Origin of the sequence: Microbacterium sp. F2, from assembly GCF_052274505.1 — a bacterium.
Taxonomy (GTDB): Bacteria; Actinomycetota; Actinomycetes; order Actinomycetales; family Microbacteriaceae; genus Microbacterium.
Window position 1 is genome coordinate 449,266 of sequence record NZ_JBNVBV010000001.1, and the last position, 55,574, is coordinate 504,839.

At 68.0% G+C, this 55,574-nt stretch carries 56 protein-coding genes, 1 tRNA gene and 2 pseudogenes (2 of these 59 only partly in view); 36 read left to right on the forward strand and 23 right to left on the reverse strand.

The window, feature by feature from the left end; all coding sequences use genetic code 11:
- A protein-coding gene (locus ACQVDU_RS02230) for a GNAT family N-acetyltransferase (protein WP_443476175.1) crosses the window boundary here: on the forward strand, positions 1–456 show its 3' portion. It extends 39 nt beyond the left edge of the window; only the last 456 of its 495 coding nucleotides appear in the window; the start codon falls outside the window, past its left edge; the stop codon is at positions 454–456.
- A gap of 7 nt (positions 457–463) precedes the next feature.
- On the opposite strand, the gene ACQVDU_RS02235 is transcribed toward ACQVDU_RS02230, so the two are convergent.
- Positions 464–1,330: an alpha/beta hydrolase family esterase gene (locus ACQVDU_RS02235; RefSeq protein WP_292712259.1), complete on the reverse strand. Its 867-nt coding sequence runs from the start codon at positions 1,328–1,330 to the stop codon at positions 464–466.
- 81 nt (positions 1,331–1,411) lie between these two features.
- Here ACQVDU_RS02235 and ACQVDU_RS02240 point away from each other — a divergent pair, with 81 nt between their 5' ends.
- Positions 1,412–1,783 carry a MerR family transcriptional regulator gene (locus tag ACQVDU_RS02240; protein ID WP_292712260.1) on the forward strand — a complete coding sequence of 124 codons (372 nt, stop codon included), beginning with the start codon at positions 1,412–1,414 and terminating at the stop codon, positions 1,781–1,783.
- On the opposite strand, the gene ACQVDU_RS02245 is transcribed toward ACQVDU_RS02240, so the two are convergent.
- Both ACQVDU_RS02245 and ACQVDU_RS02250 read right to left on the reverse strand, forming a co-directional pair.
- Complete coding sequence (locus ACQVDU_RS02245; protein ID WP_292712262.1) at positions 1,766–2,233, reverse strand: hypothetical protein; 468 nt, start codon at positions 2,231–2,233, stop codon at positions 1,766–1,768. The two genes, ACQVDU_RS02240 and ACQVDU_RS02245, sit on opposite strands and share 18 nt — an antisense overlap.
- Positions 2,234–2,242: 9 nt before the next feature.
- Positions 2,243–2,761, reverse strand: coding sequence for a hypothetical protein (locus tag ACQVDU_RS02250; protein WP_443476176.1), 519 nt, complete (start codon positions 2,759–2,761; stop codon positions 2,243–2,245).
- Positions 2,762–3,066: 305 nt separating this feature from the next.
- Between ACQVDU_RS02250 and ACQVDU_RS02255 the strand changes: the two genes are divergently transcribed.
- Positions 3,067–3,933 carry an AraC family transcriptional regulator gene (locus ACQVDU_RS02255; RefSeq protein WP_292712266.1) on the forward strand — a complete coding sequence of 289 codons (867 nt, stop codon included), beginning with the start codon at positions 3,067–3,069 and terminating at the stop codon, positions 3,931–3,933.
- A 19-nt stretch (positions 3,934–3,952) separates the two neighbouring features.
- Here ACQVDU_RS02255 and ACQVDU_RS02260 read toward each other — a convergent pair whose 3' ends face one another.
- Complete coding sequence (locus ACQVDU_RS02260) at positions 3,953–5,554, reverse strand: ABC-F family ATP-binding cassette domain-containing protein (RefSeq protein WP_292712268.1); 1,602 nt, start codon at positions 5,552–5,554, stop codon at positions 3,953–3,955.
- 227 nt (positions 5,555–5,781) lie between these two features.
- Positions 5,782–6,651 carry an NYN domain-containing protein gene (locus tag ACQVDU_RS02265; RefSeq protein ID WP_292712270.1) on the reverse strand — a complete coding sequence of 290 codons (870 nt, stop codon included), beginning with the start codon at positions 6,649–6,651 and terminating at the stop codon, positions 5,782–5,784.
- Between the two features lie 144 nt (positions 6,652–6,795).
- On the opposite strand from ACQVDU_RS02265, the gene ACQVDU_RS02270 reads away from it, so the two are divergent.
- From ACQVDU_RS02270 to ACQVDU_RS02280, 3 genes are read left to right on the forward strand one after another with little or no spacing between them, the layout of a single operon-like run.
- Positions 6,796–7,389, forward strand: coding sequence for a sulfite oxidase-like oxidoreductase (locus ACQVDU_RS02270; protein WP_363497286.1), 594 nt, complete (start codon positions 6,796–6,798; stop codon positions 7,387–7,389).
- Complete coding sequence (locus ACQVDU_RS02275; RefSeq protein WP_292712273.1) at positions 7,386–8,111, forward strand: FAD-binding oxidoreductase; 726 nt, start codon at positions 7,386–7,388, stop codon at positions 8,109–8,111. The genes ACQVDU_RS02270 and ACQVDU_RS02275 overlap by 4 nt, the downstream gene beginning before the upstream one ends.
- On the forward strand, positions 8,108–8,416 hold the full coding sequence (locus ACQVDU_RS02280) for a DUF6510 family protein (RefSeq protein WP_292712275.1): 309 nt from the start codon (positions 8,108–8,110) through the stop codon (positions 8,414–8,416). The genes ACQVDU_RS02275 and ACQVDU_RS02280 overlap by 4 nt, the downstream gene beginning before the upstream one ends.
- Before the next feature lie 16 nt (positions 8,417–8,432).
- Here ACQVDU_RS02280 and ACQVDU_RS02285 read toward each other — a convergent pair whose 3' ends face one another.
- The gene (locus tag ACQVDU_RS02285; protein WP_292712277.1) at positions 8,433–10,472 is read right to left on the reverse strand and encodes an ArnT family glycosyltransferase; all 2,040 of its coding nucleotides are present in this window, start codon (positions 10,470–10,472) and stop codon (positions 8,433–8,435) included.
- A gap of 118 nt (positions 10,473–10,590) precedes the next feature.
- Complete coding sequence (locus tag ACQVDU_RS02290; RefSeq protein ID WP_292712279.1) at positions 10,591–11,229, reverse strand: MBL fold metallo-hydrolase; 639 nt, start codon at positions 11,227–11,229, stop codon at positions 10,591–10,593.
- 106 nt (positions 11,230–11,335) lie between these two features.
- Between ACQVDU_RS02290 and ACQVDU_RS02295 the strand changes: the two genes are divergently transcribed.
- A tRNA-Glu gene (locus tag ACQVDU_RS02295) sits at positions 11,336–11,411 on the forward strand.
- A 61-nt stretch (positions 11,412–11,472) separates the two neighbouring features.
- Here ACQVDU_RS02295 and ACQVDU_RS02300 read toward each other — a convergent pair.
- Both ACQVDU_RS02300 and ACQVDU_RS02305 read right to left on the reverse strand, forming a co-directional pair.
- Positions 11,473–12,600, reverse strand: a complete 1,128-nt coding sequence (locus ACQVDU_RS02300; RefSeq protein WP_195691679.1) for a site-specific integrase — start codon at positions 12,598–12,600, stop codon at positions 11,473–11,475.
- Between the two features lie 9 nt (positions 12,601–12,609).
- Positions 12,610–12,822, reverse strand: coding sequence for a helix-turn-helix transcriptional regulator (locus ACQVDU_RS02305; RefSeq protein WP_195691678.1), 213 nt, complete (start codon positions 12,820–12,822; stop codon positions 12,610–12,612).
- 120 nt (positions 12,823–12,942) lie between these two features.
- On the opposite strand from ACQVDU_RS02305, the gene ACQVDU_RS02310 reads away from it, so the two are divergent.
- Positions 12,943–13,644 carry a hypothetical protein gene (locus ACQVDU_RS02310; RefSeq protein ID WP_195691677.1) on the forward strand — a complete coding sequence of 234 codons (702 nt, stop codon included), beginning with the start codon at positions 12,943–12,945 and terminating at the stop codon, positions 13,642–13,644.
- Between the two features lie 40 nt (positions 13,645–13,684).
- Here ACQVDU_RS02310 and mobF read toward each other — a convergent pair whose 3' ends face one another.
- Positions 13,685–17,104 carry a MobF family relaxase gene (gene mobF, locus ACQVDU_RS02315; RefSeq protein WP_228178104.1) on the reverse strand — a complete coding sequence of 1,140 codons (3,420 nt, stop codon included), beginning with the start codon at positions 17,102–17,104 and terminating at the stop codon, positions 13,685–13,687.
- A 301-nt stretch (positions 17,105–17,405) separates the two neighbouring features.
- On the opposite strand from mobF, the gene ACQVDU_RS02320 reads away from it, so the two are divergent.
- Both ACQVDU_RS02320 and ACQVDU_RS02325 read left to right on the forward strand, forming a co-directional pair.
- The gene (locus ACQVDU_RS02320) at positions 17,406–18,368 is read left to right on the forward strand and encodes an IS481 family transposase (protein ID WP_195691676.1); all 963 of its coding nucleotides are present in this window, start codon (positions 17,406–17,408) and stop codon (positions 18,366–18,368) included.
- Between the two features lie 10 nt (positions 18,369–18,378).
- Positions 18,379–18,696, forward strand: a complete 318-nt coding sequence (locus ACQVDU_RS02325; protein ID WP_195691675.1) for a hypothetical protein — start codon at positions 18,379–18,381, stop codon at positions 18,694–18,696.
- Here ACQVDU_RS02325 and ACQVDU_RS02330 read toward each other — a convergent pair.
- The 3 genes and pseudogenes from ACQVDU_RS02330 to ACQVDU_RS02340 form a co-directional block, all read right to left on the reverse strand.
- Positions 18,693–18,854: pseudogene (locus tag ACQVDU_RS02330) on the reverse strand (gamma carbonic anhydrase family protein); the annotation flags it as partial. The gene ACQVDU_RS02325 and the pseudogene ACQVDU_RS02330 sit on opposite strands and share 4 nt — an antisense overlap.
- Entirely contained in the window at positions 18,787–19,308 is a 522-nt protein-coding gene (locus tag ACQVDU_RS02335) for a histidine phosphatase family protein (protein WP_443476177.1), read from the reverse strand. The pseudogene ACQVDU_RS02330 and the gene ACQVDU_RS02335, both read right to left, overlap by 68 nt.
- On the reverse strand, positions 19,194–19,577 hold the full coding sequence (locus tag ACQVDU_RS02340; RefSeq protein WP_267189647.1) for a histidine phosphatase family protein: 384 nt from the start codon (positions 19,575–19,577) through the stop codon (positions 19,194–19,196). Before ACQVDU_RS02340 ends, ACQVDU_RS02335 begins: the two co-directional genes overlap by 115 nt.
- Positions 19,578–19,691: 114 nt before the next feature.
- On the opposite strand from ACQVDU_RS02340, the gene ACQVDU_RS02345 reads away from it, so the two are divergent.
- From ACQVDU_RS02345 to ACQVDU_RS02400, 12 genes are all read left to right on the forward strand, one after another.
- Positions 19,692–20,738: an ABC transporter substrate-binding protein gene (locus tag ACQVDU_RS02345; protein ID WP_443476178.1), complete on the forward strand. Its 1,047-nt coding sequence runs from the start codon at positions 19,692–19,694 to the stop codon at positions 20,736–20,738.
- Complete coding sequence (locus ACQVDU_RS02350; protein WP_195691673.1) at positions 20,735–21,517, forward strand: ABC transporter permease; 783 nt, start codon at positions 20,735–20,737, stop codon at positions 21,515–21,517. Before ACQVDU_RS02345 ends, ACQVDU_RS02350 begins: the two co-directional genes overlap by 4 nt.
- Positions 21,514–22,305, forward strand: a complete 792-nt coding sequence (locus ACQVDU_RS02355; protein ID WP_195691672.1) for an ABC transporter permease — start codon at positions 21,514–21,516, stop codon at positions 22,303–22,305. The genes ACQVDU_RS02350 and ACQVDU_RS02355 overlap by 4 nt, the downstream gene beginning before the upstream one ends.
- A gap of 2 nt (positions 22,306–22,307) precedes the next feature.
- Positions 22,308–23,336: an adenosine deaminase gene (gene add, locus ACQVDU_RS02360; RefSeq protein ID WP_228178106.1), complete on the forward strand. Its 1,029-nt coding sequence runs from the start codon at positions 22,308–22,310 to the stop codon at positions 23,334–23,336.
- The gene (locus ACQVDU_RS02365; protein ID WP_195691670.1) at positions 23,333–24,745 is read left to right on the forward strand and encodes an amidohydrolase family protein; all 1,413 of its coding nucleotides are present in this window, start codon (positions 23,333–23,335) and stop codon (positions 24,743–24,745) included. The genes add and ACQVDU_RS02365 overlap by 4 nt, the downstream gene beginning before the upstream one ends.
- A complete protein-coding gene (locus ACQVDU_RS02370) occupies positions 24,742–25,557 on the forward strand; it encodes an ABC transporter ATP-binding protein (RefSeq protein WP_228178107.1) in 816 nt (271 codons plus the stop codon). Before ACQVDU_RS02365 ends, ACQVDU_RS02370 begins: the two co-directional genes overlap by 4 nt.
- A 49-nt stretch (positions 25,558–25,606) precedes the next feature.
- Positions 25,607–26,248: a GntR family transcriptional regulator gene (locus ACQVDU_RS02375; RefSeq protein WP_195691669.1), complete on the forward strand. Its 642-nt coding sequence runs from the start codon at positions 25,607–25,609 to the stop codon at positions 26,246–26,248.
- Positions 26,249–26,327: 79 nt separating this feature from the next.
- Positions 26,328–27,053, forward strand: a complete 726-nt coding sequence (gene biuH / locus ACQVDU_RS02380; protein WP_195691668.1) for a biuret amidohydrolase — start codon at positions 26,328–26,330, stop codon at positions 27,051–27,053.
- Positions 27,053–28,072, forward strand: coding sequence for a ring-opening amidohydrolase (locus ACQVDU_RS02385; protein WP_195691667.1), 1,020 nt, complete (start codon positions 27,053–27,055; stop codon positions 28,070–28,072). The genes biuH (ACQVDU_RS02380) and ACQVDU_RS02385 overlap by 1 nt, the downstream gene beginning before the upstream one ends.
- Complete coding sequence (biuH, locus tag ACQVDU_RS02390; RefSeq protein WP_228178108.1) at positions 28,069–28,773, forward strand: biuret amidohydrolase; 705 nt, start codon at positions 28,069–28,071, stop codon at positions 28,771–28,773. Before ACQVDU_RS02385 ends, biuH (ACQVDU_RS02390) begins: the two co-directional genes overlap by 4 nt.
- Positions 28,770–30,536: an allophanate hydrolase gene (gene atzF, locus ACQVDU_RS02395; RefSeq protein ID WP_286932984.1), complete on the forward strand. Its 1,767-nt coding sequence runs from the start codon at positions 28,770–28,772 to the stop codon at positions 30,534–30,536. The genes biuH (ACQVDU_RS02390) and atzF overlap by 4 nt, the downstream gene beginning before the upstream one ends.
- Positions 30,526–31,221, forward strand: coding sequence for an alpha/beta fold hydrolase (locus tag ACQVDU_RS02400; RefSeq protein ID WP_195691666.1), 696 nt, complete (start codon positions 30,526–30,528; stop codon positions 31,219–31,221). The genes atzF and ACQVDU_RS02400 overlap by 11 nt, the downstream gene beginning before the upstream one ends.
- Before the next feature lie 15 nt (positions 31,222–31,236).
- Here ACQVDU_RS02400 and ACQVDU_RS02405 read toward each other — a convergent pair whose 3' ends face one another.
- Both ACQVDU_RS02405 and ACQVDU_RS02410 read right to left on the reverse strand, forming a co-directional pair.
- On the reverse strand, positions 31,237–31,755 hold the full coding sequence (locus ACQVDU_RS02405; protein ID WP_228178109.1) for a gamma carbonic anhydrase family protein: 519 nt from the start codon (positions 31,753–31,755) through the stop codon (positions 31,237–31,239).
- A 9-nt stretch (positions 31,756–31,764) separates the two neighbouring features.
- Positions 31,765–32,766 carry an IS481 family transposase gene (locus ACQVDU_RS02410; protein WP_195691665.1) on the reverse strand — a complete coding sequence of 334 codons (1,002 nt, stop codon included), beginning with the start codon at positions 32,764–32,766 and terminating at the stop codon, positions 31,765–31,767.
- 141 nt (positions 32,767–32,907) lie between these two features.
- Here ACQVDU_RS02410 and ACQVDU_RS02415 point away from each other — a divergent pair, with 141 nt between their 5' ends.
- Together ACQVDU_RS02415 and ACQVDU_RS02420 are read left to right on the forward strand one after the other, a co-directional pair.
- Complete coding sequence (locus ACQVDU_RS02415) at positions 32,908–34,818, forward strand: heavy metal translocating P-type ATPase (RefSeq protein WP_195691664.1); 1,911 nt, start codon at positions 32,908–32,910, stop codon at positions 34,816–34,818.
- 109 nt (positions 34,819–34,927) lie between these two features.
- A complete protein-coding gene (locus ACQVDU_RS02420; RefSeq protein ID WP_195691663.1) occupies positions 34,928–35,653 on the forward strand; it encodes a VIT1/CCC1 transporter family protein in 726 nt (241 codons plus the stop codon).
- Positions 35,654–35,676: 23 nt separating this feature from the next.
- On the opposite strand, the gene chrA is transcribed toward ACQVDU_RS02420, so the two are convergent.
- The 3 genes from chrA to ACQVDU_RS02435 are packed head-to-tail and all read right to left on the reverse strand — an operon-like array spanning position 35,677 to position 39,002.
- Positions 35,677–36,894: a chromate efflux transporter gene (gene chrA, locus ACQVDU_RS02425; protein ID WP_195691662.1), complete on the reverse strand. Its 1,218-nt coding sequence runs from the start codon at positions 36,892–36,894 to the stop codon at positions 35,677–35,679.
- Between the two features lie 33 nt (positions 36,895–36,927).
- Positions 36,928–38,310 (reverse strand): FAD-dependent oxidoreductase, encoded by a 1,383-nt coding sequence (locus ACQVDU_RS02430; RefSeq protein ID WP_195691661.1) that lies wholly within the window; start codon positions 38,308–38,310, stop codon positions 36,928–36,930.
- On the reverse strand, positions 38,307–39,002 hold the full coding sequence (locus ACQVDU_RS02435; RefSeq protein ID WP_195691660.1) for an aquaporin: 696 nt from the start codon (positions 39,000–39,002) through the stop codon (positions 38,307–38,309). The genes ACQVDU_RS02430 and ACQVDU_RS02435 overlap by 4 nt, the downstream gene beginning before the upstream one ends.
- Positions 39,003–39,049: 47 nt before the next feature.
- Between ACQVDU_RS02435 and ACQVDU_RS02440 the strand changes: the two genes are divergently transcribed.
- Positions 39,050–39,727, forward strand: a complete 678-nt coding sequence (locus tag ACQVDU_RS02440) for an arsenate reductase/protein-tyrosine-phosphatase family protein (protein ID WP_195694251.1) — start codon at positions 39,050–39,052, stop codon at positions 39,725–39,727.
- A 5-nt stretch (positions 39,728–39,732) separates the two neighbouring features.
- Positions 39,733–40,392 (forward strand): arsenate reductase ArsC, encoded by a 660-nt coding sequence (locus tag ACQVDU_RS02445; RefSeq protein WP_228178110.1) that lies wholly within the window; start codon positions 39,733–39,735, stop codon positions 40,390–40,392.
- A gap of 323 nt (positions 40,393–40,715) precedes the next feature.
- Here ACQVDU_RS02445 and ACQVDU_RS02450 read toward each other — a convergent pair whose 3' ends face one another.
- Positions 40,716–41,765, reverse strand: coding sequence for a zeta toxin family protein (locus tag ACQVDU_RS02450; RefSeq protein ID WP_195691658.1), 1,050 nt, complete (start codon positions 41,763–41,765; stop codon positions 40,716–40,718).
- Complete coding sequence (locus ACQVDU_RS02455; RefSeq protein ID WP_195691657.1) at positions 41,762–42,079, reverse strand: hypothetical protein; 318 nt, start codon at positions 42,077–42,079, stop codon at positions 41,762–41,764. The genes ACQVDU_RS02450 and ACQVDU_RS02455 overlap by 4 nt, the downstream gene beginning before the upstream one ends.
- Before the next feature lie 800 nt (positions 42,080–42,879).
- Here ACQVDU_RS02455 and ACQVDU_RS02460 point away from each other — a divergent pair.
- On the forward strand, positions 42,880–44,031 hold the full coding sequence (locus ACQVDU_RS02460; protein ID WP_292712450.1) for an AAA family ATPase: 1,152 nt from the start codon (positions 42,880–42,882) through the stop codon (positions 44,029–44,031).
- 21 nt (positions 44,032–44,052) lie between these two features.
- Here the strand turns inward: ACQVDU_RS02460 and ACQVDU_RS02465 are convergent, their stop codons facing one another.
- The 3 genes and pseudogenes from ACQVDU_RS02465 to ACQVDU_RS02475 form a co-directional block, all read right to left on the reverse strand.
- The gene (locus tag ACQVDU_RS02465; RefSeq protein ID WP_292712449.1) at positions 44,053–45,138 is read right to left on the reverse strand and encodes a DUF4349 domain-containing protein; all 1,086 of its coding nucleotides are present in this window, start codon (positions 45,136–45,138) and stop codon (positions 44,053–44,055) included.
- On the reverse strand, positions 45,135–45,692 hold the full coding sequence (locus tag ACQVDU_RS02470) for an RNA polymerase sigma factor (RefSeq protein WP_292712447.1): 558 nt from the start codon (positions 45,690–45,692) through the stop codon (positions 45,135–45,137). The genes ACQVDU_RS02465 and ACQVDU_RS02470 overlap by 4 nt, the downstream gene beginning before the upstream one ends.
- Before the next feature lie 153 nt (positions 45,693–45,845).
- Positions 45,846–46,100, reverse strand: a pseudogene (locus tag ACQVDU_RS02475) (FtsX-like permease family protein); the annotation flags it as partial.
- Positions 46,101–46,156: 56 nt separating this feature from the next.
- On the opposite strand from ACQVDU_RS02475, the gene ACQVDU_RS02480 reads away from it, so the two are divergent.
- The 9 genes from ACQVDU_RS02480 to ACQVDU_RS02520 all read left to right on the forward strand — a co-directional run.
- Entirely contained in the window at positions 46,157–47,068 is a 912-nt protein-coding gene (locus ACQVDU_RS02480; RefSeq protein ID WP_292712445.1) for a sensor histidine kinase, read from the forward strand.
- Positions 47,065–47,577 (forward strand): response regulator, encoded by a 513-nt coding sequence (locus ACQVDU_RS02485; RefSeq protein WP_443476179.1) that lies wholly within the window; start codon positions 47,065–47,067, stop codon positions 47,575–47,577. The genes ACQVDU_RS02480 and ACQVDU_RS02485 overlap by 4 nt, the downstream gene beginning before the upstream one ends.
- Positions 47,578–47,667: 90 nt before the next feature.
- Complete coding sequence (locus ACQVDU_RS02490) at positions 47,668–49,329, forward strand: MDR family MFS transporter (protein WP_292712456.1); 1,662 nt, start codon at positions 47,668–47,670, stop codon at positions 49,327–49,329.
- Positions 49,330–49,600: 271 nt separating this feature from the next.
- Positions 49,601–50,704: a TerC family protein gene (locus ACQVDU_RS02495; protein ID WP_300590789.1), complete on the forward strand. Its 1,104-nt coding sequence runs from the start codon at positions 49,601–49,603 to the stop codon at positions 50,702–50,704.
- 136 nt (positions 50,705–50,840) lie between these two features.
- Positions 50,841–52,322, forward strand: coding sequence for a 3-isopropylmalate dehydratase large subunit (leuC, locus tag ACQVDU_RS02500; protein ID WP_443476180.1), 1,482 nt, complete (start codon positions 50,841–50,843; stop codon positions 52,320–52,322).
- Position 52,323: 1 nt separating this feature from the next.
- Complete coding sequence (gene leuD / locus ACQVDU_RS02505) at positions 52,324–52,920, forward strand: 3-isopropylmalate dehydratase small subunit (RefSeq protein WP_443476181.1); 597 nt, start codon at positions 52,324–52,326, stop codon at positions 52,918–52,920.
- Between the two features lie 69 nt (positions 52,921–52,989).
- On the forward strand, positions 52,990–54,357 hold the full coding sequence (gene murA / locus ACQVDU_RS02510; protein ID WP_300592593.1) for a UDP-N-acetylglucosamine 1-carboxyvinyltransferase: 1,368 nt from the start codon (positions 52,990–52,992) through the stop codon (positions 54,355–54,357).
- A gap of 1 nt (position 54,358) precedes the next feature.
- A complete protein-coding gene (locus tag ACQVDU_RS02515) occupies positions 54,359–55,123 on the forward strand; it encodes a lysophospholipid acyltransferase family protein (RefSeq protein ID WP_300592591.1) in 765 nt (254 codons plus the stop codon).
- Positions 55,113–55,574, forward strand: the start of a protein-coding gene (locus tag ACQVDU_RS02520) for an NAD(P)H-dependent glycerol-3-phosphate dehydrogenase (protein WP_300592589.1). Its footprint extends 675 nt past the window's final position; 462 of the gene's 1,137 nt are visible here — the first part of the coding sequence; its start codon is at positions 55,113–55,115; its stop codon lies off the right edge, out of view. Before ACQVDU_RS02515 ends, ACQVDU_RS02520 begins: the two co-directional genes overlap by 11 nt.

Here is a 55,574-nt window from a genome sequence, read left to right on the forward strand (position 1 = left end):
GCCGACGGCATCGCTGGAGGCGAAGCCACGTTCGAGGTCGCGACCCCGAGCTGGGCGGAGTTCGACGTCGCCAAGCTCCCCGAGCCGCGCTTGGTTGCCGTCAGCTCCGCGGGTGAGGTCATCGGTTGGGCGGCTGCTTCGCCCGTGTCGAGTCGGGCAGCCTACCGCGGGGTCATCGAGCACTCGGTCTATGTGGCGCCCGAGCATCAGGGGCGAGAGGTCGGGCGCGCGCTGCTGAGTCGATTCGTGACGGATGCCGACGCCGCCGGCTTCTGGACGATCCAGTCGAGCATCTTCCCCGAGAACACCGCGAGCCTGCGCCTTCACGAGAAGCACGGGTTCCGAGTCGTCGGTCGTCGCGAGCGAATCGCACGCTCCCAGCTCGGACCCCATGCTGGCCAGTGGCGCGACACCGTCGTGATCGAGCGCCGCTCGACACGCAACGGACTCGCGTGACCCCGACTCAGATAAGGTCGATCAGGTCGCTCACGACCTCATCGATACTGATGTCGGTCGCGGTGCGGCCGACGATCGCGGGGCCAGTCTTGGGTGAGGGAACCGTGTGTCCGCCGTCGATGACGGTGTAGAAGGTCACGGGGGCTTTGTTCGGCTCGCTGTAGGTCGTGCGTTCGACGCGGGTGGGCCGCCGCGACGCTCCGCGGTGGGGGAGGGCGGTGACCTCGGGTGCGGCGCTGATGCCATGACGTCTGGCGAAGTACTCCGCGGTTGCCGGCGCAGAAAGACTCACTCCGTCGACCCTGAAGACCTTGCGCGCCCACCACGGCATCCGACCGCCCTGGTACGGAACGATCGGATCCGTCGTGCCATGAATAAGGGTGACCGGCACGGAGCGCTCGGCGGTCTCCGCGTATCCGCTCAGAAAGGACTCGCGGACCGGCATCGTCGCCGACACGATCACGCCGCCAGCGAGTAGATCGGATGCCTCGTGCAGCAGTCGGAAGACCATCTGGCCGCCGTTGGAGAAGCCGAGACCGATGACCCTCCTACGGTCGATGTGGTGGGTTCTCTGGAGTTCATCGACAAGCGCTCGCGCGAACGCGACGTCGTCGATCTGTTCTCTGCGTGCCGGGAAGGCGCTTTCGGCTCGCGCATCGTTCCAGTTGCCCCGGTGTCCGTCGAGATACGCGACCACTGCGCGGGCATCGTGCGCGAGGGTGTCTAGGACGCGTCCCGTGAATTCGCGGTGCGTCTCTCCGTCCTGACGTGAGCCGTGGAACACGAGGACGAGCGGTCGGCCTTCGAGACCCTCGGGGTCACCGACCACCGTGTACGAGCGGACGCGGGTACCGACCGTGATCGTTGCGTGCATTGTCTTTCCTTCACCGACTGAGCGACTCTCGCTCGCCTCGAAGGTGACGTTATAGTCTGACATCATGTCAAGGTCAAGGCGATGAAGATCGGTGAACTTAGCGCGCGCAGCGGCGTGAGCCAGAGGTCGCTCCGGTACTACGAGGAACGGGGGTTGATCTCGGCGCATCGTGAGCCCAACGGGTATCGCGACTACGACGAGTCGACAGTGGAACAGGCGCGCACCATCCACATGCTGTTCGGGATGGACTTTCCTCGAGACGTCGTGCAGTCCGTCCTCGCATGCGCCGGCCCGGCATCCGCGGCAACCCACGACGCGCTTGCCGACCAGCTCGAGGTGGTTCTCGACGAACTCACGGAGCGGATCACCAAACTCAGCGACACGCGCCAGCAGATCGAGACCTTCCTAGAGTCCCGGGGCCGGAGATCTCCAACGTCAGTGGCGCGCGCCTGAATCGGTCGCGAGGGTCCTGGCGATAATGACGGATGCCGGGATGTGACCGATCGCCAGCACGACAGCGGCGACGGCTAACCACGGGTTGCTGAGCCATGCTGCCGCGGCGAGGAACGTCACGACGGGAAGGATCGCCATCGGCACCGGAACTCGCCAGAACGGTCCGTACAACAGGCGGAGTGATCGGCCGCGATCGAGGTAGCGGCCCCAGAGCGCGTCGTAGCCGGCGAGTGCTGCGATCGCGACAATCAGCCACGGCCAGACCAGCGTGCCGGGGAGTACGACGGCGGGCACGACGACGCACAGTGCCTGGCCGACCCGTTCGAGCGCTGTGAGGATCCGCGGAACCGCGACATCCGGCCATGGCTCGGTCGGGGGAAACCACACGAGCAGGAGGCTCGGGAGGAGCACGGCGAGCGCGACGGCCAGGCCGAGGAGTGAGAAACCCACGAGTTATCGCTACCTCTCGACATCCGCGTGCGGCTTGCGCGTCCCTGCCGCGATGCCCGCTACCCACCCGGGCGCGCGGCACCCGACCGGGGGAGTGAGAGTGCAGGCATCGATCCCTGCGCGGCAGAGCGTCCACGCGATGAGCGAGTTGCTGTTCCACATGTCGGTACTCGGCGGAACTGCGCGCCCCCAGGTGTGGAGAGGAACCTCGGGCAGTACTCCGTTCGGCCAGGCGCGAACGACATAGCGGAACATCCGGAATCGTCCGAGCGGTGGCGGACCCACTGGCCCGATCGCCACGACCCCGGATGCCGTGCGCGGCTGCCCCCACTGTGGCGTCATCTCGATGACGTATCGTTCGCCGCCCGTGAAAACCTCGAGTGCCGCGTGCACGAGCTGTTGCGGCGCGCGGCAGTCGCGACGCGCCGACAGCAGCTCCCACCACCGGCTCGTGTGCGCCACAATCACTCCTCCGGCGCCGACCGGAAGCCGCCAGAAATCCGCACGATCGGTGCGCTCGGCATCCACGGCTCCATCGTCGCCGGGGCGCGACGCGACGGCACCGGCCAGAGGTCCCGTACCCGGACCGCCCCTATCGGGGGCGCCTAGGCTGAGGCTGTGACGAGTCGCGAGTCGCAGGCGTGGGAGTGCCCGACGTGCGGTGATCGGCTACGGTACGAGATCCTCGACGATGAGCGATTCCTCGTCGCCTGGTCGTGCGTCAGATGCGGGCTGGTACGCACGACCGAACCCGCGTAGGGCGATCGAACCGGACCGGAACGATCGGGTACGCGCGGCGTGGATCTCGCAGGCTGGATGTCGAAGGAGGCCCCATGATCGCGGAGCTCAATCGACTGATCGATGTCATCGACGACGACCTGTCCGAAGACCTCGACATCGGGGCGCTGGCGCGGGAGGCGGGCGTGACCGAGTATCACCTGCGGCGGATGTTCTCGTCGCTGGTCGGGATGCCGCTGTCGGAGTACATACGCCGGCGACGGATGACGGTCGCAGCCGCCGCCGTGGTCGCTGGCGACCCGCTCCTCGATATCGCGGTGCGGTTCGGATACGGCTCGACCGAAGCCTTTGGCCGAGCTTTTCGCGCGGTCCACGGTTCGTCGCCCGCCGAGGTGCGGGTAAATGGTGGTCCCCTTCGCACGCAACCGAAACTCAGGCTTCGCCTGACCGTCGAAGGGAACACCACTATGGACACGCGCATCGCCGAACGCCCCGCGTTCCGTCTCGTCGGACACGCTGCTCGCGTGCCGCTGATCCACGAAGGAATCAATCCGCACGTCCAGCAGTTCGTCGCCGCACTTCCCGCGCGCGAACACGCCCGCCTCAAGGAGCTCAGCAGCACCGAGCCGGGTGGGCTGCTGCAGGTGAGCGACGGCGTCGACCCGGATTACCGAGAAGGAACCGAGCTCACCTACCTGCACGGCGTCGCTCTGGATGCCGCGGCATCCGTGCCCGCAGATCTCGACGTGATCGAAGTCGAGGCGGGGGAGTGGGCGGTGTTCCGCACGTCAGGCCCCTACCCCGCAGCGCTCCAGGAGGCCTACGCGGCATCCGCATCGGACTGGTTCCCCTCCAACCTCTGGCAGTTGCGTCCTGGCCCCTCGATCGTCGCCGTACTCGATCGCGCCGACGACTTCAGCACGGCGACGACCGAGCTCTGGATGCCGATCGCACGCCGCTAGCGCATCGTCTGCTCGGTGCCTACCGCATCGCGGTCAGCACTCCCGCGGCATCCAACGCGAACTCAGCGTCCAGCGCGAGGCGATCCAGGAATCCTCGGTCGTGGCTGACCACGATCATCGCGCCGCGGTAGGCGCCGAGCGCCTCGATGAGTTGCTCCGTGGTCTGGAGATCGAGGTTGTTGGTTGGTTCATCGAGCACGATCAGTTGAGGTGGCGGATCGGTGAGGAGCACCTGCGCGAGGGCGACCCGGAACCGCTCGCCGCCCGAGAGAACACCGACGGGCCGATCCACCATGGCCCCGCGCACGAGGAGTCGCGCGAGCCGGTTGCGAAGCTCCGTTCGCGGAATGCGCGGCGAGACTCGGCTCACGTTCTCGATAACGGATGCCGCGTCGTCGAGGGTGTCGAGGCGTTGGGAGAGCGTGCCGATGCGATGAATGTCCGCGACGGCTACCGCCCGGCCGGGGCCGGCAGCCACGCCGGAAACCAGCCCCTCCAGCAGCGTGCTCTTGCCGACCCCGTTCGGGCCGGTGATTGCGACGCGTTCCGGTCCCTGGACGATGACCGTTCGCCCGTCGCTCCCCGTGAACTCGGCGATCCGCTTGCCCGGAGGTACGGCGGGGTCGGGGAGGTCAATGCTGACCCGGTCGTCATCACGGATGCGTGACTCGGCGTCCTGCAGTGAACGCTGCGCCGCCTGCATCCGATCATCGAGCAGTCCGCGCTGCCTTCCGTGGGTCTTCTCGGCCGAGTTTCGCCGGTCGTTGACGACGGCCCCGATGTACTTGCGATTGGCGGCATCCTTCTTGCCTTGCCGCTCGCTGTGCGCGATACGCTCGGCTGCCGCGATCCGCTGCCGCTTCTCGACGCGGACAGCGTGCTCTGCGGACCGCGCCGCGCGCTCGGCTGCTTCCTGTTCGCGTGCAACCTGCTCTCGGAACTCTGAGTACGGTCCGCCGAAGAGCATCAGCGCGCCGGCCCGTAATTCAGCCGTGTTCTGCATGCGCTCCAGCAACTCCAGATCGTGGCTGACGACGATCACGGGACCGTCCCACGCGCCGATGAGGTCGTGGACCCGTGCCCGCCCGTGGCCGTCGAGGTTGTTGGTCGGCTCGTCGAGCAGGGCGATGTCGGCTCCGCGCATCCGTATGCCGACGAGTGCCGCAACCGTCGCTTCCCCGCCCGAGATCGTCGTGACGGGGCGGTCGAGGTCGTCGATGTCGACGCCAGCCGCGCTCAGAGCGGCAATTGCCCGCTCCTCGACGTCCCAGTCTGCGCCGATCGCGTCGAAGAGGGCGAGGTCGATCTCGCCCCGCTCGACGGCGGCGATCGCGTCGACGATCGAGCGGATGCCGAGAAGATCGACCAGCGTATGGCCGGGTTCGGCATCCGTTCGCTGTGGTAGATAGTCGACGACACCCGCAGCCTGCACGGAACCCGATGTCGGCGTGAGGTCGCCGGCGATCAGACGCAGCAGCGTCGACTTGCCGACGCCGTTGAGGCCGACAAGACCCGTCGAGCCGGATGGGAACGCACCCGACACGGCGTCGAGAACACGGTGGCCGTCGGGCCAGGTGAAGGTGAGGTCGTGAAGAACGACGGAAGGAATGGGGGCAGGCATGCGGAACTCCAGAACGTGTCGGTTCCTGACGAGGTCAGGGTGGACGCTGACACGGGTCCGCAGAAAGGGCAGGGGGGCCGGTCAGCAGGGGATGCTGAAGCCCGAACCTGTCATGTCTGTTCCTTGCCGTTCACTCCCTCTCACGAGCAGCGGATGCTGCAGGAGTGCGCCCCCAGTATGCCACCGTCGGCGTGGGACGCAAGCGCACCGTGGGGCCAGCCTGGTGCTCAGCGCGTCCCGGCGGCAAGCCGGATCTGCACGATGTTCTCGGTTTCGTCGATCTCGGCGACCTTGGGGTGGGCCTTGATGAAGTCTGTGAAGCTCCGGAACCCCAAGGCTCGCTCGCTGAAGCCCGGATCGAGCCGCGTGATGAGACTCTTCACCACATTCGCGTGCTGCCACTCGGTGCCTTCGCGGTCGCCCTCGAGCCGCAGGGCGCGCTCGAGCAATTCGGCGCCGGGATCTGCGGCCTTCTTGCGGCTGCGGCGGGTCTTGGCGGCGACGGCGGTCTCGGCATCCTTGACGGGCTCCCGTTCAATCCCGGGCAGGGCATCGTAGGTGTCGAACCGGTCGCAGGCCGCGGCGAGCGACCTCGCGCTGGAGCCAGCCACCCCGACGCCCACGACGAACCGGCCGAGGCGCTTGCAGCGCTGCGCGAGCGGCACGTAATCGGAGTCGCCCGCCACGATCACGACGTGCGAGAGGTCGGGAAGGCGAAACATGTCTTCGACGGCATCTACGGCGAGTCGGATGTCGGCGCCGTTCTTCGCATAGGCAGCAGCGGGAAACAGCTGCACGAGATCGACGGCGCGCGCGACGAGCTGGGTGCGGTACTCCGCGTTCACGGGAGATGACCAGTCGGCGTAGGCCCTCGTGAGCACGAGAGTGCCGAAGGATGCCGCATAGTCGATGATCGCGCCGAGATCCACTGTTGCGGCGGCGAGGCGTTCGGCGATCTCGGGCTCGGTCGGGTCCGCCGCGATGCGTTGCCGGTCCCTGCCGTAGGCGTTGCGGCCATGCACCGTGTCATACCAAGACATCACGATGTTGTCGAAGTCCAGATACACCGCCACGCGCGGGTCGGTTCTCTCAGCCATGCTCACTCCTCGTGGGTCCACGGGCGTCCGCCTGCTTCCTCCTGAGCCTATCCTCGACATCTGTCGCCCCCGAGGGCCGCGCTGTTTCGCCGACTCCGCGTGATCCGTAAGATGCGAGCATCGGTGGTGGATCGGAGGATGCTCATGGCGCCTGTTTCCCGCGGATTCGGCGCTCGTCGGCGTGAAACGAACGACAGGCTGCCACCGGGGCAGTATCTGACGACGGACTTCCCGGTGCTCTCGGCAGGGCCGACACCGCGCCTCGACACGGTCGAGTGGCGTTTTGCGATCCGCGACGAGCGGGGCGAGTCTCGGTCCTGGACCTGGGACGAGTTCCACGCACTGCCGTTCGAAGACATCCACACCGACATCCACTGCGTGACACGGTGGTCGAAGCTCGACACCAGGTGGCGGGGCGTCTCGGTCGACACACTCATGGCGGGCATCGAGACGGATGCCGAGGCCGCGATGGCGCACTGCTACGGCGGGTACACAACCAACGTGCCGATCGCAGATCTTCTCGGCGGCAAGGCGTGGGTCGTCACGGAGTTCGACGGCGCGCCGATCGACCCCGAGCACGGCGGTCCGGCGCGGTTGCTGGTGCCGCACCTCTACTTCTGGAAGAGCGCCAAATGGGTCCGCGGACTGTCGCTCCTGCGCCGCGACGAACCGGGTTTCTGGGAGCAAAACGGCTACAACATGCACGGCGACCCCTGGCGCGAGGAACGGTATTGGTGAGCGTCGGAGCCTGGCTGGCAGCATCCGTGCTGGAGGTTCGCCCCGCCGCGTTGGGGGCCCGCGCTCTCGTCCTTGACGTTCCGGACTGGCCGGGGAACCTGCCAGGGCAGCATCTCGATCTTCGCCTGACTGCCGAGGACGGTTATCAGGCGGTGCGGTCGTACTCGATCGCATCGTTCGGTTCGGGCACAGCCGTCGAGCTCGGCGTCGATGAAGTCGAGGACGGGGAGGTTTCCCCCTACCTCGTCGAAGACGTGCGCGTCGGTGATCAGATGGAGGTGAAGGGTCCCCTCGGTCAGTACTTCGTCTGGGACGCCACCGACCCCTCGCCGGTGCAACTGATCGCCGGTGGATCAGGAATTGTGCCACTGATCGCCATGGTGCGCGCGCACGTGGCTGCAGACGCCACAGCGTCGTTGCGTCTCGTTTACTCCGTGAAGGATGCCGATCGGGCGATGTACCGAGACGAGCTGCTCGTGCTCGATGCGCCCCGGATCTCGACGACCTGGGCTTACACGCGCGAAGCTCCGCGCGACTGGGCGGGAACCGTCGGTCGCCTCAGCGCTACCGTGCTCGCCGAGGCCTTGCACCCGGCATCCGTCGACCCCGTCAGTTTCGTCTGTGGGCCGACACCGTTCGTGGAGTTCGTCGCCGAAACACTTGTCGCGCTGGGATATCGACCCGAGCGCATCCGCACCGAGAGGTTCGGGGGAGAATCATGAGCCTCGCCACACATCCGCTGCCAGAGCCGCCCGCAACGCCGCGGCCCAGCATGGTCGACGGAAACGCGCTCATCGGCATCCTCGAAGAGGCCTTCGGTGCTGCTACCGCGACGCTCGCTCTTACCTGCGGGTCGTGCGCCGATGCCTCAGCGCTTTCCGATTCAGCGGTCGAGCTGGCGCCGACGTCTGCGATCGTGCGGTGCCGGTGCTGCACGCATACGATCCTGACCCTGCGCTGGAGCGAACACGAGCTCGTGATCGACGGGGCGAGTGGGCAGATCACGGTGCAGCGCGGGTCGCGCTGACCGCGGCGCGTCCCCCCTACGGCGCACAGTCGTAGACCACGCCGGGGGCATCGGTCACCGTCTCGCACGTCGCCTCCACCCACTGTCGGATCTGCGCCGAGGTGGTCGAGGTTCCGCCGGAAGGAGTGCTTGCGCCCTGCCCTGCCATTCCGGTTCCCAGCACATACCGGAGGCTTCCGTCGGCGATGAGTGCCTGGAACTCGTCGAGCGTGGGCACAGCGTCGTTTCCATTGAAGCCACCGATCGGCAGAACCGATCCGCCATCCGTGGCGAGGATGATGCCGGCGGCGCTTTGAGCTCCGAAGGTCGCGACGAGGTAGTCGGTGTCACCCTGGTTCTCCTGCAGCCAGGCGACGAGGTCACTGGATGCCGCGCCACCTCGACCAGTCGAGCTTCCCGATGCGGCGCCCGTTGCTTGTCCGGATGTCGCTGGCCCCTGTCCCGCGCCAGGTCCTGATCCCTGTCCGGGAGGGTTGCCTCCCTGTCCTGGTGCACCGCCCTGCGCCGGTGCGCCCCCCTGACCCGGCCCGCCGCCCTGCCCGCCGGGGCCGACGCCGTTCTGTTCGCCCGGGCCGCCCTGTCCGCCCGGGCCGCCCGCGCCGCCCATATCCGAAACGCCTCCGGCAACGGGGTTGATGTCGCTGGGATTTGCGATGGTCACCACCGACCAGACCGCAGGAGTGAGTACCAGCGCGATCGCCGCGACCAGCGCCGTGATCCAGCGCGGGACCGACCATCCGCTGCCACCGGTGCGCTTGTGCTCGGCGAACAGCAACACGATTGCGAGGGCGCCGATCGCCGCTTGGACCACCGAAACCACGGTGGAATAGCCGGGGTACCAGAGCGAAATCAGCACCGCTGTCACGCCGGCCATCGCGATGAGCGAGACCTGTGGCCACAGGATGCCGCGACGCCGCGCAACCCCGAACGCGAGCCCGACGAGCAATGCAGCCGGCACCGCGAGCGCGGCGGTGTAGAACTGGTGCATTCCATCGACGGCAGAGAACATTGCCGCGAAGACGACGAGCCAGGCGCCGAGGAAGACCGTGACCGGACGCGAGAAGCGCAGCATCCAGAGCGCGACCGCAGCAAAGAGCGCTGCCGGCAGAAGCCACGCGATCTGACTGGCGAGCTGTTCGGTGAACAACCGGACCGCGCTCGGATCGCCGGAAAAGGGCGGACTGAACGAGAGGTACTCGGATGATTCGGCTGTCGCCGAGAAGCGTCCGAGCCCGTTGTAGCCGAACACCATCTCCCACGGATTGTTGCTCAGCGTGCTGCCGATGTATGGGCGGGAGTCAGCGGGAATGAGGGAGACGATGACGATCCACGTCAGGGATGTCGCGATGCTTAGCGCCCCAGCGACAGCGATGTGCCAGATGCGCCGCGCGATGGGCTGAGCGGTGACCAGATACGCCAACGCAAGTGCCGGCCACACCGCCCACGCGACGAGCATGTACATCTGAAAAGCGAGTGCAATGAACAGGCCCGTCGTGATGAGCCAGCCGAGGCTTCGCTGGGTAAGCGCGCGTGACGCGGCCCACGCGACGAGGGCGAGGCTCAGCACGAAGAACGTTTCTGGCTGATTAGAGCGTGACACGGCGATGAGGATCGGTGTCGTGGCTGCCACCGCGCCGGCGATGAGCCCCGCCGTGGGTGATACGACTCGTCGCCCGGTGAACGCCACGACGACAACCGTCGCTACGGCGGCCAGCGCATTGGGCAGGACTACCGTCCACGTCGAGTACCCGAGGGCCGCGACGAAGAGCGCCGGTACCCAGAACGAACCGGGAATCTTGTCAAGAGTGACTGTGCCGGCCGGATCGAACGCGCCGAAGAAGAAGTTTGCCGGATTCTGAGCCATCGAGACCGCGATGGCAGCGTAGTACTGCGATTCGGATGCCGAATCGATCGCCCAGATCGTGAGCAGCGCGGTTGCAAGGGCGAGCCCTGCGACACCGATCGCGAAACCGGACGCGCGGGGCTTGCGCAGAGGGCGGCTGGGTTCGGTCGCGGCGGCTGGTGCCGGTGGCAGGGGGTGCGCGTCGATGACCATGCCCCGACGGTAGGGATCGCCGTGAGGTGCGACCTTTCGGAACCCTATGCGGATTCTATGTGTGGCAGACGATGCGCCACGATCGCCGGGGAGCGAGAGGTGACTGAGAGAGGGTTCCTCAAATGTCGACCGAGGCTCCGGCATCCAGATCGAGGAACTCGCCGCCACCCTGCTCCGTCGCCCATCGCAGCCGCTGACGCCCCATTGTTCGTCCGATGACCGAGAGGGTCATGTCGTGAGTGCCGAAGCACATTCGTGGAGCGACGGCGAGGACGAAGTCCATGGCCTCTCCGATCTTCAACCACGGTGCGCCGACCGGGGCTGCCAGGAGCTTCACGTCCCGTCCTTCCGGCACGTCGTACGAGTCGCCCGGGTAGTAGAGACGGTCATTCACCAGCACGCCGACGTTGTCGACGACGGGCATCGATTCGTGGATGACGGCATGGCGTCCGCCGAAGAACTCGAGCTCAAACGGGCCCACCGTCATCCTGTCGCCGGGCGATACGACCGTGACATCGAACCCGGCGGCGGCATCGGCCAGCCCCTGCGGGCCGATGATCTGCGCCTTCGGGGCGTTGCTGAGGATGCGGCGCAGGTGCTCCGGGGTCCAGTGGTCGGGATGCTCATGCGTGAGAACGATGGCCACGACATCACCGTCATCCGGGAGGGGATCGGTGAACGATCCCGGGTCGACGACCAGCGTCTTGCCGGAGTCGCGGATCGTGAGGGCAGCGTGCTCGTGCTTCGTGACTCGCATACCCCGAGTCAACCCTCGCGAGAGGGCTCGGGGCAACCCCGCTGCCGTGTCCGCGTCGATTTGGCCGGCCGTTCGCATGCATGGCATAATCGAACGGTTGTCTTGCGGCCCCATCGTATAGCGGCCTAGTACGCCGCCCTCTCACGGCGGTAACGCGGGTTCGAATCCCGCTGGGGTCACCAACAAGAAGACCCCCGGTCAGCCGGGGGTTTTCTTGTTCCTGCCGAAAGGCTCGAACGGGCGCTATGCCGCTTTTGGCAACAGATTGGCAACATCTGATTGCATGGCCGCGAGGTTCAGCGCCGTGGCAACACCGTCCAGGTCGTCATCGAACAGGTCGGCGTACACGTCGAGGGTCACCGCGGCCGAGGCGTGCCCGAGCATCCGCTGGACGGCCTTCACGTTCGCGCCGGCGCTGACGGCGAGCGAGGCAGCGGTGTGCCGCAGCTCGTGCGGGGTGAGGCCCTTGATCCCGACCGCCTCGGCCGCGGTGTCGAACCAGCCGACCCGGTAGACGTGGTTGCGAAGCCAGGTGCCGGTGCGGATGCCGTAGAACACCGGGGCGTAGGCCGGGCGCCCGGCGATCTGCGCGCGGAGCAGCCCGACGAGGAACGCCGGGATCGGGATACTGCGGTGCTCGTAGTCCTTCGGCGGCTCGATGCGCTGGTAGCCCTTGTCGGCCACGACGGTCTGCTCGACGGTGAGGCGCGGGTGCTTCGCGTCGAGGTCGAGGTCACGGATGCGGAGCCCGGACAGCTCGCCCCAGCGCAGGCCGCAGTAGGCGAGCACGAGGACGACGAGGCCGTAGCCGTACTCGCGCCCATCCTTCATCTCGTCAATGGCCTGGGCGAGCGCGGCGACCTGATTGTGGGACAGATACCGCTTGCGGGACTTGGTGGGCTTGGGGAGTTTGAGCCGGGCGGCGGGGTTGGACGGCAGGCGCTCGTCCTCGACCGCGAATCGGAGCGAACCGGAGAGGACGTTGACGATCTTGCGGACGGTCGCCGGGGCACCGGGGAGGGCCGAGGCCCACTCCTGCACCCGCAGGCGGGTGAGGTCGCCGATCGGGATCTTCCCCAACTCGGGGACGATGTGCTTGGCGATGATGTTCTCGACCCGGCTGCGGGTCGTCGCCCGGAGGTCGCCGCGGGCGGCGATCCAGGTCTGGAGCCATTCGGCCACGGTCACCCGCGCACGCGACGGGTCGAGGTAGCGGCCCTGGGCGATGTCGACCTCCGTGGTCGCCAGGAACAGCTCGGCGGCCTTCTTGGTGGTGAAGCCGCGCTTCTGCGTCTGCTTCTTGTCCGGGCGTCGGTAGAGCGCCCGGTAGCGACGGCCCTTGGCCGTGTCGTAGGACTCGATGCTTCCCATGACTGGCTCCTACTGCTCCAGCCCCGCGAGGCGCTGCACGTCGATGCGGCGGTAGACGCGCTTGTGCCGGGTGAGCCGAATCGGCTCCACCGGGGCCTGGCCCTCCAGGGCGAGGGTGCGCAGGGTCGTGCGGTGGATGCCGAGCAGCGCCGCTGTCTCCTCCTCGGAGTAGAACAGGCGCTCGGGCTCCCGAGCGTCGAGGGGCGATGCGCTCTGACCCATCACGGCCTCCTTCGCATCTACGATCACAGCCGCGATTGCTGCTGTCGTCTTAGATTAGACCACAACACGCCAATCACAGCAAGAGTTTTAGTTGCTCGTGTCGCTCGGTACACTCGGGATGTGACCGCAGCCCCGCGCAGACCCGGCGATCAGTCCTATGACGGCCTGATCGTCTCGGCCGACCTGCCGGACGGCTGGCATCTGCCGAGCCGGTTCCCCGGCGAGCGCGACGACGACGCCAGCGCGCAGATCGACGCGATCCTGGGCTACAACGATCAGGTGACGACCGAGGCCGACCGGCAGGCGCAGCTCGACTCGGAGCAGAACGAGACGATCGACGGCCGCTGGCGCTACATCGAGCACACAGCCACGGCGACCCGCGTGTTCATCCGGCTCCAGCGCCAGCAGTTCGCCGTGCCCGAGGAGGTGCGCATCACCGGCGTCGTCTACCTCCCGTGGCGGCCGGGCGATCCCGTGTCCAGCCAAGACCTCCGCACCCTGCCGACCGCGCGCATCGAGGCGGCGATCAACGAGCGCCTGTTCGCCATGAAGCGCACGGTGACCATCACCGGCGGGAAGATCGTGCTGCCCTCCGGCCGGAAGATCAGCGAGCGGGATCTGCTCAAGCCGCTCGGGAACCCGAAGCGCACGCCCGACTTCTACGAGCTGGTCGCCCTCCAGTACGGCAAGCTCTCGGCGCAGGGGGACGCGGCGCCTGCTGTCACGATGGCGAAGATCAACGGCGTCGCCCACGCCACCGCGCAGGGCTGGCTCGTGCGCACCCGCTCGCGCGGACTGCTCCCGCCGGGCCGCCGCGGGTAGTCGTCGGGGGAGCGGCGCGCACTTGCCCCCGAGCGCGTCGCTACAGGCTCGGCCCGAAGTCGGGTCCGCTGCTCGGGCTCGGACGGTGCTGGTCGCGGGTGAAGTCGTGCAGCTCTGCGGCACGCCGCGCCAGGGCCTCGGCTGCGACGCGCTCGGCCTCGGCTCGGGCCTCGACCTGGGCTGCGGCCTCGGCGACCGGCAGGGCTTCCAGCTCCGCGAGCTGGCGTCGCAGCGCCTCGGCCTGCTGCTGGGCGCTCTCGGCCTGGCGGCGCGGGCTGCCGGTGCTGTACGGCTTGCTGAACAGCCGCGTGTGCAGCATGGCCCGCTGCCGCTCCTGCCGGTCCCCGGCACGGCGCTGCTCCTGCCGGGCCTGCGCGTGCGTGCGCATGGCGTCGGCCAGCCGCGGGTCGGCCTCGGCCTGTTGCTCGGCCGCCGCCTGCGCCCACGCCGGCGCCTGCTCCGGCGTACGCGGGATCGAGCCCCACCGCTGCCGGGTCAGGTGCTCGGCCTCGTGGCGCTGGCGCTCGGCCTCGGTCAGCGCCCGGTCGGCGCTCCGACGCCTCAGCGCCCCGGCACGGCTCCTGGCGGCGATCGCCGTCTCGTGGCGCTCCCTGACCGCGAGGACCGCGGCGGCGTCCGTGCCGGCCTGCTCGACCAGCGGCGGGACGGCCTCGGCCCGTGCCGCCTCGACCTGCTGGGCGGCGGCCTCGACCTCGGCCAGCAGCGCCTCGGCCTCGACGCGGTGCGCGGCCGACTGGCGCTCCATCGCCTCGGCCGCCTCCGCCCACCGTGCCGCCTGGCGCTCGGCCTGCTCGATGCTCTGCCGCAGTCGGGTGCGCTCGGCGTTCACGACGCGCACCGGCCCGTCCGCGACGATGCCCGCGACGGCGGCCTGCGCCCGCTCGGTGGCCTCGCGCAGTCCGCGGTCGGCGCGGTCCCGCTCGAGCGCGGCCTGGAACTGCTCGCGCGCGTCCCCGAGGTCCGCGGCGACGACGTGCAGCCTGTTCTCCTCCTGCCCGCGGGTGAGGCCGACGTAGACGCCGGCCGCGTCGAGCGCGTCCGACAGGACGGTGTGCGACGCGGGGGCAGTCATGCCCTGGACGCCGTAGGCGGTCGCGGCGTAGGCCAGGTGCGCGTGCTCGGCGACGTACTCGGCGGGCAGATGCACGGTGCGCTGCTGCTTCCGCTGGCTCGCGGCGTCCCGCACCCACAGGCTGCCGTCGCCGCTGACGTGCTGGACGATCCAGGTCTGCCGGTTCGCCACGCCCATCTCCGAGTCGTTGCGGCGGGTCTGGATGAGGTCGCCGGCGCCGATGCTCAGGCCGTCCGCGCCGTCGATGGTGCGGGCGTCGTCGACCGCGCCCGCGCGCACCCGGTCCTCTCGGATCAGAGTGTTCAGTTCGCGCGCCTCGTCGTTGGTCGCCGCGGTGATCGCGGCTCCGTCGATCCGCTCGGCGGCGACCGCGGCGCGCAGCGCCTCGGTGTCCTCGTGGAGCCGCACGAGTCCGAGCGCGTGGAGCCGGTCGAACAACTCGGCCGGGTCGCGGCCGGTCCGCAGGGCGAGGGTGAGCTGCGCGTAGTCGGGGTCCGCGAAGCGGTGCAGGCTCGTCAGCGAGTAGACGCGGGGGACGAGCGCGGCCGCGATGTCGAGCACCCCGCCGCGCCCCACGGCGGGGAGCTGCGCCCGGTCCCCGACGAGTGCGAGCGTCGCGCCGGCCTCGTCCGCGACGGTCAGCAGGGCGAGGGCGGTGTCCTGGTCGAGCATCCCCGCCTCGTCCACCACAACCCGCTCGGCGGCGGCCAGTCGGTTCTCCTTCGCCGGGCCGCGGTAGGTCGCGCCCGTCACCGGGTCCGTGTCGCCCACGGCCAGCCGGGTCCAGACACCATCGGCGTTCCACCGGAACCCGTGGTCGTAGACGAGTGCCGCTACCGAGTCGGTCGGCACGCCCAGCTCGGCGGCGGCGACGTCGGCGGCCTTCTTCGTCGGGGTCACCACCCGCACCGAACGACCCTCCTGTCCGGCGGCGCGGATCGCAGCACCGAGCATGGTCGTCTTGCCCGCGCCCGCCGCGCCCTCGACCACGACGAGCGGCCGGGTGGAGGCGAGCGCGGCGGCGGCGCGCGCCTGGTCCGCATCCAGCCCCGGCTCCTGCACGCGCGGGGTTGCGCCGTGCACCGGCCGGGTGGCGCGTGCAGCCAGTCGGTCGCGCAGCTCCGTCTCGACGGCCACTACGTGCAGCGTCGTGAGGTGCGCAACATGCTCCAGCCGTGGCGCATCCGGCGGCAGGATCGAGAGGCAGTCGTCCGCCGCGAGCCGGGTCGTGATGGTGATGAACTCGCGCAGCTCCTCGCGGGTGGCGCGCACACCGGCCTCGGTGACGATGTGCGCCACCTGCTCCTGCACGTCATGCACGGTCCATGCGGATGCAGCAGCCGCGCAGCGGTCGAGCGCACGGGAGGCGACCTGTTGCACGGCCAGCTCGTCCAGCGTGCGCAGGGGTTGCACGGTGGCGCGCGGCAGGTCCGGGGTGTAGCCAGCCTCCTGCAACTCGCGCAACCAGCCGGCCTCGGAGCCGAGCACGCTGGGCTTCTTGCTCGGCCGCTCATGATCCCACGCCTTCGCGTGCAACCTGGCGCGCACCACCGGCCCCGTCTCCTGGCCGGGATGCGCGGCCTCCCACTCGGCCTCGAACTTGGCGAGGTTGCGCGCCACCTGCTGCCCGCGCTTGGACATGACCGCTTTCCACGGCACCAGCTCCGCGACCTCCCCGGTCACCGGGTCAAGGGTGAGACCGTGCGCGTCGAGCACCGCGGCGAGCTGCGGGTGCGCGGCGATGACCGCCGTGCCGAGGGCGCGGATCGCGCCCTGCTGCCGGAACAGCGCCGCGGTGTAGAGCCCGCGCCAGCGACCGGCCGCCCACACGCGCGTCCCGATCTGGAAGTGGATATGCCGGTGCGGGTCGCCCGCACGGGAGGTCTTGTGCGACACGGCCACGGTTTCGAGCTGCTCGATCGGCACGACCTCCTGCTTCCCGCGCGCGCCGACGCGGGTGACCGAGTGCTGGCCGAGCCAGGACCGGATCTCCGCAACCGCGTCCCGCTGGGCGGCGTCCAGGGCCTCGGACACCTCCGGGTGCAGGCCGGCGGCGACCGACAGGGACTTCGGGACGTTCACGACCATCTCCATGAACCGGGGCGACCCCCGGCCACCCTCGCCCCGCAGCCGGGGTCGGCCCATCGACTCCCCGGTGAGCGGGTTGATCCAGCCAACCCACTGGCGGTACTCCTCGGCGGTCAGCCCGAGCTCGCCGATCACTCGGCCCTCGGCGTCGACCGCCGTGAACTCGGCCAGGGCGGTCCCCGCCTCCAGGTAATACTCGTCCGCCCGCGCGCGGTCGGACTCCAGATAGCGCAGGGCATCCGAGCCTGTGCCCCGGAACGGGATCACGCCACCTTTCATGCCTTCGCCTCCTACCTAAGATAACAGCTACCATATCAGGTAGGATACGTCCATTCTTGTGAAGAAGTCAGAAATGAGCGAGTCCGGGGTCCGGTTGGCGGATCAGCGAACGTCAGAGGGTCAAGAGTTGGGGAGAGTGGACAGTGGTGAGGATCTCAGAGAGATGTGCCTGCATGCGGTGATAACTGCTGGGCCGCGACCTAGGTGTAGCGACCCGGGACGTTGTGTGCGTCGCGGGTAGGTGAAGACCTCCGGGACGATGTGGGTATCTGACAACTCGCATCGGTGACCGGAGGTCTTCGTGGTTCACGCTAATGCTCATTTGACGCCGAGGGGGCGGCTTCGGCTTGCTCGTGCGGTCGTTGTCGGCGGCTGGTCGCTCGCCCGGGCTGGGGAACGGTTCCAGTGTTCGCAGGCGACGGCGAAGAAGTGGGCCGATCGATACCGGGCGGGTCAGCCGATGACTGATCGCAGTTCCCGTCCGTATCGATCGCCGACCCAGCTTGACCGTCGCACGGAGCGGCGGATCGTCGCGATCCGCTTCAACCGGCGGTGGGGTGCTCGGCGGATCGCCTGGCATCTGGGGTTGAACCCGGCGACCGTGGGTCGGGTGCTTGCCCGCTATCGGATGCCGCGGCTGTCGCATCTGGACCGCAACACCGGGCTGCCCGTTCGGAAGCCGAAACCGATCCGGTACGAGGCGGCCGCGCCGGGCGATATCGTGCATGTCGATATCAAGAAACTGGGTCGGATCCCTGACGGTGGCGGCCACCGGATGCTCGGCCGTCACGCCGGACGCCGCAACCGCCGCGCCGGGACCGGCTACTCGTTCCTGCACCACGCGGTCGATGACTGCACCCGCCTGGCCTACTCCGAAGAGCTCGACGACGAACAGAAGGACACCGCCGCCGGGTTCTGGATCCGCGCCCGCGCTCACTTCGCCGAAGCCGGCCTCACCGTCAAAGCCGTCATGACCGACAACGGCTCCTGCTACCGCTCCCACGACTTCGCCGCGGCCCTCGGCGAGGGAGTCCGGCACATCCGCACCCGCCCCTACCGGCCACAGACGAACGGGAAAGTGGAGAGATTCAACCGCACCCTCGCCGCCGAGTGGGCCTACGCATCGACCTACCTCTCGAACGCGGCAAGATCAGCCACCTACGCCGACTGGCTCGAGGAATACAATCACCGACGACCCCACACCGCCCTCGGAGGCCACACCCCCACCTGCCGCCTTCACAACCTCACGGGTCGCTACACCTAGGGTGGTCGCCATGAGTGACAGCGACGTCTACGTCAGCCCCACCCGCGTCCCTGCCGGCATCGCCCTCCTGCTCGCCGTGCTTGGCACCGCCGCCATGTACGCCGGCTTCGTGCTCGGGGTTCCCGCCGCCCTCGACGGCAGCGGCAGCGGAGCGGGTGGATTCATCGTGCTGTTCCTCGCCGGAGCCGCGCTCGTGCTGGCGGCGCTGGTGATCTCGATCGTCTGCCTCGTGCGCGGTCTCGCGCGCGGCATCGCGATCCTGGCGCTGGTCGTCGCGCTGGTGCCGGTCGTCGGCGTCGTGATCCTGCGGATCGCGGCGGTGTCCTAACCCGCGGCGTCCTGACCCTCCGCCGCCTTGTACACCTTCGACCGCGGCACATAGCGCGCGGAGTTGCCGAGCAACCCCGCGACCTCCTCGTCAGTGAGCTCGCGGCGCACCTTGCCCGGGATGCCCGCGACGAGCGACTGCGGCGGCACGATCGTGCCCCTCGAGCACCACCACCTCGCGTGCCGTGGCAGACCACGAGCACCGCCTTGCCGGGAAGTCGGTGGCGATGCGGGTCAGGGCCACGACCCCGTGCACAGCGACGGAGTCGAGCGACGCTGCGTCCGGATACTCCCGGTCGGGCCAGCGCGCGATCGCGGCGGCGGCCGAGGTGCCCTCCAGCTCGCCGTAGTCGCGTTCGGCGAGCTTCGGATACGCGGTGCCGAACGGGGTGTTCAGCCCTTCCGCGATGATGCGGGCCGTCTCGCGGGCGCGCAGGAGCGGGAAGTTCACGACCGCATCCACGGCAGTGAGCGCAGGGTCATCGGGGTATCCGCCACCTATCGGTGTCCGGTGTTGTTGAGCCGGATGTCGCTCGATCCCTGGATGAGTCCCTCGGCGTTCCAGTCGGCCTGACAATGCCGGATGAACGCGACGATCATGACGTGAAGGCACCGATCACGCCGACCACGGGTCCAGACCGCCCCGGAGCCCACGACGACGAGCCTCACGGGCGCCACCAGCAGGAGGAACCGCGCCCGGTGGGCGAGGCGCCACGGCAGCACGCCCAGGTATCGCCGCGCGAATTCCCGGATCGCGGGGGTCGTCGATCGTCGGCGTTGTGATCCTGAGGATCGCAGCGACCGCCTGACTTCGGGGTGCTCGCCGAACGCTTCAGTGCCGGGAACGGCGCCGGTGACCCGCCCCTGCGGGCGGCGCAGCATCTTTTACACGCTGGAAATGTTCAGGCCATGCCCGCGCAACGACAGCCAGCGAGCATGGATCGTATACAAAACGCGAGAGATCGCGTCATGATTGCCGCGAGAATTGAGAGGCTTATGAAGACTTCAAGCCACCGCGATAGGCGTCTCGCCTGGGCGGGTGCGACCATGGTGGGGATGCTGACGATCGCCGGTTGTGCGGCGGAGCCATCGACCGAGGAAGAGTCCCTTCCGGTCGTGGCGACACAGCTGAACTGGGTCACCAACGTGGAGTTCGCCGGAATGTGGATCGCCGAGAGCGAGGGCTACTACGCGGAGGAGGGCATCGTCGCCGAATGGCTGCCGGGCGGCCCCAACGTCTCCAACACCGTTCAGATCGTCGCATCCGGTGACGCACCGATCGGACTCGATACGAACTTCACCTCGTTCATCGACGCCGTGTCGGAGGGAGCCGACGTGGTGCTCGTCGGTGCTGTCTACCAGGAGAGCCCATTGGCAATCCTGTCGCTCTCCGAGAACCCGATCAACTCGGTCGAGGACATGATCGGCAAGCGCATCGGAAGCCCCCAGGCGCAGCAGCGTGAACTGGATGCCATCTTCACCATCAACGGGCTAGAGCCGGATTACGAGTTCGTGCCGATCGGCTACGACGTGCAAGCGCTCGTGAACGGAGACGTCGACGGGATCACCGCCTTCGCCACCAACCAGGGACTCATCCTCGAAGAGCAGGGTGTGGACTACACCAGCGTGTCGTGGCAGGACCTGGGTCTGGATGTCTACTCCAACATGATCTTCGTCGACCGCACCTACCTGGAAGAGAACCGCGACCTGGTTGTCGCCTGGTTGCGGGCTACCGTGAAGGGCTGGGAGAAGAACGCCGACGACCCCGAAGTGGCCGCGCAGCTCGCGGTCGACGTGTGGGGAGCCGACCTGGGACTCTCGCTGAGCCAGCAGATCAAGGAGAACATCAATCAGATCCCGATGACGACGAGCGATCTCACCGCGGAGTCGGGTCTGTTGCGGATCTCGGCGGAGGACATCGAGCAGAAGATGTACCCGATCCTGCGGGCTGCGGGCATGACCGATCTTCCTGATGTCGCGACTTACGTTGACGAATCGCTGCTCGACGAGGTCTTCGGCGGATCGGCAACCCTGCTCCGATGACTGTGCAGGACCTCGGTCCGGTCGGCACGGCGACGCGGTCCCGAAAGACCATCGAGATCGTGATCGGCGTGCTCCTCTTCGCCTCGGCGTGGGAGATCATCGGCCGGACCGGGGTCCTCTCCACCTCCTGGCCACCCCTCACCGACGTGTTGTGGGTGATCGTCGATCCCGCGCGTGCGCCGAGGTTGTGGGGGGCGCTCGGGGTGACCGTCCAGGAGGGGCTTCTCGGCGGCGTGATCGGAATCAGCGCCGCGGTGGCGACCGCGGTGCTCTCCCGCCTGATGCCGGTCACGCGTCGCCCGGCGGAGCGCTTCGCGGTTCTCGTCGAGGCGGTTCCGGTCGTCGCCCTCGGCCCGCTGCTCATGGTCCTTCTGCCCCGCGCCGTCGTGCCCGCGGCGCTGGCGGCGACAGCGGCCTACTTCGCTGCCTTTGTCGTCATCTGCTCCGCGCTGTGGACCCGACGGGCGGCGCAGGAGGACCTGTTTGCCGTACTGGGTGCCCGGCGGATCGCGGTGCTCGCGCAGCTGGAAGCGCCCGCGGCGCTCCCAGCGGTGTTCGCGGCTCTTCAGCTGGCGATTCCCGCGGCCCTGTTGGGGGCGGTGATCGGCGAGTGGTTCGGCTCCGCCCGGGGCATCGGGCCCCTGCTGATCAACTCGATGCAGAACTACGACATCCCGTTGCTGTGGGCGGCGGGGGTCCTGACCGCAGTGCCCGCCAGCATCGTCTACGGCGGCGCTGCGTCACTCGCCCGGCGGAGCGCGGCGAGGTTCGGGCTGTGAACGCGCGCGTGACGGCTATCGGGCGAGCGGTCGCCCGGTTCGCCTGGGACAACGTGGCGGTCGTGGCGATCGTCGCCGCGTGGGCGCTGTGGGTCGTGATCGGGCAGGTCAACCGGGTCGTCATGCCCTCCCCGGCGAGTGTTCTCGCCGACCTGGTCGGACATCCGGATGCGTATCTTCCCGACCTCACGGTGAGCGCCGGGCTGGCCGCGACGGGTCTCGTCCTGGGACAACTGCTTGGCATCGGACTCGCCATCGCGGCCCATCTCTCAGGAGTCGTGCGTGCGGCGGTGCGGCCCGCGGTGCTGATCGTCCGCGCTGTTCCCATGGTGGCGATGGTTCCGATCTTCGCGCGGATTGTCGGTTACGGAACGCCGACCGTGCTGGTCGTCGCCACACTGGTCGCGTATTTTCCAGCGTTCGTCCTGGTGTCGCGCGGTCTGGCCTCCGCCTCGCGCAGCAAGCAGGACCTGCTGACGGTGCTGGGAGCCTCGAGATGGACGAGGTTCCGGCGGCTCGATCTCCCGGCCGCGGTCCCTTCGCTCTTGGAGGCGTTCCGGCTCTCTGCGGTCGGGTCGGTGGTCGGGGTGCTGCTCGCCGAGTTCGTCGTCGGGTCGTCGGGTCTCGGGCAGCTCTTCGTGGTGTCGCGGGTCTCCTACGACATGTCGCGATCCTGGGGTGCCGCCATCGTCGCCACAGTGCTCTCTCTCGCATTCTTCGGGCTGGCTTCGGCCGTGACGCGGTGGCTCGAAGCGGCTTATCACGACGGCAGTAATGGGAAGGGATGATCGTGAACGACAACATCGACGAGGCTTGGGTACGGACGGTACCCAAAGCCGAGGTCCACGTGCACCTGGACGGATGCATCGACCGGGAGGAGCTGATGCGACTGGCCGGCAAGTACGGGGTGCCCCTTCGCCGACCGGCCGAGCAGCTCTTCGATTTCGACGGACTCACCGAATTTCTCCAGTTCCTCGACTGGGGTGCGTCGCTGGTCAGGACCGCCGACGACGCGGCATCCGTCGCCTATCGGTTCGCCCAGAGGCAGGCGGCCAGCGGCATCCGCTACACCGACGTGATCATCAACCCGACCCACTGGGAGGCCTGGCGCGGAAATATCGCGGGACTCGTCGACGCCCTCGACGCCGGATGGCGAGAGGCGGAACAGGACGGACTCCCGTCGACTGGCCTGTGCCTGAGCTTGTTGCGCCAGCAATCCGCCGCTGAGGCCGATGAACTGCTGGATTGGATGCTGGAGCGGGACCATCCGCGGGTGGTCGCCCTGTCGATCGACGGCGACGAAGCGGTTGCCGGGCGTGTGTCCGCAAGGTTCGCCGACACTTTCCGCCGCGCGGCATCCCGTGGCATTTACCGGACCGTTCACGCAGGGGAGTCCAGTGGTCCCGAGGGTGTCCGCGATGCGATCGACCTCCTGATGGCCGATCGTATCGATCACGGCTTCCGCGCGATCGAGGAACCGGCGCTGGTCGCCGAGATCGCCGACCGAGGCATCCCGCTCGGCATCTGCCCGGGGTCGAACGTCGCTCTTGGATTTACCGAGAGCCGGGCCGCGCATCCAGTCGAGGAGTTGCGGCAAGCCGGGGTGCGGATCAGCCTCAACACCGACGACGGCACTGCCCTGGGATCGATTCTCGACCAGGAGTACGCCGCGACCGCGCGGGCGTTCGGCTGGCAGCGCGATGACCTTCTCGCCATCGCGCGAACATCGATCGAGTCGGCCTTCTGCGACGATGACCGTCGTAGCGCGCTGCTCGCGGAGCTCGATGCGGTGGCAGCCGGCGAGGAGGCGCGGGCATGAGCGCGGTGGCGATCGTTGACGCGCGAGTGCTGACGATGGACGATGAGCGCCGCGACCTCGAGCGGGCGACCGTGTTGGTCGAGGACGGCGAGATCGTCGCAGTGGGATCGAACGTCGAGATTCCCGTCGGCTCGCGGGTGATCGAGGCGGCGGGGCGCGCGGTGATCCCGGGACTCGTGAACGCGCACACCCATGTGCCGCAGATCCTGCTTCGCGGCGGCTACTCCCACGATCGGCCACTCTACGAGTGGCTCTACAACGTGCTGTACCCGGGCCTGAGCGTGTACGAGAACGACGACATCCGGTGCGCGACCTTGCTGTTCGCGACGGAGGCGTTGATGAACGGTGTGACGACGATCGTTGACAACGAGGATGCTGGAACGCGTTCCATGGTCTCCACCGCGGCGAGCACTGTCGAGGCCCTCGTCGAGAGCGGCATCCGCGCTGTATACGCTCGCATGTTCGCCGACCAGCCTGCGCCGGGTTTCGAGGATTATCTCGGCGCGGTCCGTGCGAAGGCCCCGGACGTTCCGGACAGCGACATCTTCGTCGACACCGATCGCGTCTTGGCCGACCTCGATGAGATCGTGCGGAGGTACGACAGGGCCGGTGAGGGTCGGATCCGAGTGTGGCCGTCGCCGGCGATCCCCGGAATCGTCTCCCGACGCGCCCTGCAGCGGAGCCGACAGATCGCGCGCGAGCGCGGAACCATGTGGACGATGCACGTCGCCGAGGACGAGCGGGAGCGCGTGCAGCACATGATGGGCGCGGTCGAGTATCTCGACAGCGTCGGTGCGCTCGATGAGAGGTTGCTCGCGGCGCACTGCATCGACGTCTCCGATCGTGAGATCCGGTTGCTCGCAGAATCGGGCACCCGGGTATCGACGCAGCCGGCGAGCAACGCCTTTCTAGGCGCCGGGGTCGCGCCGGTTCCGCGAATGCTCCGGGCGGGCATCCCGATGGGGATCGGCACGGACGATGCGAACTGCTCGGATGCGGTCGATCTCTTCGGTTCGATGAAGCTCCTGGCGCTCCTGCACCGCGCGGTGAGTCGTGACCCGGGGGCGATCAGTCCGCAGCGGGTCGTGGAAATGGCAACGATCGAGGGAGCGCGGGTTCTGGGTATGGATGACCTGATCGGATCGATCGAGGTCGGCAAGCGCGCCGACCTCGTCATCCTTGATCTGGAGGAGCCGCGGATGACGCCCGCGGCCGACTTGTACGCGGCGCTCGTATTCTTGCAACCCACGGTCGCGGTACGTACCGTGATAGTCGACGGTCGGGTCGTCGTCGAACGCGGCGTTCCTACCTTCCTTGGCGCTGACGGCGACCTCGCGGCCCTGGTGCGGGAGGCCTCGGAGCGTTCCCGCGGCATCGCGGACCGCGCACGACTCCAGGTGGGCCGATGAACGCCGGCGCGCCTCTCGGGCGCAGCGTGCGGGTCGAGGCGGTCTCGAAGTCGTTCCGGCTGAAGCGCGGAGCGTCGGTCCAGGCGATCAAGCGGGTAGACCTGGAGATCGCCGAGGGGGAGTTCGTCGCGCTCATCGGCCCGTCGGGCTCGGGGAAGTCGACGATCTTGCGGATGATTGCCGGACTTGACGAGCCGACTTCGGGGTCCGTGACGATCGCCGGTGAGCATCCGCGAGTCCTCGCGCGCGATCATCGCCTGGGTGTCGCGTTCCAGGACCACGCACTGCTGCCGTGGTTGACGGTGCGCAAGAACATTGAGCTCCCTTTCCGAGTCGCGGGCCGTGACGTCGATCGGCACCAGGTAGATGATCTGATCGACTTGGTCGGACTCCGGGGCTTCGCCGATGCGCGCCCGTCCCAGCTTTCCGGCGGGATGCGTCAACGAGTCTCGATCGCGCGGGCTCTGGCTCTGGATCCCTCCGTTCTGCTTCTGGACGAGCCGTTCGGAGCGCTCGACGCGGTGACGCGACGACGACTCAATGTGGAGCTGCAGGCGGTGTGGACGCGGTTGCGCATCACGACGCTCCTCGTCACGCACAGCGTCGAGGAGGCGGTGTTCCTCGCCGACCGAGTCGTCGTGCTGAGCGCCAGACCGGCGCAGGTCGCCGATGTCGTCGAAGTGGGGTTCGAGCGACCCCGTGAGCCGGATCTGCTGCGGGATGATCGCTTGCATCGCATCGTCGACGGGCTGAACGCGCGACTGGACGCGACGGAGGCGGAATCGTCCGCAAGCGGGGGAGCATCCAGCTGAGGCGACCGGAACTCGGCATCTGGCGGGGTTGGTCCCTAGAGTGAGGAGCATGGCTTCTCGTGCTGGGCTTCCCCTGCGCGACGTGATTGCCGCCGCGATCCGGGGACGGATCATCGATGGCTCGTACGTTCCCGGCAGCCGGCTTCGCGAGGAGGAGATTGCTTCCGATTTCGACGTCTCCCGAGTACCCGTGCGCGAGGCCTTTCAGGTGCTGGAGCAGCAGCGCTTTCTCGAGTTGCGCAAATACAAGGGTGCAATAGTCGCCCAGCCCGAGTCATCGGGCACCCGCGAGCTCATCGCGATCCGCGCCGAACTCGAGGCGATGGCGGCGCGGCTTGCCGCGGCTGCCCACGGAGGGGCGATGGCACGCGAACTTCGATCTCTTACAGAAGAGGGCAGCACCCTCGACCCGGTGACCGAACCCGAGCGCCATTCGGAGCTGGTGGAGCGATTCCACGACACGGTGGCGATTGCTTCCGGAAATCGAGAACTCGTCGAGATGCTGAGGACGCTGCGCAGCCGCCTCAGTTGGATATTCGGAGCGGAGCTGGCTGCGCGCGCTGCCGGGTCGTGGGATGAGCATCGCGACATCTGCGCGTCGATTCTCGGCGGCGAGGAGGCCGCGGCTCATCTCATGCGCGAGCACGTCCTCGGCGACCTTGCGTTCTTCGACGAGCTCATCCGTCGCTGAGGTTTAACACGGCGGTAACACTCCGACGCCGGCCCTCTCCGGTAGGTCGTATACGATCGAGGTGAGCAAGGGAGTCATAGTGACCACGACAACACCGCAGGCGATCCAGGCGGATCCCTATGCCTGGCCGTGGCACGGTCAACTCGATCTCACGCGCACGGCTCTGCTCTGCATCGACTGGCAGGTCGACTTCTGCGGCAGCGGTGGATTCATTGATTCGCTGGGCTATGACATCAGCCTGACCCGTGCGGCGATAGAACCCACCCAAAGAGTGCTTGGGCGGGCGCGCGAACTCGGGCTGACGGTGATCCACACGCGAGAAGGGCACCGCCCCGATCTCTCTGATCTGCCCGACACCAAGAGGTGGCGTTCCGCCAGTCAGGGGGTCGAGATCGGGTCCGTCGGGCCTCTGGGACGCGTGCTGATTCGAGGCGAGGCTGGGTGGGAGATCATCCCCGAGTTGGCCCCGCTTGCGGGTGAGACGGTCATCGACAAGCCCGGCAAAGGTGCGTTCTACGCCACCGACCTCGAGCACATTCTGCGCATGGCGGGGATTACCGATCTGCTGATTACGGGGTTGACCACCGATGTCTGCGTGTCGACCACAATCAGGGAGGCCAACGATCGCGGGTTCGAGGTACTCGTGCTGTCGGATTGCACGGCCGCGACCGATCGCGCCCGGCACTTGCAGACGATCGAGATCCTCACGATGCAGGGCGGCTTGTTCGCGGCTGTCGCTTCATCGGACTCCGTCCTCGCCGCGCTGGGTGCGGAATCGCTCCCGGCCGACGACCGGACGCGCTGATGTATGTCGATCTGACGGTCGTGCCGGTTGCTGCCCCCGACGACGCCCCGGTCGACAGGGTGTTCGGGCGAAGGGTCCTTGCCGTCATCGGAAAGACGGAGGGGAACGGCGGCGTTAACGACTTCAGCCGGGCTCTCGCGACTCGCGCCTGGACCGAGGGGCTCTCGGAACCGGCGTTGACCGTCATGTCGGGCGGCACTGAGGGAGTCCTCAGCCCGCATGTCACCGTGGTTTCGGAGGGTTCGACATCAGGCAACGGGCGACTTGCGGCGGGGTTCGCGCAGACCCCTCGGTTATCTGTCGAAGGGCTCGGGCGCCGAGAGCAGGTCGACGCGGTCGCTGCGGCGACGCTCGAAGCGTGCCGCAACGGAGGCTTTGATCCACGCAACGCCCACATGGTGCTCGTGAAATGCCCTTTGCTGACGACCGAGCAGATCGTGTCAGCGAGAGGCGGGGCCGTGACGGATGATCCCTACCTATCGATGGCGCGATCCCGAGCGGCTAGCTCGCTGGGCGTCGCGCTCGCGTGCGGAGAGATCGGCGGAGTCGAAGCGGACCAAGGCCTCGCAGGCGATCCTTCTGTCTGGTCGGCGGTCGCTTCGGCTTCCGCCGGTATCGAGCTCGACCGGTGCCTCGTGCTGGCGTTCGGGTCTCGACTCGACCCCGGCGGACAGCTGAACGCTGAGACGGTGGTCATGCACGACGCGATCGACGTGGAGGAGATCGTCGCGCTCCGCGATCGCATCCGAGCCGCCGGCGGCACCATCGTGCAGGTCTTCGCGAAGGCCGAGGCGAGTCCGGACGGGCGGATCCGAGGGTTACGGCACACGATGCTCACCGACACCGACCTCTCGTCGACACGACACGCGCGCGCGGCCGTAGGAGGCCTTCTAGCGGGGGTGTTCGGGCGCACATCGATCTACGTCTCCGGAGGCGCCGAGAACCAAGGGCCACCTGGAGGAGGTCCGGTGACGGTGGTGTGGCAGGAACCCACGGGCGGAGGTGAGACGAGGCGATGACGAGCAGATTCGGGCCGGTAGCGGCCACACCGTACGCGTGGCCGTTCGACGGAACGTTCTCCGCCCAGTCGACCGCGCTCCTGTGTATCGACTGGCAGGTGGACTTCTGCGGGGTCGGTGGCTACGTCGACCGCATGGGGTACGACCTCACACTCACCCGACGCGGACTCGCGCCCACAGCGCGGATCCTCGGTTCCGCTCGCGCGGCAGGCCTCCAGGTGATCCATACTCGCGAGGGTCATCGGGCGGATCTCTCGGACTGCCCGCCCAACAAACTCTGGCGCTCGCAGCAGATCGGTGCCGAGATCGGGTCGTCAGGACCGGGAGGACGCATCCTCGTACGCGGGGAACCCGGGTGGCAGATTGTGCCCGAAGTGGCACCTCTCGTGGGCGAGATCGTCATCGACAAGCCTGGCAAGGGGGCGTTCTACGGAACCGATCTCGACGTGATCTTGCGCACTCGGGGGATCACTCATCTGATTCTGACGGGGATCACAACCGACGTCTGCGTGCACACGACGATGCGGGAGGCGAACGATCGCGGCTACGAGTGCCTTCTGCTCAGTGACTGCACAGGCGCCACCGATCACGGAAACTACGAGGCGGCGCTGAAGATGATCACCATGCAGGGGGGTGTTTTCGGTGCGGTCGCGGAGTCGTCGGCGCTGGATGACGCGTTCGGTAAGGGATCCGCGCGGTGATCTCTCCTCGCATGGAGATCGCCCGCCTCCACTCCGCGTACCGGCGGGGAACCTGCACACCTCGCGATGTGGCGGAGCGCACTCTGGCTGCGATCGATGCGCGAGGACGTGACGGAGTCTGGATCTCGGTCTCCGATCGACTCGTCCGAGATGCTGAAGCACTCGATCCTGCCGATCGCGATCGTCTTCCGCTCTGGGGCATCCCCTTCGCGGTCAAAGACAACATGGACGTCGAGGGGTGGGCGACGACGGCGGCGTGCCCGTCTTTCGCCTACAGCCCCCAGCAGTCGGCACCCGTGGTTCGCGACCTGATCGCGGCAGGCGCGATCCTCGTCGGCAAGACCAACCTGGACCAGTTCGCTACCGGTCTGAACGGTACCCGTTCTCCTTACGGGACGCCCTCCTCGGCCCACGATAGCTCCCTCATCTCCGGCGGGTCGTCATCAGGATCCGCGGTAGCTGTTGCGGCGGGCCTGGTTGCGTTTTCTCTGGCGACCGATACCGCGGGGTCCGGGCGCGTTCCCGCGGCGTTGAACGGGGTCGTCGGTCTCAAGCCGAGTGTGGGCCTTGTCAGCACTCGCGGTGTCGTGCCGGCGTGCCGGTCGCTCGATTGCGTTTCGGTGATGGCGAACTCGGTTGCCGACGCAGCCATCGTGGCTCAGGTGATCGCCGGCTTCGATGATCAGGACCCCTGGTCGCGCCCGCTCCCGGTTCCTTCCGCCCGGGTTGCTTCGGTCTCGCTCGCCGGAGTCCGCCTGGGCGTGCCTGAGGTTGTCGCCGGATGGGGCGAGCGTGGCGAGGAGGACGCGTGGAGTCGGGTCCGTGCCGACCTCGTCCGAGCCGGAGCCGAACTGGTTGAGATCGACTACACCCCGCTTCTCGAGGCAGGTCGTCACCTGTATGGCGGTGCGTGGCTTGCTGAGCGCGCGACCGCCGTCTCGGTCGCGCTCGAGGAGGACCGAGACGACGTCGACCCGGTCGTGCGCCAGATCTTGGCGGGCGCCGGTGCGATGTCGGCCGCACAGGTCTGGTCGAGTATGCACCGCGTGTGGGAGTTGCGGCGGGAGGCGGATGACATCCTCCGTTCGGTCGATGCTCTGCTCACTCCCACGGTGACGAAGACCTACACGGTCGAGCAGATGCGCGCTGACCCCGTCGAACTCAACGCGCAATTGGGTACCTACACGACCTTTACCAACCTGCTCGACATGTGCGCCATCGCGGTCCCGGCGGGGAGTACGGCGGCGCACGTCCCCTTCGGTGTCACCCTTCATGGGCCTTCCGGTGCCGACCAGGAACTCGCAGGGCTGGCGTCGGCGCTCGCGGATGCGGTCGACCAGGACTCGCTGATGGAGGTCGCCGTCGTCGGCGCCCATCTCGAGGGGTTCGGACTTCATCACCAAATCACCGATCGCGGCGGGCTCCTGAGCCGGCGCACGATGACCGCACCCCGGTACCGGCTCTACGCGCTCCCCGGCGACGAGCCGCGACGTCCCGGGCTGGTGACCGATCTACGAGAAGGCGCTCGTATCGAGGTCGAGGTCTATCGGCTTCCGACTGCTACCGTCGGGTCCTTTCTCCGCGGTGTGAGTGCACCGTTGGCGATCGGCACGCTCGAGCTCGACGACGGCACCGCCGTCCACGGATTCGTCTGCGATCCGACGGCGCTCGAGGGAGCGCGTGACATCACCGCGTACGGCGGGTGGCGCTCGTATATGGCCGCGGCGGCCGATGATCTCAACAGGGCGGCCGATGCCAGCTGACGACGTCCCGATCCTCGCGGTTCACGGGGTCGCGGCCTCACCTGCCGTCTGGGATCCTCTGAAGCGCTTGATTCCACAGCTCCGGGCGCTTCGTCGCCCGAAGACCGGTCGGTTGGAGGACGAGATCGAGTGGCTGGCCGAGTATGCGGCGGGCGCGGTCATCGTGGGGATGTCAGGCGGGGCAACCCTCGGTCTCGCGCTCGCGGGCATGGGTGCCGCGTGCCATGGATTCGTCCTCCATGAGCCGGCGGCGGGGAACCTGGTGCCGGACCTTCTCTCCCCGACCGCCGAGGCCTTTCGCCGTGGCGGGACGACAGCGGTGGGTAAGGCGCTCTATGGCAGGAGGTGGTCGGTCGACCTGCTCGATGACCACGGAGACGTCGACGCGACGACGGCGAAGGAGATCGCCATGTTCCGCAGCTTTCAGCCTCGACGTCGACCGGTCGGGGGACCCCGATGCGTGGTCACGACGGGGTCTCGGTCGGCTGCGCCCAGGCACCATGTTGCGAGAGAGCTGCGGCGGCTGGGCTACGAGACTCGCACCATCGAAGGCTCCCGGCACTTCGTCACATACGAGCAGCCCGCGAGGCTGGCCGCCCTGGTGCGCGAGGTCGCCGGATTGGATGCGCCCGGGCATCCGGGGATCGATGACGGAGGTTCGGGGTGGGCGAGGTTCTGGTGGTGACCTCGCGGCGGTCTTCTAGACCTCGGCCGCGCGGTAGATCTTCGACCGCGGCACATAGCGCGCGGAGTTGCCGAGCAGCCCGGCGACCTCCTCGTCGGTGAGCTCCCGCCGCACCTTGCCGGGGATGCCCGCGACGAGCGATCGCGGCGGAACGACGGTTCCCTCGAGCACCACCGCCCCCGCGGCGACGAGCGAGTTCGCGCCGATGACGGCGCCGTTCAGCACGGTCGCGTTCATGCCGATGAGGCATCCGTCTTCGACGACGCAGCCGTGCACGACGGCGGCGTGGCCGATGCTGACGTCGGCGCCGATGATCGTCGGGTTGCCCGCCTCGGTGTGGATCACCGCGTTGTCTTGGAGGTTGCTGCGTTCGCCGAGCACGATCTCGTCGATGTCGCCGCGCAGCACCGCGCCGAACCAGACGTTGGCATCTGCAGCGATGCGCACCTTGCCGATCACGGACGCGTTCGGGGCGACCCAGGCGTCGGCGGAGATGTCGGGCTCGTGCCCGTCGAAGGGGAGGATGACCGGCATTCCGCCAGCCTAGCTGTACTGCCCAGGCAGGTTGTTTGAGATCCGGCTGATGGGCGGGAGCTTCCCGATCGCAGTGTGGGGCCTGTGGTGATTGTAGAAGTGCAGCCAGGCGGGCAGGGCTGCGCGGCGGGCTGATTCGCTGTTGTAGTGCTTCACGTAGGCCCAACCGTCGGCCATAGTGCGATGGAATCGCTCGATCTTCCCGTTCGTCTGCGGACGGTAAGGACGTGTGCGCTTGGGTGTGATGGCGAGCTCGGCGCAGACGCGTCGCCAGGCGTGGGAGCGGTAGGCGGGGCCGTTGTCCGAGAGGACCCGTTCGACGCGGACGCCGCGGTCGGCGAACCAGGACACGGCCCGTTGCAGGACGCCGATCGCGGTCTCGGCGCGTTCGTCGTCGTGGATCTCGGCGTAAGCGACGCGGGAGTGGTCGTCGATGACGGTGTGGACGTAGGCGGTGCCGGTGACCATGTCGCCGGCGATGCCTCGCTTTCCGGTGCGCTTGGCCGTGACTGCTCGGTTGCGGTCGCCTTGGGACCGTCCGACGTAGCGCCAGCCGCCGCCGTCGGGGATGTTGCCGAGCTTCTTCACGTCGACATGGATCAGCGCGCCGGGCTTGTCGTGCTCGTACCGGCGGGCGGGTTCCCCGGTCTTCACATCGACATGCGAGAGCCGGTTCAGTCGACACCGTTTCAGCACCGCGTGGACGGTCGAGGCCGGCATCCCGACGCGGTCGGCGATCTGGACCGGCCCCAGGCGCTTGCGGATCCGCAGGTGCACGATCTTCTTCACACGGTGCGTCGGGGTCTTGTTCGGATGCGCATGCGGGCGCGAGGACCGGTCGGCCATCCCCGCTTCACCGAGCTCGACGTAGCGTCGCGCCCATTTCGCGGCGGTGGGCCAGGAGACACGGAAGTAGTCCGCCGCCGCGGCGACCGTCCACTCCTCGTCGACGATCTTCTGTGCAAGACGGAGCCTTTGGCGCGGGGTGAGCGCCGCGTTAGCGTGAGACACGAGAACCTCCTGGTTCAGAGCGGATGCGGTAGCAGCTCCACTCTGCCGGGAGGTTCTCGTCACATCAGGGAAGCCAGATCAAACAACCTCCCTGGGCAGTACAGCTAGCGGCGAGTGCAGCAGTCGACAAGGCTGAGACGTATGCGCTTGCTGCGGCCGCTGTGGCGATACCCGATCATCTCGGTCACCGTCGTGGTGCTCGCCGCGGTCGTGGTCCTCCACGCCGTCGGAGCGGATGCGGTGGGACGGTGGACGGCGACGGCCTACGTCGGAGCGTTCGTCGTGTGGACGCTGGTTCGGATGGTGCGTGATGTGCTTCGCGGGCATGTCGGGCTCGACATCCTCGCGGTGGTGGCGATGGTCGCAACCCTCGCCGTGGGCGAGTACATCGCGTCGCTCATCATCGTTTTGATGCTCTCCGGCGGTGAAGCGTTGGAGGACTTCGCCGCCCGGCGGGCCAGGCGCGACCTCACCGCGCTGCTGGACCGATCGCCGCGCACCGCGCATGTTCTCACTCACGAGCATGCGTCGGACTCGGACGAGGTGCAGGATGTCGCGGTCGAGCACGTAGGGATCGATGATGTGCTGCTGGTGCGGCCGGGCGAGATCGTGCCGGTCGACGGCATCCTGCTCACCGAGAGCGGCACGTTCGACGAATCGTCGCTCACTGGGGAGAGTCTGCCGGTGACTCGTGAGGCGGGCAGCGACGTGCTCTCCGGCGCTATCAACGGGAACCGGGCGGTGCGGATCCGGGCGGTGCGGCGCAGCGCGGACAGTCAGTACCAGCAGATCGTCGCGCTCGTGCGTGCCGCGGAGGACTCGCGTGCGCCCGTCGTGCGGCTCGCGGATCGGTTTGCGATCCCCTTCACGGCCGTCTCGCTCGCCCTGGCCGGCATAGCGTGGGCGGTATCGGGCGATCCGACGCGCTTCGCTGAGGTGCTGGTGCTAGCGACGCCGTGCCCGCTGCTGATCGCTGCACCGGTCGCGTTCCTCGGCGGGCTCTCGCGGGCCGCGAAGGCCGGCGTGATCATGAAGGGCGGAGGTGTCGTAGAACAGCTCGCCCGAGTGCAGTCCGCGGCCTTCGACAAGACCGGAACGCTGACGCAGGGCCAGCCGACCCTCGTTGACGTTCGCCCTGTCGGCGGCTTCGAGGCGGGCGAACTGCTGCAGCTCGCCGCGTCTGCTGAACAGTACTCGTCGCATGTGCTCGCAGACAGCATCCGCCGGGCCGCGGTCGAGCGCGGCATCGACCTTCTCGCGGCCGAGGAGGCCAGTGAGGTCGCCACGAATGGTGTGACCGCGGTGATCGGGGGGCGAACGGTCGTCGTGGGGAAGCCCTCCTACGTCGCGTCAGTGGCGGCCGACACGGTGCGCGCAGACCTGACGACGGGCGAGGCCGCGGCCTACGTCGCCATCGACGGCCGGTTCGCCGGCGTCCTCGTGCTCGCCGACGATCCCCGCCCGGAGTCCGTCGCGGTGGTGTCGTGGCTGCGCGCGAACGGTGTCGAACGGATCGTCATGCTCACGGGAGACACTCGTGCGACAGCCGAATCGATCGCGCGGCAGACCGGGATCGACGAGGTGCATGCCGAGCTCCTTCCGCCAGAGAAGGTTCATCTCGCGGCCGACCTGCATCCACGACCCGTGATGATGGTCGGCGACGGGGTGAACGACGCCCCGGTGCTGGCCGCCTCCGACATCGGCGTTGCGATGGGCGCGAAAGGCGCGACCGCGGCCGGCGATGCCGCTGACGTGGTGATCCTTGTCGACTCGCTCAGCAAGGTGGTCGACGCCGTGTCGATCGGGCGGCACACGCTTCGCGTCGCGCTGACGGCGATATGGCTCGGCATCGGTCTCAGCGTGGTCCTCATGGTCATCGCCATGACGGGCGCCATCCCCGCCGTCGCCGGCGCTCTCACGCAGGAGCTCGTGGACCTCGCCACGATCCTCTACGCGCTCCGCGCGCTGGGCGGCCCGCCGAGCGGACTCCCCGCTGCCGCACCGCCGCCGTCACGCCGATCCGACACGGAGTCCGACTCGCACCGCGTGTGACGCTCTGAAACCCGAGCACCACGACTGGAATCTGCGGGCGAAGAGCCGAGGTGCAGGGTTGCCTCTCCTTCCTGGCGGCAGGAGAACTACCGAACTACCGTGAGGAGCCGTGACGACGCAATCCCCTCCATACCGGCATTCCGGCGAGCCTCACGCAACGGGGCTCGCGCAGCGACTCAACTGGCTGCGCGCAGGAGTGCTGGGAGCGAACGACGGGATCGTGTCCACGGCGGCGGTCGTCGTCGGTGTCGCCGGAGCGACAGCGGAGGTCACGCCAGTGTTGCTGGCGGGGGCCGCGGCCCTGGTCGGCGGGGCTATCTCAATGGCGCTCGGCGAGTACGTCTCGGTGTCCAGCCAGCGGGACAGCGAGCGGGCTCTCATCCAGAAGGAGCGGCGCGAGCTGGAGGAGGATCCCGAGGTCGAGCTCGAGGAGCTGGTCGGGCTCTACGAGGAGCAGGGCCTCACCCCCGGAACCGCCCGCCTGGTGGCGACGGAGCTGACCGAGCGCGACGCGCTCAAGGCCCACCTGGCGCTCGAGCTGAACATCGACCAGGAGGACGTCGTCAGCCCCTGGCACGCCGCCTTCGCCTCGCTGATCGCGTTCACGATCGGCGCCGTGCTGCCGCTGCTGACGATCCTGCTGCTGCCGCACCCGGCGCGCATCGTGTGGACCTTCGTTGCCGTGCTCCTCGCCCTGGCGGTCACCGGATACGTCGCGGCCTGGATCGGCGGCTCTCATCGGTGGCGGGCCGTGGTGCGCCTGGTGATCGGCGGTGCGCTCGCCCTGGGAGCGACCTTCCTGGTCGGCTCCCTGTTCGGCACGGTCGTCGGCTGAGGCGGCGCGGACTCACCCCTTGCTCACAGTACGGCCCAGCCGATGAGGCCCGCGGCGATGACGACCGCCCACGCCGGCGCCTTCCACGAGGTCAGGGCGACGAACCCGGCGGCGGCGATCCCGAGGGCCGCGACCGATGTGACCCCTTCGGTGAACACCGGCGTGTAGAGCGCTGCGGCGAGGATCCCCACCACGCCGGCGTTCACGCCCATGAGCGCCCGCTGCGCGAGTGGAGCGCGACGCAGCCGGTCCCAGAACGGCAGCACCCCGACCACGAGCAGTGTCGCGGGGAGGAAGATCGCGACCAGCGCGATCGCGGCGCCGAGCAGCCCGGACGGCGGGCTGGTAGTCGCGGCGCCGAGGTAGGCGGCGAAGGTGAACAAGGGACCGGGGACCGCCTGCGCGGCACCGTAGCCGGCGAGGAACACGTCGTGGTCGACGAGGCCGGTCTGCACGGTCCCGGCCTCCAGCAGCGGCAGCACGACGTGACCGCCGCCGAACACGAGTGCCCCAGCCCGGTAGAACACGTCGAATAAGCGTACCGCCCCGTTCTCAGTGGCGGACACGAGCAGGGGGAGGCCCGCGAGCAGGATCACGAAAAAGGCCAGGCTCCCGATCGCGGCCCAGCGAGGCACCCGCACGACGAATGGCTCCGACTCCGATGCCGTGGCGGCCTGCGGGCGCAGCCACACCAGCCCGACGACTCCCGCGGCGGCGATCACGGCGACCTGTGCGAACGCGCTCGGGACGAGCAGGACGACGATCATGCCCGCCACGGCGATCGTGGCCCGCTTCGCGTCCGGGGTGAGGGTTCTCGCCATGCCCAGCACGGCGTGGGCGACGACCGCGACCGCGGCGGCCTTCACCCCGTGAATCCATCCGGCGCCGGACAGGTCACCGAGCGCCGTGACCCCGTAGGCGAACGCGACCAGCAGGATCGCCGACGGCAGGGTGAACGCCGCCCACGCCGCCAGCAGCCCGCCGAACCCTGCGCGCTGCAGCCCGATCGCCATGCCGACCTGACTGGATGCGGGGCCGGGCAGGAACTGGCACAGCGCCACCAGGTCCGCGTAGGCGCGGTCGCCCAGCCACTTGCGCCGCTCCACGAACGCCTCGCGGAAGTACCCCAGGTGCGCGACCGGGCCGCCGAAGGAGGTCAGTCCCAGGCGCAGGAACACGAGGAACACCTCTCCGACCGTGCCGGGGTGGCGGCGCCCGCCGGTCGAGGGGGAAAGGCTCATCGCGCTCAGTCTGCCCCAGTCACTTGACGCTCACTAGACCAGCACCCTGGCATTCGCGGCCGACCACGCCTGCGCCGCGAGCTGCACGGCATCCCACGGAGAGCCGAGCGGCGGGGTGTAGGAGAGGTCGAGGTCATCGAACTGCCCGATGGTCAACCCGGCATAGAGGGCGGTGGCGAAGGTGTCGACCCGCTTGGCGACCTCGGTGCCGCGCCGCCCGACGAGCTGCGCGCCGAGCAGACGCCCGTCGCCGGTGTCCCCGGTGATGCGGAAGTGGATCGGGTGGGCACCGGGGTAGTACCGCTTGTGGTCGTCCGCGGCCGCGGTGATCGTTGCTGCCGCGTAGCCGGCGGCGATCGCCTCGTGGTCGCGCAGGCCGGTTCGGGCGGCGACGAGGTCGAAGACCTTGACGACCTGGGTGCCGACCGACCCCGCGAAGGCTCGGTCGCCGCCGAGAGCATTCTCTCCTGCGATGCGGCCCTGCTTGTGCGAGGTCGTCCCCAGCGGCAGATAGGTCGCGCCGAGGAGGCGGTGATGCGTGATGATGCCGTCGCCGGCGGCCCAGACGTGCGGGAGCCCGGTGCGCATGTGCTCATCGACCACGACGGCGCGGCCCGCGCCGAGGCTCGCTCCGGCCTGCTCGAGCAGCTCGGTGTTCGGCCGCACCCCGACGACCACGAGCACGAGGTCCGCGGTCTGTGCGAAGGGCTGCCCGTCGCGGGTGCCGGTGACGGTGAGCCCGACCGGGGTCTTCTCGATCCCGGTCACGGTCGAGCCGGTGACGACCTCGACGCCATGCGTCGTGAGTTCGTCGCGGACGAGGGCGCCGAGCTCGGGGTCGAGGGTGGAGAGCACTTCGGGTCCGCGCTGGAGCTGGGTGACCTGCATCCCGCGGGTGATGAAGGCTTCGGCCATCTCCAGGCCGACGTAGCCGGCGCCGACGATGATCGCAGACTGCGGCTGCCGGGTAGTGAGGTCGTGGTCGAGGGCGAAAGTGTCACCCATCGAATGAATGACATGCACCCCGTCCTCCGGGGTCAGCGCATCGAGGCCGGCGATGCCGGCGTGGGACGGGAGCGCGCCGGTGCCGACGATCAGCTCGTCGTAGGCCAGATCCTCGAAGATGCCGTCCGGGGTGCGGACAGTGAGCCGCTGCCCGGCGACGTCGATGCCCGTGGCGAAAGTGTTGAGCCGCAGCCGCATCCCGGTGGCCTCCAAGTCAGCGCTCGTGCGGTGCGCGAGCGACTGCCACGGGGCGACCTCGCCAGTGAAGTAGTAGGGGATGCCGCAGATGGAGAAGTTCGGGTACTCGTCCGCCACCACCACCGTCACGTCGGTGGTCGGGTCGAGTTCGCGGGCACGGAGCGCGGCGGAGATACCGGCGTCGGAGCCGCCGATGGCGATCAGATGGGTCATGGCTGGGCCTTTCGATTCGGGAACAGCAGGAACACAAGCCCGACGCCGACGACCGCGCCGACGACCTGGGCGGCGAGGAACCACAGCGCGGAGGTCGGGGCGATGCCGGCGAAGGTGTCGGTGAAGATCCGGCCGATGGTCACGGCGGGGTTGGCGAACGAGGTGGACGAGGTGAACCAGTACGCGGCGCCGATGTAGGCACCGACCGCCGGGGCGACCAGCGCCGCGCGGCCGGTGCGAGCCAGGGCGAAGATCGTGAGGATCAGCCCGGCGGTGGCGACGACCTCGCCGAGCACCTGCCCCGGTGCCGCCCGGTCGGTCACCGACAGCGCGGCCGGCACGGCGAACATGAGGTTCGCCAGCAGCGCCCCACCGATGCCGCCGACGATCTGAGCGCCAGCGTAGACGGCGATCTCGCCGCCGCCGTGCCGTGCGCCGAGGGCGCGGTCGGCGAGGGTGACGACCGGGTTCAGGTGCGCGCCGGAGACGGGCTGGAAGATCAGGATGAGGACGGTCAGGCCGAGCGCGGTGGCGATCGAGTTCTCCAGGAGCTGCAAGCCCACATCGCCGGGCGAGAGACGCGAGGCGGCGATGCCGGAACCGACCACGACCGTCACCAGCAGGCCGGCGCCCAGCAGCTCAGCGGCAGCACGCCGCCACAGCGGGACGGCCTCGGTCGTGGTGGTGTTCATCGCTGCCCATCTTGACGAATCCGGTTCGCTCAGTCAAACTTGAGGTAATGAACATTGAGGAAACTTGCCTTGCGGGTCGGGTCGCGCGGTATGCGGCGCTGGCCGATCCTGTGCGGCTGCGGATCGTGGACCTGCTCACCCTGGGCGATGTCGCCCCGGTCGAGCTGCAAGGCGAGCTGGGTGTCTCATCGAGCCTGCTCGCCCATCACCTGAACCAGCTCGAACAGGCAGGGCTGATCGTGCGGACGCGGTCGGAGGCCGACCGGCGCCGCACCTACCTCCACCTCGCGCCCGGCGCGCTCGACGGCCTCACCCCTTCCCCGATGCTCGGGGTGCGGCGGGTGGTGTTCGTCTGCACCGGCAACTCGGCCCGATCCCAGCTCGCCGCTGCGCTCTGGCACGGCAGCAGCGATATCCCGGTGGCCTCGGCCGGCACGCACCCGGCCGCGCAGATCGAGCCGGGCGCGATCGCCGCCGCGGACCGACACGGCCTCACCCTGCGAGCCCGCGCCCCGCGCGCGCTGGACGACGTGCTCGGCGCGGACGATTTCGTGGTGACCGTGTGCGACACCGCGCACGAAGAACTCGGCGACGCCGGCTGCGTGCACTGGTCGGTGCCGGACCCGGTGCGCGACGGGACGGACGCCGCCTTCGACGCGGCGTTCGAGGACATCGCCGCCCGCATCCAGAGCCTCGCGCCCCGGCTGACCACGACGAAGGGATGACGACGATGCCAGACGAGCACGAGCGCCACGCGACGATCACCATCGACCAGGAAGCGGGCCTCGCCACCAGCGCCGAGCGCCTGACGCGGGAGTTCGAGGGCACCTTCGGGCGGGAGACGATCGACCGTTTCCTGCACGCCTCCTACACCGACCTCGCCGCCCGTGCGACGGTGCCGACCTATCTGCCGCTGCTGACCGAGAAGTTCGCCCGGCAGCGGCTGCGCGCGCTCGCCAAGGTCGACGGGATGCACCTGACGGGCACGCCGACCGTGCTGTTCCTGTGCGTCCACAACGCCGGCCGCTCGCAGATGGCCCTCGGCTTCTTCCAGCACCACGCCGGCGACCGGGCGATCGGCTGGTCCGGCGGCTCCGAGCCCGGCGAGCAGATCAACCCGGTCGCCGTTCAGGTCATGGCCGAACGGGGCATCGACATCGCCGGCGAGTTCCCCAAGCCCTGGACCGACGAGATCGTGCGGGCGGCGGACGCGGTGATCACGATGGGCTGCGGCGACGCCTGCCCGATCTTCCCCGGCAAGCGGTACGAGGAATGGACGCTACCCGATCCCGCGGGCTGGACCCCGGACGGGATGCGGCCGGTGCGCGACGAGATCGAGCGCCGCGTGCTGAACCTGCTGGCCGAACTCGGCGTCCCCTCCCGCGCCTGACAGTCGACTTCCACAAGCACCGGACCCGCTCCCTGCCAGTCGCGGGGTCGGGGCGGAGGCCGCAATGCCCGAACCGGCTTGTGACATCCGGCGCGATCGCGCAGACTCGGGTATCGGGTTTGGCGGCGTCTCGGCAGGCTCGTTCTCATGTGCTACCGACCGCGTAGGTCCGTGAATCCTGAGGGAGTTGTCCACGCGGCCACCCGGCGACTCGCCCGTGTTTTACGGGCCAGAACGTGCTTTCGTGATCCGGCGGGGACAGGGGTGTCGAACAGTTCTACTCCCACGTCGTCGTCGTGAGTGGGGGAACGATAGGCGTCTTCTCAGCGTCCGATGCTCGGTGGTTCGTTACCGGGCGCGTCACGCGACGGAGCTGGACGATAGGGCGGGAGTGAGCGCCGAAGGGTCTGCCCGATCCGTCCGACGATCCCCGGCGGCTCGGGCACGGCGACCTTCAGTGCGATCCGGCGGTGGGTCTGCTGCTCTTCCAGCGCCCGCACGTCGGCACTGGGGTCGGAGGCGGCCAGCTCGATCATGCGGGCGGCGTCGTCTTGCAGCCGCCGGTAGGCCGACGCGGTCCTCGGACTGAGGTAGCCGCGCCGGGCGTGAGCGGCGCCGAATACGGCGCCGTAGTCCGCGAGCCAGGCAACGGCCTCGACCGGGGTGAGCTCTCGGGTCTGCTCGCTGCGCAGCACCTCGGCCGCGTGGGGCTCGTGCTCCCATGCGCCGGATTCGGTGCGGCGGTTGTCGTAGAGGCGGCGGTCGCGGGTGTAGACCTGGATGCGGGCGACGGCGGGCAGGGCCTCCAGCGCGGCCACGACCTCGGGTGAGCCGGCCAGCGCCGTCTCGTGCGCCTCGGGCGGGGTCCAGCGGCCGACCTCGCCGCGCCGGGCGCGCAGGAACCGTTCTTCCGCGGCCAGGCGCGACACCGGGGCGGGCATGGCGACGGCGACGACCTCGACCCGGTAACCGGCCTCCGCGAACCGGGCCGCGGTGTCGATGACCATCGCTGGATCGCGGAAGGTGCCTTCCAGCAGCACCGGGTAGCCGTGCTCGATCGCATGGTCCAGGGCGAGGCGGATGAGCCCGCTGGAGGTTGGCGCGGTCGCGGCCGGCATCGCCAGCGGGTCGTTCACCGCGAGATCCCGGTAGCCGGGGTGGTAGGCGCGCAGGTCATCCCCGGTGATGGACACCAGCTCGGGGTGCTCCGCGAGGATCGCCGCCTGCGCCCTCGTCTTGCCCGCGGCGGGCTGGCCGCCGAGCAGTACCAGGAGCCGGTCGCCGGTCGGGACCGGCGGGAAGATCGCCTGCCGCGCGGTGGCGTCGAACACCTGCCGCAGCCGCGCCTCGTCGGAGGCGACGGGTTCGGTCACGCGATCCGGCGGCTCGCCTGGCCGGTCAGGGCGTCGATCTCATCGAGCCATGCCTGCTGCTGGGCGATCAGCCCGAGCCGGTCGTCGGGGTCCAGCGCCGTGCGCTGCTGGTTCACCAGGCGCACCCGCGCGGCCCAATACTCGCGCTCGCGCTCGTCGGTCGTGGCGAGCTGCCGTTCGATCAGGACGGAGGCCAGGGTGGTCGCGCCCTGGGCGGTCATGTCGTAGAGGGCCACATCGCTCACGCGGGGCTCGTCGTCGTACCAGGCGCGCAGGGACTCGGCCGGGATCGCGCTCGGAATCGTCACGCTCATGGGATCACCTCTGCTTCGTCGTTGCTCATTCTACCTCCCCGGTCCGCTCCCGCCCCGGACCCGCTCCCTGCTGTTCGCGGGTCGGGACGGAGGGTGCAACATCCGAGCGCAGCGACGTGGTGTTGCGGCATCCGCCACGACCCCGCAAGCTGGTAGAGCGGGTCAGGCGCGGGAACGTGAGTTCGCTACTCGGCACACTCGGCAGGCGCGCAGAGGCACCAGGATTACCCGCCTCTGGAGGGGCGCAAACGTGGCAACATTTTGGCAACGAACGCTGACGACAGGACTTTCCGCGACGCACTCGACGCACGCGGAACCCCAGTAAACACAGGGCAGAACCGGGTCGGGCACGCAGTTCCGGGGGAGCCTATTCCCCTCTCACGGCGGTAACGCGGGTTCGAATCCCGCTGGGGTCACCAACACACGAAAGCCCGGTCTCGTACCGGGCTTTCGTGTGTTCGGGATGCCTGTTGTTGTCTCGCAACTTATCCGGGTTGGGCCCACGCCGCCGGAGGCTCCGCGAGGCGCGCAGCGGCTCGCGGAGTGGCGGCGGGGAGAATCCCGCTGGGGTCACCAACGCACGAAAGCCCGGTCTCGTACCGGGCTTTCGTGCGTTCGGACCGCCGACCCGCGCGGCGGAGACGCTGCGGGGTAGCCCACGAATGTAGGCGAAATCGCAGGCGTAGGACGTTTGAGCGCTCAAGCGTCCTACGCCCAGGATTCCTCCTACCTCGGGTAGGTCAGGCGAAGCATCCGGGTGCTGCCGAAAGGTGTCCGAGCACCGACGTAGGCTGGCGGCTGTGCTGACCACACTGGCGATCGACGGCTACCGCTCCATCCGGAGTCTGGTCCTGCCGCTCTCGCCGCTGACAGTTGTGACCGGCGCGAACGGGAGCGGAAAGTCGAGCCTGTATCGGTCGTTGCGACTTCTGGGAGCTGCGGCCAGGGAAGGCGCCATCCGTGCCCTTGCCGCTGAAGGTGGCTTTCCCGGAACGTTATGGGCGGGACCCGAGTCCGGCGCGCCGACGAGCGGTCCCGTGCAGGGCACGGTGCGGAAAGGACCGATCGCGCTGCGGCTGGGTTACGGGTCGGATGCCGCGGGTTTCGGTTACGCGATGGATCTTGGCATCCCGATCCCGGCCCCGACGATGTTCGGCGCAGACCCCGAGATCAAGGCAGAGGCCGTCTGGGGTGGGCCTGTTCTTCGTAACGGCTCCCTCATCTGCGAGCGACGCGGCGCGATCTACCGCATCCGTACCGACGCCGGTTGGCACATGGTGCAGCGACCACTCGCTCCGTGGGAGAGCATGTTGGCGGAGTTCGGCGACATCGAGGCCGCACCCGAAGTCTTGGGGCTTCGCTCCGGCCTACGCGACTGGCGTTTCTATGACGCGGTCCGTACCGACGCGGATGCTCCCGCTCGGCGGCCCGCTATCGGGACACGCACCCCGATCCTGGCATCCGACGGGAGCGACCTCGCCTCCGCGCTGCAGACCATCCGGGAGCAGGGGGATGCCGATGCGCTCGACGCAGCGATTGAGCTCGCACTTCCCGGCAGTCGCCTGTCGATCACTGACCACGCGGGGCGTTTCGAGCTCTCGCTGCGACAGCCGGGGATGCTGCGGCCCCTGTCTGCGCCCGAGCTGTCGGACGGGACGCTGCGCTACCTCGTGTGGGTCGCAGCACTCATGAGCACGAGGCCCGCGAGCCTCATCGCCGTCAACGAACCGGAGACCAGCCTGCATCCCAGCATCCTCGAGCCACTTGCGGCGATGCTCGTGGATGCGGCAGCCCGTTCCCAGATCATCGTGGTCTCCCACTCGAAGCCGCTCGTTGACGCGCTGGCCAACTCTGGCGCGACGGTACACACGCTCGAGAAGTCAGGCGGTGAGACGCAGGTTCAGGGTCAGGGCTCGCTTGACGCGCCTGCGTGGGTCTGGCCCACGCGCTGAGTGCTGGCGACCGTCCCGAGCTCACTCCTCAGCGGAGGGGCGGCGCCGCCGGCGCACGAGCACGATGATCCCCCAGACCGCTCCGCCGATGACAGCGACCACCGCAATCCAGGGGATGAGGAAGCCGAGCGCGACGACGATGCCGTTGAGCGTTGCGACCAGGCCGTTCCAGCCGGCGACGAGGCCATCCCAGAAGCCGGCGGGGTTTGCGTCGACCGCCTCGTGGCGCACGGTGAGCGACACGTTCAGCGACGACATCGCGACCTGATCCTCGAGCGATTCGAGCTGCTGCTGGTAGGACTCGAGGGTTGCCTGCCGCTCGGCGAGAGCCGACTCGGCGGCGATCAGGTCCGAAACCGACCCTGCCTGCCCCATCAGCTCGAGCAGGCGGTCGACGGATGCCTGCGCGGCATCCACACGTGCCTGCAGGTCGACCACCTGGTCGGTGACATCGAATCGGTCGATCGAGGATGCGGTCACCTCGCCCACCTGCTCCAGGTCGGCCATCGCGTCGGCAAGCTCATCGGCGGGAATACGCACGGTGATCCACCCGTTCGTGACGGCGACGGTCGGGTCGGCCAGATCGACGGGCATCCCCGTGTAACCGGACCCGATGCTCATCGATTCGACGTACCCGCCGCGCCCGTCGGCGGCGGTCGCGATCTGGTCAGCCGCGGCACGAACGTCGTCGACCACGACGGTGGCGGACGACGAGGCGATGATCGAACGACCGGACTCGCCGATGGCGGAATCCATTGCCTTCCCACCGCCCGAGCCGTCGACGACCGCTCCGTCAGTGAGTGCGATCTCACTTCCCGACATGCCGCCGTCCACGGGCATATCTGCGGGCATGAGGCCCGCCGCTCCGCTCTCATTCGTGCTCAGCCCGCTGAGAACGGTCGGCGCGATGATGGCGGCGACGGCCACGACCGCAGCCGCGGCCGCACCCGCCATCCACACTCGGCCACGAGCCACAGAGCGCCGAACGGATGCCGCGCGCTCACTTTCGATGGTCGTGAAGACCCCATCTTCGATAACAGCGACGCGCTCGTCATCCAGGAGAGGGAGTCGGTCCGCGGTGGAACTCTGGGGATTGTCGGTGTTCATGTGCTCTCCTTGGCAACGGTCCGCAAACGCGTGCGGATGCGGGAGAGACGGTTGCGAACAGCTCCGTGCGGGATGCCGAGCTGCTCGGCCGCGGCACTGTAGGCGTAACCTTCCGCCGCACACAGCCGCAGGATCTCGCGGTCAGTGTCGGAGAGGGTCGCGATCTCGGCAGCGATCAGGCGAAGGTACTCCTCGTCGATCATCTGCTGCTCGACATTCACCGTCGCCGGGATGGTGTCATCTGCCACCGCTCCCGCCTGTTCGCGGTCCCTTCGCTGCGCGCGCATCCGGTTCGCCGACTGGAATCGGCAGATGGTTGCCAGCCACGGCAGCAGCGAGTCCGACGCGAGGTCGAGCTCCGGGAGCTTCCGCCAGGCGACGACGAAGGTCTCCTGCACGACATCCTCGGCATCCGAGGGATCGCCCAGGAGCCGGTGCGCGATCCAATACACGGGCCGAACGTAGGCGCGATACAGCTGTCGGAACGCCTGTTCGCTGCCGCCTGCGGCTCGGGCGACGAGTTCGGCGTCTCCCGTGGTCACTGAATCGGTCATCGGTTCCCCTGTATCGCACCGCGAGTCGGCGCGCCTCATTGTCTCTCACACCGTCAGTGTCGGCATCCGGCGATTCGTCTCACGGGTCTTCGAGATGGGGAAACGACAGGAGGGGCACCCGATCGATGACCGGATGCCCCTCCTGCGCGGTGATTACTCGTACCGCAGCGAATCCACAGGGTCGGCCCGGGCCGCACGGGCGGCCGGAAGCGTTCCGGAGAGGAAGGCGATCGCCATGACGAGGATGATGATCGTTGCGATCGACGCAGGATCGAAGGCGATCAGCGTCAGTCCCGGCAGATCGGCGAGCAGCGATGTCGATAGCGCGCCGCTGACTCCTGTTCCGACGATCATCGCGATGACGGCACCGATCGCGCTGCCGAGGAATCCGAGGAAGGCAGCTTCGAGGCTGAAGAGCGTGAACGGCTGCGGCGCTCGCTGGCACGCTCTCGCCGGGAATCGCGGTGGCTCTGGCTGCCGCCGTGTTCCATGTCGCCGCGCGAGTCAGTAGGCGTCGGGGCTTTACGGTGGGGGCGTGCGCGACAGCCGCTATCGTCCTGCTGGCGTTTCTCGGCTCGGTGGGGAGCATCGTCGATCCCCGCATCTTGCAGTTCGGACTCATCGTCGCGCTCGGCACAGCTGCGGGTGATGGCGCGCGATCTCGACGTGCGTATATCGCGGCGATCCAGGAGCGAGCCGAGCGGGCTGAACGAACGCGGGAAGCCGAAGCCAGCCGTCGGGTGAGCGAGGAGCGTCTGCGGATCGCCCGCGATCTGCACGACGCTGTCGCGCACCAGATCGCGGTGATCAGTCTCAACGCAGGTGTGGCATCCTCGGCGGTTGATATGCGCCCCGACAAGGCGAAGGAATCTCTGGCCACGATTCGCGCTGCGGCGCGCACCGTTCTTGCCGAGATCGGCGACCTCATGACGATGCTGCGGGCCGACGGCGCGGCTGATTCGACATCCCGACCCCAGGGCGGACTCGACCACCTCGACGAGCTCGTGCACCAGTTCACGGCATCCGGCCTCGAGGTACACACGCGCATCGAGGGCGACCCGGCCCGCGTCTCGGGTGCGGTGAGCCACGTGGCCTATCGCGTGATTCAGGAGGCGCTGACCAACGCGCACAAGCACGGGACCGAGCACCGCGCGCACGTGCTCGTGCACGTCGGTAAGGATGCCGTCGTCGTCACCGTGTCCAACCCGATGGATACCGGCACCGCGCGTGGGCGCGACGCTGCAGGTTCGGGCCTCGGTCTTGTCGGACTCCGGGAACGCGTGGCATCGGTGCGCGGTACCGTCAGCGCGGGCCCAGCAACCGCCGGCTGGAAGGTCGAGGCGCGATTGCCGCTGAGCCGGGAGGATACGCAATGACGGCTGTCGTGGTCATGGACGACCAATCCCTGGTTCGCCAGGCGGTGGTCGACATCTTGGACACCCACGACGACATCACGGTCGTCGGTCAAGCCTCCAACGGGCTCGAGGCCGTCAGACTCGCCAGCACGCTGCATCCGGATGTCATTGTGATGGATATCCGGATGCCTGAGCTCGACGGGATCGCGGCGACCGCCCAGATCTGTTCGGACCCCACACTCGCGCAGACCAAGGTTCTCGTCCTGACGACCTTCGAGGAGGACGAGAACCTCATCTCGGCGCTTCGCGCCGGTGCGAGCGCCTTCGTGGGAAAGGGCGCAGAGCCCGAGGACATTGTGCGGGCGGTGCGCTCGGTTCACGTGGGCGACGCGCTGCTCTCCCCGGCGGCGACGCGGGCGCTCACTGCCAAGACCCATGTGAACCGCATCATGACGAAGGTACAGGCTCACGATCGCGCTCAGCTCGTCATCCTCGCCTACGAGTCCGGGCTGTTGACGCCGGGGGAGTGACTTCGCGTACCGCGATCGCGGTACGCGAAGATGCCGCGGCTGCGGGACGCGCCACAGCGGCATTCGGCGAATGATCGTTGTGTGACGGAAATGACTGTGGCTCTCGACGATTCGGTCGTCGAGGAGGCTTCCGCGGCTACCGACAAGCGCCGCGTTTTGCTCGTGTTCGCTGGCCTGCTCGTGGCCATGCTGCTGTCGTCGCTGGACCAGACCATCTTCTCGACGGCGTTGCCCACGATCGTCGGCGAACTCGACGGTGTGAACCACATGCTGTGGGTGACGACCGGGTACCTGGTGGCCGCGACGATCATGATGCCGATCTATGGCAAGCTCGGCGACCTCATCGGCCGGAAGGGGCTGTTCATCGGCGCTCTGTCGGTGTTCGTTCTCGGATCGATCGTCGGCGGTGCCGCACAGGACATGACCTGGCTCATCATCGGTCGCACCGTGCAGGGGATCGGCGGCGGTGGGCTCATGATCCTCTCGCAGGCGATCATCGCCGACGTGGTGCCCGTCCGCGAGCGCTCGAAGTACATGGGCGTCATGGGCGCTGTCTTCGGTATCTCCTCTATCGCCGGGCCGCTGCTGGGCGGATGGTTCACCGAGAGTGTCGGGTGGCGGTGGGCGTTTTGGATCAACGTCCCGCTGGGTCTGATCGCGATTGCGCTCGCAGCGGTATTCCTGAAGCTCCCGCGGCATTCTGTGAGGGTCAGATTCGATGTGTGGGGCACGCTCACGATGGCTGTCGCGGTGACCTCGATCATTCTGGTCGCCTCGTGGGGCGGCACCGAGTACGACTGGAACTCGCCGACCATCCTGTGGCTGATCGCTACCGCCGTCATCTTCGCGGCACTGTTCGTGCTGGCCGAATACAAGGCTGCCGAGCCGATCATCCCGCTTTCGCTGTTCCGCTCCCGTAACTTCGTGCTCGCGACCTCGGCCGGGCTGTTCATCGGTGTTGCCATGTTCGGAACACTCGCCTACCTGCCGACCTATCTGCAGATGGTGACCGGCGTCAACGCCACGGTCTCGGGCTTCATGATGCTGCCGATGATCGCGGGCCTCATGGCGAGCGCGATTACAACCGGCTTCCTTGCCTCCAAGACCGGGCGCTACAAGTGGATGCCGATCGCGAGCATGATCGTGATTGCGGTCGGGCTCTGGCTTCTGTCCACGCTCACCGTCGACACGCCGCTATGGGTGCTGATGTCGTACCTGTTCGTCATCGGTGCGGGAATCGGTCTGTCGATGCAGATCCTCATCCTCGTGGTGCAGAACTCCTTCCCCGACTCCCAAGTGGGAACAGCGACAGCCTCGAACAACTTCTTCCGCGAGATCGGCGCGTCGCTGGGCGGCGCCGTCGTGGGCGCAATCTTCACCTCGCGCCTGACCGAACTGCTCACGGAGCGGATGACCGCAGGTACGGGAACGGGAGATGCGAACTCCTTTACGCCTGCAGCAGTCAATGCGCTGCCCGATCAGGTCCGCGAGGTCATCGTCGGTGCGTACAACGACGCTCTCACCCCGGTGTTCGCGATGTTGATCCCGATGGTCCTAGCGGGTCTTGTCATCGTGGCCTTCATCAAGGAGGTTCCGCTGCGCTCGACCCTCGAGACAGGCACCCAAGAACCTGAGGGCGCAGATTCCGCGCTCCAAGAGGTACCGCCGGCCGCGGCCGACGGAGCCAGCGGGACGGAAGGGCTGCTCCCCGCCGCCTCCCCGAGAGGGAGCGCGTCCGGCGTCCCAGACTGACGGTCAGCGCCCGCCAGCGGGACCGTCAGCGCAGTGGTGCGGCATCCATTCGGATGCTGCACCACTGTCGTTTCGACCGTGCAGCTTCGCCGCCGCGGTTTTGTGCGCGCCTATTGGATCGCTGGGGCACCGCTATCCTGGGGGAGCGAGAGGGAGTATCCCGATCTTGCGCGTTCGTCATCACGGGCCGGCGGCCCCGGGCGCGCACCGCCACGCGGCGGGGGAGAGACTTTCGGTGCACGCACCTGCCCGCTTGCTGTGAAAGGCCCTCGTGGATCTGACCCTCCCGCTCTGGTTCGAGATCGGATCTCTCGTCGTTCTGACGCTGATCTTGCTCGCTGACCTCCTCATCATCCTCAAGCGCCCCCACATTCCGTCGACGCGTGAATCGACGCTCTGGGTGGTCTTCTACGTGACCCTCGCTTTGATCTTCGCGGGGGTGATGTGGCTGATAGCCGGTGGTGAGTACGCCGGACAGTTCGTCGCCGGGTGGCTCACCGAGTACAGCCTGTCGATCGACAACCTGTTCGTCTTCGTCCTGATCATGAGCCAGTTCGCGGTGCCCCGCCGGTATCAGCAGGAAGTGCTGATGGTGGGCATCATCATCGCCCTCATCCTGCGGGGCCTGTTCATCCTCGCCGGTGCCGCGATCATCGAGAACTTCAGTTGGGTCTTCTACATCTTCGGCGCGTTCCTCGTGTGGACCGCGTACCGGCAGGCCTTCCCTGGCGGGGAGCATGACGAAGACGTGAAGAAAGAGAACTTCATCGTTCGGTTGGTGCGACGCACTGTCGACATCAGCGACCACTATGACGGCGCGAAGATCCGCACCGTGGTCGATGGCAAGAAGATGTTCACGCCGATGATCATCGTGTTCGTCGCGATCGGCGTGACCGACCTCATCTTCGCGATCGATTCGATCCCCGCGATCTTCGGCATCACCCAGAGCGCCTTCATCGTGTTCACCGCGAACATCTTCGCTCTCATGGGGCTGCGCCAGCTCTACTTCTTGCTCGGCGATCTGCTTGACCGCCTCCGTTACCTGCATTACGGCATCGCGTTCATCCTTGCCTTCATCGGTGTGAAGCTGTTCCTTCACGCGATGCACGTGAACGAGCTCCCGTTCATCAACGGGGGAGAGCCGATCGACTGGGCTCCTGAGATCTCGACGCTCATGTCACTCGGCGTGATCGTGATTTCGATGGTCGTCGCCACCGTCGCAAGCCTCCTGGCTTCTTCTCGCGAGCGTCGAGCTGAGGCTCAGGTCCACGCTGCCGGCGCGGCGGATGCGGCATCCGTCGTCGCGCAGGAGAAGGGCACACCCTCGACGGTGGACGCTCCCGCACCGACCGATCCGCCCGACGAGCGCGCCTGACACCGGTGGTAGTCTGAGCGAATGCGGATCGCTCGCCTCCTTCTTAGCGGCCGCGACGGGTCCTAGTTCTCAGGCCATCCCCGTCGCGGAGTTTCGTCGCGGGCTTGAACCACACTTTCCTGGAACGAAAGAGCTCATGAGCGAATCCATTGACGTCGGCATTCCCGATCACCCCCGTACCTTGGCTGAAAAGGTATGGGACGACCACCTGGTCGTGAAGGGCGAGAACGGCCAGCCCGACCTGATCTACATCGATCTGCACCTGGTGCACGAGGTCACGAGCCCGCAGGCCTTCGATGGTCTGCGAGCCGAGGGTCGCCCGGTGCGCCGTCTTGATCTCACGATCGCGACCGAAGACCACAACACGCCGACGCTCGACATCGACAAGCCGATCGCGGATCTCACCAGCCGCACCCAGATCGAAACCCTGCGTCGCAACGCCGAAGAGTTCGGGGTGCGCCTGCATTCGCTCGGCGACAAGGAACAGGGCATCGTTCACGTCGTCGGTCCGCAGCTCGGCCTGACGATGCCCGGCATCACTGTCGTCTGCGGCGACTCCCACACCTCGACCCACGGCGCTTTCGGTGCCATGGCGTTCGGCATCGGCACGAGCGAGGTCGAGCACGTGCTCGCGACCCAGACGCTGCCGCTCAAGCCCTTCAAGACGATGGCGATTACGGTCGAGGGTGAGCTCAAGCCCGGCGTGACGGCCAAGGACATCATCCTGGCCGTGATCGCGAAGATCGGCACCAACGGAGGCCAGGGCTACGTCCTGGAGTTCCGCGGCTCCGCCATCCGGTCGCTCTCGATGGAGGGCCGGATGACGATCTGCAACATGTCGATCGAGGCCGGCGCCCGCGCAGGAATGGTCGCACCCGACGAGACCACTTTCGCGTACCTCGAAGGACGCCCTCACGCCCCGAAGGGCCAGGACTGGGAGGATGCCGTCGCCTATTGGCGCACGCTCCCGAGCGACGAGGGGGCCGTCTACGACGCCGAGGTCTTCATCGACGCGAACGAGCTCGAGCCGTTCGTCACCTGGGGGACCAACCCCGGTCAGGGTGTGTCACTCAGGGACAGGGTCCCCTCGCCCGAGTCGTTCAGCGACCCGAACGAGCGTGCCGCCGCGGAGCGCGCCATCGAGTACATGGACCTGGTTCCCGGGACGCCTCTGAAGGAGGTTCCGGTGGATGCCGTGTTCATGGGCTCGTGCACCAACAGCCGCATCGAAGACCTGCGCGCGTTCGCGTCGATCATCAAGGGGCGCACGAAGGCCGAGAACGTGCGGGTCATGGTCGTTCCTGGGTCTGCCCGGGTCCGGCTTGAGGCAGAGGCCGAGGGCCTCGACAAGGTCTTCACCGAGTTCGGCGCAGAGTGGCGGTTCGCCGGGTGCTCGATGTGCCTGGGCATGAACCCCGACCAGCTGGCTCCCGGTGAGCGGTGCGCGTCGACCTCCAATCGGAACTTCGAAGGTCGCCAGGGCAAGGGCGGGCGCACCCACCTGGTGTCGCCCCTGGTCGCGGCGGCGACCGCAGTGCGAGGCACGCTGTCGAGCCCGAGCGATCTCGACCCGATTGAGACCAGCGATTCGGTCGTGACTAGTGGAGCGGAGGCCTGACATGGACAAGTTCGTCACTCACACCGGTGTCGTCGCTCCACTGAAGCGCTCGGCCGTCGACACTGACCAGATCATCCCCGCCGTCTACCTCAAGCGCGTTACGAAGACCGGCTTCGAGGATGCGTTGTTCGCCAACTGGCGTCAGGACCCCGAGTTCATCCTGAACCAGCCGACCTTCGCAACCGCCTCCATCCTCGTCGCCGGCCCCGACTTCGGCACCGGATCCAGCCGCGAGCACGCCGTCTGGGCGCTGCGTGACTACGGCTTCCGCGTGGTGCTCAGCCCCAAGTTCGCGGATATCTTCCGCGGCAACTCGGGCAAGCAGGGCTTGCTCACCGGCGTCATCAGCGAGAGCGATCTCGAGGCGATCTGGGACGTGATCGATGCCGACCCGGGTGTGCAGATGACCGTTGATCTCGAGGCGCGCACCGCGACGATCGGTGACCTTCAGGTCGCTTTCGACATCGACGATTACACTAGATGGCGGCTCCTGGAGGGGCTCGACGATATCGGGCTCACACTGCGAAACGAAGAAGCGATCACCCAGTTCGAGTCGCGCCGCGCATCCTGGCGGCCGCGAACCCTCCCCGTTCCGTAGCCGACTACCGAGGCATCAGCAGACCCGATCGGTCTCGCGGTGCCGAGATATAAGTGAGGTCCATCCCGGATGAAGACGCTTCTGAGCGACGAAGCCGCGCAGGCGGCAGCTGCCGAACCGACGGGCGAGGTGCTGCTGGTACGCGGCGGGCGCCCGCTGCGCGGACGGGTGACCGTCACGGGCGCGAAGAATCTCGCGACCAAGGCGATGGTGGCATCCCTACTCGGCGACTCGCCGAGCACCCTGCGTGATGTGCCGCAGATCAGCGACGTCCGGGTCGTCCGTTCCCTGCTCGAAGTCCACGGGGTGAAGGTCACGGACGGGGCAGAGCCGGGCTCGCTCGAGCTCGACCCGACGGATGCCGTGTCGGCCCACATGGAAGAGATCGACGCTCACGCCGGTGCTTCCCGTATTCCGATCCTGTTCTGCGGCCCGCTGCTGCACCTGCTCGGTGAGGCGTTCATCCCCGACCTTGGCGGATGCCGCATCGGCGACCGTCCGATCAACTTCCACCTGGACGCACTCCGCCAGTTCGGTGCCGTCGTCGAGAAGTTGCCGACCGGCATCCGTCTCTCGGCGCCGGAGGGGCTGCACGGCGCGAACATCGAGCTGCCTTACCCGAGCGTCGGCGCGACCGAACAGGTGTTGTTGACCGCCGTTCGCGCCGCTGGAGTGACCGAGCTTCGGGGTGCGGCAATCGAGCCCGAGATCATGGATCTCATCGCCGTGCTGCAGAAGATGGGCGCGATCATCTCCTACGAGCCCAACCGCGTCATCCTCATCGAGGGTGTCGATGCGCTCACGGGATACGACCACCGCTGCATCTTCGACCGCAACGAAGCAGCGTCCTGGGCGTCCGCGGCACTCGCGACCGACGGTGACATCTTCGTCGAGGGTGCGAAGCAGCAGGAGATGCTGACCTTCTTGAACATCTACCGCAAGGCTGGTGGCTGGTTCGATGTGCGCGAGGACGGCATCCAGTTCCGCCGCGGTGGACCCCTCAAGCCGGTCATCGTCGAGACCGACGTGCACCCCGGGTTCATGACCGACTGGCAGCAGCCGCTCATCGTCGCGCTCACGCAGGCGGAAGGCGAGTCGGTCGTGCACGAAACGGTGTATGAGAACCGGTTCGGGTTCACCGACGCCTTGAACAAGATGGGCGCCAGCATCGTCGTGCACCGCGATGGCCTGGACGCGCCGTACCGTCGCGTTCCACGGCGCGCCCTGGAGCAGGCTGCCGTCGTGACCGGCCCCACGCCGCTCCACGGCGCCGACGTCGTCGTACCTGACCTTCGCGGCGGATACAGCCACCTGATCGCAGCCCTTGCTGCCGACGGAGAGTCAACCGTCCGCGGCGTCGGGATCCTGAGCCGCGGGTACGAGAAGCTCTTCACCAAGCTTTCGGCACTCGGCGCAGATTTCGATATCGTCGGCTGATATGGGCGACCCCAAACCGCGAGCCTCCTCGGAGAAGACGCGGCCCAGCGTCTTCTGGCCGCTGGCAGCGATAGTGGTGCCGTTGCTGGGAATCGTGGCGCGGGTGGACATCGATGACGGCCACAAGCTGCCCCGCAAGGGTGCCTTCGTCCTCGCGCCGAACCACTTGAGTGAGTTCGACCCGATCATCGTCGCGCGAGCGGTGTGGGGGATGGGACGTGCGCCGCGCTTCATGGCGAAGGAGAGCCTGTTCCGAATTCCTGTCCTCGGTGCGATCCTTCGTGCAACGGGCATGATCCCGGTTGCGCGGGCGTCGTCCGCAGGCTCTGCCAAGCAGACCATGGCTCAGGCGGAGCATCTCGTGGAAGAGGGTCGCGGGGTGATCGTCTACCCCGAGGGCAGCCTCACCCGGGACCCCGACCTGTGGCCCATGCGTGGAAAGACCGGTGCCGTACGGCTGGCCTTGGAGGGTGATATCCCGCTCATTCCTGTCGCCCACTGGGGGGTGCAACGCATCCTGCCGCGCTACGGCAAGCTGAGCCTGTGGCCGCTGCGCAAGCGTGTGCGCGTTCTCGTGGGAGACCCGCTGGATCTCTCGGCGTTCGTGGGACGCACCCGCGAGGCATCCGCCCTTGTCGCAGCGACCGACCTCCTGATGGCCGAGATTGCTCGTCTCGAGGGCGTGCTGCGCGAACAGACTCCGCCCGCCGAGCGCTGGGATCCGGCCTCCCACGGGCAGAAGGAGACCGGGCGCCTTGAGTCGTAAAGCGGATGCCGTACGTCCCCGGGTGACGGTGGTCGGTGCTGGTAGTTGGGGGACCACGTTCGGCAAGATCCTCGCCGACGGTGGCGCCCAGGTCACGATGTGGGCTCGGCGCCCTGAACTTGCCGCCGAGATCACCGAGGCCAAGCGCAACAGCCACTACCTCCCGGGCATCAATCTTCCTCGTTCCATGACAGCGACGTCCCGGCTGGAGGAGGCGCTCGCGGGAGCAGAGCAGATCTATCTGTCAGTGCCGAGCCAGGCGCTTCGTCAGAATCTCAAGACAATCCGTCCCCTCCTTGCCGACGCCGGCATTCCCGTCGTATCGCTCATGAAAGGCGTCGAACGCAAGACCGGCCTGCGGATGAGTCAGGTGATCGAGCAGGAACTGCGATGCGATCCCGACCTCATCGCCGTCGCATCCGGCCCCAACCTGGCCCTGGAGATCGCGAAG

Bases quoted from the DNA above. Each gene is read 5' to 3' on its own strand.
- ACQVDU_RS02235 (WP_292712259.1), bottom strand. From the start codon at position 1,330: ATGCACGCAACGATCACGGTCGGTACCCGCGTCCGCTCGTACACGGTG.
- ACQVDU_RS02255 (WP_292712266.1), top strand. From the start codon at position 3,067: ATGATCGCGGAGCTCAATCGACTGATCGATGTCATCGACGACGACCTG.
- ACQVDU_RS02385 (WP_195691667.1), top strand. From the start codon at position 27,053: ATGTATGTCGATCTGACGGTCGTGCCGGTTGCTGCCCCCGACGACGCC.
- ACQVDU_RS02325 (WP_195691675.1), top strand. From the start codon at position 18,379: ATGAGTGACAGCGACGTCTACGTCAGCCCCACCCGCGTCCCTGCCGGC.
- ACQVDU_RS02240 (WP_292712260.1), top strand. From the start codon at position 1,412: ATGAAGATCGGTGAACTTAGCGCGCGCAGCGGCGTGAGCCAGAGGTCG.
- ACQVDU_RS02375 (WP_195691669.1), top strand. From the start codon at position 25,607: ATGGCTTCTCGTGCTGGGCTTCCCCTGCGCGACGTGATTGCCGCCGCG.
- ACQVDU_RS02340 (WP_267189647.1), bottom strand. From the start codon at position 19,577: ATGCTGCGCCGCCCGCAGGGGCGGGTCACCGGCGCCGTTCCCGGCACT.
- ACQVDU_RS02300 (WP_195691679.1), bottom strand. From the start codon at position 12,600: ATGGGAAGCATCGAGTCCTACGACACGGCCAAGGGCCGTCGCTACCGG.
- ACQVDU_RS02435 (WP_195691660.1), bottom strand. From the start codon at position 39,002: ATGAACACCACCACGACCGAGGCCGTCCCGCTGTGGCGGCGTGCTGCC.
- leuC (WP_443476180.1), top strand. From the start codon at position 50,841: ATGAGCGAATCCATTGACGTCGGCATTCCCGATCACCCCCGTACCTTG.
- leuD (WP_443476181.1), top strand. From the start codon at position 52,324: ATGGACAAGTTCGTCACTCACACCGGTGTCGTCGCTCCACTGAAGCGC.
- ACQVDU_RS02285 (WP_292712277.1), bottom strand. From the start codon at position 10,472: ATGGTCATCGACGCGCACCCCCTGCCACCGGCACCAGCCGCCGCGACC.
- ACQVDU_RS02445 (WP_228178110.1), top strand. From the start codon at position 39,733: ATGCCAGACGAGCACGAGCGCCACGCGACGATCACCATCGACCAGGAA.
- ACQVDU_RS02265 (WP_292712270.1), bottom strand. From the start codon at position 6,651: ATGGCTGAGAGAACCGACCCGCGCGTGGCGGTGTATCTGGACTTCGAC.
- ACQVDU_RS02515 (WP_300592591.1), top strand. From the start codon at position 54,359: ATGGGCGACCCCAAACCGCGAGCCTCCTCGGAGAAGACGCGGCCCAGC.
- ACQVDU_RS02405 (WP_228178109.1), bottom strand. From the start codon at position 31,755: ATGCCGGTCATCCTCCCCTTCGACGGGCACGAGCCCGACATCTCCGCC.
- ACQVDU_RS02465 (WP_292712449.1), bottom strand. From the start codon at position 45,138: ATGAACACCGACAATCCCCAGAGTTCCACCGCGGACCGACTCCCTCTC.
- ACQVDU_RS02280 (WP_292712275.1), top strand. From the start codon at position 8,108: ATGAGCCTCGCCACACATCCGCTGCCAGAGCCGCCCGCAACGCCGCGG.
- ACQVDU_RS02290 (WP_292712279.1), bottom strand. From the start codon at position 11,229: ATGCGAGTCACGAAGCACGAGCACGCTGCCCTCACGATCCGCGACTCC.
- mobF (WP_228178104.1), bottom strand. From the start codon at position 17,104: ATGAAAGGTGGCGTGATCCCGTTCCGGGGCACAGGCTCGGATGCCCTG.
- ACQVDU_RS02485 (WP_443476179.1), top strand. From the start codon at position 47,065: ATGACGGCTGTCGTGGTCATGGACGACCAATCCCTGGTTCGCCAGGCG.
- ACQVDU_RS02305 (WP_195691678.1), bottom strand. From the start codon at position 12,822: ATGGGTCAGAGCGCATCGCCCCTCGACGCTCGGGAGCCCGAGCGCCTG.
- ACQVDU_RS02365 (WP_195691670.1), top strand. From the start codon at position 23,333: ATGAGCGCGGTGGCGATCGTTGACGCGCGAGTGCTGACGATGGACGAT.
- ACQVDU_RS02440 (WP_195694251.1), top strand. From the start codon at position 39,050: ATGAACATTGAGGAAACTTGCCTTGCGGGTCGGGTCGCGCGGTATGCG.
- murA (WP_300592593.1), top strand. From the start codon at position 52,990: ATGAAGACGCTTCTGAGCGACGAAGCCGCGCAGGCGGCAGCTGCCGAA.
- ACQVDU_RS02430 (WP_195691661.1), bottom strand. From the start codon at position 38,310: ATGACCCATCTGATCGCCATCGGCGGCTCCGACGCCGGTATCTCCGCC.
- ACQVDU_RS02350 (WP_195691673.1), top strand. From the start codon at position 20,735: ATGACTGTGCAGGACCTCGGTCCGGTCGGCACGGCGACGCGGTCCCGA.
- ACQVDU_RS02260 (WP_292712268.1), bottom strand. From the start codon at position 5,554: ATGCCTGCCCCCATTCCTTCCGTCGTTCTTCACGACCTCACCTTCACC.
- chrA (WP_195691662.1), bottom strand. From the start codon at position 36,894: ATGAGCCTTTCCCCCTCGACCGGCGGGCGCCGCCACCCCGGCACGGTC.
- ACQVDU_RS02370 (WP_228178107.1), top strand. From the start codon at position 24,742: ATGAACGCCGGCGCGCCTCTCGGGCGCAGCGTGCGGGTCGAGGCGGTC.
- ACQVDU_RS02270 (WP_363497286.1), top strand. From the start codon at position 6,796: ATGGCGCCTGTTTCCCGCGGATTCGGCGCTCGTCGGCGTGAAACGAAC.
- ACQVDU_RS02345 (WP_443476178.1), top strand. From the start codon at position 19,692: ATGAAGACTTCAAGCCACCGCGATAGGCGTCTCGCCTGGGCGGGTGCG.
- ACQVDU_RS02455 (WP_195691657.1), bottom strand. From the start codon at position 42,079: ATGAGCGTGACGATTCCGAGCGCGATCCCGGCCGAGTCCCTGCGCGCC.
- ACQVDU_RS02415 (WP_195691664.1), top strand. From the start codon at position 32,908: ATGCGCTTGCTGCGGCCGCTGTGGCGATACCCGATCATCTCGGTCACC.
- ACQVDU_RS02470 (WP_292712447.1), bottom strand. From the start codon at position 45,692: ATGACCGATTCAGTGACCACGGGAGACGCCGAACTCGTCGCCCGAGCC.
- ACQVDU_RS02490 (WP_292712456.1), top strand. From the start codon at position 47,668: ATGACTGTGGCTCTCGACGATTCGGTCGTCGAGGAGGCTTCCGCGGCT.
- ACQVDU_RS02400 (WP_195691666.1), top strand. From the start codon at position 30,526: ATGCCAGCTGACGACGTCCCGATCCTCGCGGTTCACGGGGTCGCGGCC.
- biuH (WP_228178108.1), top strand. From the start codon at position 28,069: ATGACGAGCAGATTCGGGCCGGTAGCGGCCACACCGTACGCGTGGCCG.